The sequence below is a fragment of the Streptomyces sp. NPDC102270 genome, assembly GCF_044766405.1.
In the GTDB taxonomy this organism is placed as follows: Bacteria; Actinomycetota; Actinomycetes; order Streptomycetales; family Streptomycetaceae; genus Streptomyces.
In genome coordinates this window covers 1-52,630 of the sequence record NZ_JBIWLX010000032.1, presented here as the reverse complement: position 1 = coordinate 52,630, position 52,630 = coordinate 1, and the positions used below count along the sequence as shown (strand labels likewise).

At 70.5% G+C, this 52,630-nt stretch carries 47 protein-coding genes and 3 pseudogenes; 21 read left to right on the top strand and 29 right to left on the bottom strand.

Features of this window, described 5'->3' with window-relative positions:
• Positions 1-137: 137 nt before the first annotated feature.
• Both ACIRP7_RS42220 and ACIRP7_RS42215 read left to right on the top strand, forming a co-directional pair.
• Complete coding sequence (locus tag ACIRP7_RS42220; RefSeq protein ID WP_403671266.1) at positions 138-683, top strand: GNAT family N-acetyltransferase; 546 nt, start codon at positions 138-140, stop codon at positions 681-683.
• Positions 684-760: 77 nt separating this feature from the next.
• Positions 761-1,352, top strand: a pseudogene (locus tag ACIRP7_RS42215) (GNAT family N-acetyltransferase); the annotation flags it as partial.
• A 3-nt stretch (positions 1,353-1,355) separates the two neighbouring features.
• Here the strand turns inward: ACIRP7_RS42215 and ACIRP7_RS42210 are convergent.
• From ACIRP7_RS42210 to ACIRP7_RS42175, 8 genes are all read right to left on the bottom strand, one after another.
• Positions 1,356-2,894 (bottom strand): type IV secretory system conjugative DNA transfer family protein, encoded by a 1,539-nt coding sequence (locus tag ACIRP7_RS42210; protein WP_403671263.1) that lies wholly within the window; start codon positions 2,892-2,894, stop codon positions 1,356-1,358.
• 14 nt (positions 2,895-2,908) lie between these two features.
• Positions 2,909-4,318, bottom strand: coding sequence for an ATP-binding protein (locus tag ACIRP7_RS42205; RefSeq protein ID WP_403671260.1), 1,410 nt, complete (start codon positions 4,316-4,318; stop codon positions 2,909-2,911).
• 10 nt (positions 4,319-4,328) lie between these two features.
• Entirely contained in the window at positions 4,329-5,888 is a 1,560-nt protein-coding gene (locus ACIRP7_RS42200) for an SCO6880 family protein (protein WP_403671257.1), read from the bottom strand.
• Positions 5,885-7,216: a hypothetical protein gene (locus tag ACIRP7_RS42195; RefSeq protein ID WP_403671254.1), complete on the bottom strand. Its 1,332-nt coding sequence runs from the start codon at positions 7,214-7,216 to the stop codon at positions 5,885-5,887. The genes ACIRP7_RS42200 and ACIRP7_RS42195 overlap by 4 nt, the downstream gene beginning before the upstream one ends.
• Positions 7,206-8,039, bottom strand: a complete 834-nt coding sequence (locus ACIRP7_RS42190; protein WP_403671252.1) for a hypothetical protein — start codon at positions 8,037-8,039, stop codon at positions 7,206-7,208. The genes ACIRP7_RS42195 and ACIRP7_RS42190 overlap by 11 nt, the downstream gene beginning before the upstream one ends.
• Before the next feature lie 244 nt (positions 8,040-8,283).
• A complete protein-coding gene (locus ACIRP7_RS42185) occupies positions 8,284-8,592 on the bottom strand; it encodes a hypothetical protein (RefSeq protein WP_007383036.1) in 309 nt (102 codons plus the stop codon).
• A 338-nt stretch (positions 8,593-8,930) separates the two neighbouring features.
• Positions 8,931-10,274, bottom strand: a complete 1,344-nt coding sequence (locus ACIRP7_RS42180; RefSeq protein ID WP_403671249.1) for a peptidase S8 — start codon at positions 10,272-10,274, stop codon at positions 8,931-8,933.
• A 268-nt stretch (positions 10,275-10,542) separates the two neighbouring features.
• Positions 10,543-11,157, bottom strand: coding sequence for a TetR/AcrR family transcriptional regulator (locus ACIRP7_RS42175; protein ID WP_403671246.1), 615 nt, complete (start codon positions 11,155-11,157; stop codon positions 10,543-10,545).
• Positions 11,158-11,246: 89 nt separating this feature from the next.
• Between ACIRP7_RS42175 and ACIRP7_RS42170 the strand changes: the two genes are divergently transcribed.
• Entirely contained in the window at positions 11,247-12,182 is a 936-nt protein-coding gene (locus tag ACIRP7_RS42170; protein ID WP_403671243.1) for an oxidoreductase, read from the top strand.
• Between the two features lie 349 nt (positions 12,183-12,531).
• On the opposite strand, the gene ACIRP7_RS42165 is transcribed toward ACIRP7_RS42170, so the two are convergent.
• Positions 12,532-13,425 carry an alpha/beta fold hydrolase gene (locus ACIRP7_RS42165; RefSeq protein WP_403671240.1) on the bottom strand — a complete coding sequence of 298 codons (894 nt, stop codon included), beginning with the start codon at positions 13,423-13,425 and terminating at the stop codon, positions 12,532-12,534.
• Positions 13,426-13,553: 128 nt separating this feature from the next.
• Between ACIRP7_RS42165 and ACIRP7_RS42160 the strand changes: the two genes are divergently transcribed.
• The 3 genes from ACIRP7_RS42160 to ACIRP7_RS42150 all read left to right on the top strand — a co-directional run bounded on the left by ACIRP7_RS42160 (position 13,554) and on the right by ACIRP7_RS42150 (position 16,228).
• The gene (locus tag ACIRP7_RS42160) at positions 13,554-14,264 is read left to right on the top strand and encodes a trypsin-like peptidase domain-containing protein (RefSeq protein WP_403671237.1); all 711 of its coding nucleotides are present in this window, start codon (positions 13,554-13,556) and stop codon (positions 14,262-14,264) included.
• 88 nt (positions 14,265-14,352) lie between these two features.
• The gene (locus ACIRP7_RS42155) at positions 14,353-15,360 is read left to right on the top strand and encodes an NlpC/P60 family protein (RefSeq protein WP_403671234.1); all 1,008 of its coding nucleotides are present in this window, start codon (positions 14,353-14,355) and stop codon (positions 15,358-15,360) included.
• A 169-nt stretch (positions 15,361-15,529) separates the two neighbouring features.
• On the top strand, positions 15,530-16,228 hold the full coding sequence (locus ACIRP7_RS42150; RefSeq protein ID WP_403671231.1) for a phosphatase PAP2 family protein: 699 nt from the start codon (positions 15,530-15,532) through the stop codon (positions 16,226-16,228).
• Positions 16,229-16,250: 22 nt separating this feature from the next.
• Here the strand turns inward: ACIRP7_RS42150 and ACIRP7_RS42145 are convergent, their stop codons facing one another.
• Positions 16,251-17,792 carry an FAD-binding oxidoreductase gene (locus ACIRP7_RS42145; RefSeq protein ID WP_403671228.1) on the bottom strand — a complete coding sequence of 514 codons (1,542 nt, stop codon included), beginning with the start codon at positions 17,790-17,792 and terminating at the stop codon, positions 16,251-16,253.
• A gap of 297 nt (positions 17,793-18,089) precedes the next feature.
• Here ACIRP7_RS42145 and pstS point away from each other — a divergent pair, with 297 nt between their 5' ends.
• The 4 genes from pstS (at position 18,090) to pstB (ending at position 22,206) form a co-directional block, all read left to right on the top strand.
• A complete protein-coding gene (gene pstS, locus ACIRP7_RS42140; RefSeq protein ID WP_403671225.1) occupies positions 18,090-19,214 on the top strand; it encodes a phosphate ABC transporter substrate-binding protein PstS in 1,125 nt (374 codons plus the stop codon).
• Positions 19,215-19,330: 116 nt separating this feature from the next.
• Positions 19,331-20,335 (top strand): phosphate ABC transporter permease subunit PstC, encoded by a 1,005-nt coding sequence (gene pstC, locus ACIRP7_RS42135; protein ID WP_403671223.1) that lies wholly within the window; start codon positions 19,331-19,333, stop codon positions 20,333-20,335.
• Positions 20,332-21,393 carry a phosphate ABC transporter permease PstA gene (pstA, locus tag ACIRP7_RS42130; RefSeq protein ID WP_403671221.1) on the top strand — a complete coding sequence of 354 codons (1,062 nt, stop codon included), beginning with the start codon at positions 20,332-20,334 and terminating at the stop codon, positions 21,391-21,393. Before pstC ends, pstA begins: the two co-directional genes overlap by 4 nt.
• Before the next feature lie 36 nt (positions 21,394-21,429).
• Positions 21,430-22,206: a phosphate ABC transporter ATP-binding protein PstB gene (gene pstB, locus ACIRP7_RS42125; RefSeq protein ID WP_403671218.1), complete on the top strand. Its 777-nt coding sequence runs from the start codon at positions 21,430-21,432 to the stop codon at positions 22,204-22,206.
• Between the two features lie 112 nt (positions 22,207-22,318).
• Here pstB and ACIRP7_RS42120 read toward each other — a convergent pair whose 3' ends face one another.
• Positions 22,319-23,317 (bottom strand): anion permease, encoded by a 999-nt coding sequence (locus ACIRP7_RS42120; RefSeq protein WP_403671216.1) that lies wholly within the window; start codon positions 23,315-23,317, stop codon positions 22,319-22,321.
• An 8-nt stretch (positions 23,318-23,325) separates the two neighbouring features.
• Positions 23,326-23,946 (bottom strand): DUF47 domain-containing protein, encoded by a 621-nt coding sequence (locus ACIRP7_RS42115; protein WP_007383023.1) that lies wholly within the window; start codon positions 23,944-23,946, stop codon positions 23,326-23,328.
• Between the two features lie 199 nt (positions 23,947-24,145).
• Here ACIRP7_RS42115 and ACIRP7_RS42110 point away from each other — a divergent pair, with 199 nt between their 5' ends.
• Entirely contained in the window at positions 24,146-24,484 is a 339-nt protein-coding gene (locus ACIRP7_RS42110; protein ID WP_352391662.1) for a metal-sensitive transcriptional regulator, read from the top strand.
• A 36-nt stretch (positions 24,485-24,520) separates the two neighbouring features.
• Here the strand turns inward: ACIRP7_RS42110 and ACIRP7_RS42105 are convergent, their stop codons facing one another.
• The 7 genes and pseudogenes from ACIRP7_RS42105 to ACIRP7_RS42075 all read right to left on the bottom strand — a co-directional run bounded on the left by ACIRP7_RS42105 (position 24,521) and on the right by ACIRP7_RS42075 (position 30,473).
• Entirely contained in the window at positions 24,521-24,697 is a 177-nt protein-coding gene (locus tag ACIRP7_RS42105) for a hypothetical protein (protein WP_352391663.1), read from the bottom strand.
• A 97-nt stretch (positions 24,698-24,794) separates the two neighbouring features.
• A complete protein-coding gene (locus ACIRP7_RS42100; protein ID WP_403671211.1) occupies positions 24,795-25,631 on the bottom strand; it encodes a hypothetical protein in 837 nt (278 codons plus the stop codon).
• Between the two features lie 297 nt (positions 25,632-25,928).
• Complete coding sequence (locus ACIRP7_RS42095; protein WP_403671207.1) at positions 25,929-26,363, bottom strand: NUDIX hydrolase; 435 nt, start codon at positions 26,361-26,363, stop codon at positions 25,929-25,931.
• 31 nt (positions 26,364-26,394) lie between these two features.
• Positions 26,395-27,426 (bottom strand): CHAD domain-containing protein, encoded by a 1,032-nt coding sequence (locus ACIRP7_RS42090; protein WP_403671204.1) that lies wholly within the window; start codon positions 27,424-27,426, stop codon positions 26,395-26,397.
• Complete coding sequence (locus ACIRP7_RS42085; protein WP_403671202.1) at positions 27,407-29,776, bottom strand: RNA degradosome polyphosphate kinase; 2,370 nt, start codon at positions 29,774-29,776, stop codon at positions 27,407-27,409. The genes ACIRP7_RS42090 and ACIRP7_RS42085 overlap by 20 nt, the downstream gene beginning before the upstream one ends.
• 218 nt (positions 29,777-29,994) lie before the next feature.
• Positions 29,995-30,144, bottom strand: a pseudogene (locus ACIRP7_RS42080) (ABC transporter ATP-binding protein); the annotation flags it as partial.
• The gene (locus tag ACIRP7_RS42075) at positions 30,141-30,473 is read right to left on the bottom strand and encodes a GntR family transcriptional regulator (RefSeq protein ID WP_403671199.1); all 333 of its coding nucleotides are present in this window, start codon (positions 30,471-30,473) and stop codon (positions 30,141-30,143) included. The gene ACIRP7_RS42075 and the pseudogene ACIRP7_RS42080, both read right to left, overlap by 4 nt.
• 73 nt (positions 30,474-30,546) lie before the next feature.
• Between ACIRP7_RS42075 and ACIRP7_RS42070 the strand changes: the two genes are divergently transcribed.
• From ACIRP7_RS42070 to ACIRP7_RS42045, 6 genes and pseudogenes are all read left to right on the top strand, one after another.
• Positions 30,547-31,089, top strand: a complete 543-nt coding sequence (locus tag ACIRP7_RS42070; protein WP_037710944.1) for an RNA polymerase sigma factor — start codon at positions 30,547-30,549, stop codon at positions 31,087-31,089.
• A 58-nt stretch (positions 31,090-31,147) separates the two neighbouring features.
• The gene (locus tag ACIRP7_RS42065) at positions 31,148-31,975 is read left to right on the top strand and encodes a zf-HC2 domain-containing protein (RefSeq protein ID WP_403671196.1); all 828 of its coding nucleotides are present in this window, start codon (positions 31,148-31,150) and stop codon (positions 31,973-31,975) included.
• Positions 31,972-32,835 (top strand): ABC transporter ATP-binding protein, encoded by an 864-nt coding sequence (locus ACIRP7_RS42060; RefSeq protein WP_403671193.1) that lies wholly within the window; start codon positions 31,972-31,974, stop codon positions 32,833-32,835. The genes ACIRP7_RS42065 and ACIRP7_RS42060 overlap by 4 nt, the downstream gene beginning before the upstream one ends.
• Positions 32,832-34,382: an ABC transporter permease gene (locus ACIRP7_RS42055; protein WP_403671190.1), complete on the top strand. Its 1,551-nt coding sequence runs from the start codon at positions 32,832-32,834 to the stop codon at positions 34,380-34,382. Before ACIRP7_RS42060 ends, ACIRP7_RS42055 begins: the two co-directional genes overlap by 4 nt.
• 100 nt (positions 34,383-34,482) lie before the next feature.
• Complete coding sequence (locus ACIRP7_RS42050; protein ID WP_403671269.1) at positions 34,483-35,127, top strand: ABC transporter; 645 nt, start codon at positions 34,483-34,485, stop codon at positions 35,125-35,127.
• 351 nt (positions 35,128-35,478) lie between these two features.
• Positions 35,479-36,357, top strand: a pseudogene (locus ACIRP7_RS42045) (BTAD domain-containing putative transcriptional regulator); the annotation flags it as partial.
• 35 nt (positions 36,358-36,392) lie between these two features.
• Here the strand turns inward: ACIRP7_RS42045 and mshD are convergent.
• Positions 36,393-37,319 (bottom strand): mycothiol synthase, encoded by a 927-nt coding sequence (gene mshD / locus ACIRP7_RS42040; protein WP_403671187.1) that lies wholly within the window; start codon positions 37,317-37,319, stop codon positions 36,393-36,395.
• Between the two features lie 146 nt (positions 37,320-37,465).
• Here mshD and ACIRP7_RS42035 point away from each other — a divergent pair, with 146 nt between their 5' ends.
• Positions 37,466-39,289, top strand: a complete 1,824-nt coding sequence (locus tag ACIRP7_RS42035; protein WP_403671184.1) for a bifunctional metallophosphatase/5'-nucleotidase — start codon at positions 37,466-37,468, stop codon at positions 39,287-39,289.
• Positions 39,290-39,410: 121 nt separating this feature from the next.
• On the opposite strand, the gene ACIRP7_RS42030 is transcribed toward ACIRP7_RS42035, so the two are convergent.
• From ACIRP7_RS42030 to ACIRP7_RS41990, 9 genes are all read right to left on the bottom strand, one after another.
• The gene (locus ACIRP7_RS42030; RefSeq protein ID WP_403671181.1) at positions 39,411-41,174 is read right to left on the bottom strand and encodes an immunity 49 family protein; all 1,764 of its coding nucleotides are present in this window, start codon (positions 41,172-41,174) and stop codon (positions 39,411-39,413) included.
• 77 nt (positions 41,175-41,251) lie between these two features.
• Positions 41,252-43,294 carry a pectinesterase family protein gene (locus ACIRP7_RS42025; RefSeq protein WP_403671178.1) on the bottom strand — a complete coding sequence of 681 codons (2,043 nt, stop codon included), beginning with the start codon at positions 43,292-43,294 and terminating at the stop codon, positions 41,252-41,254.
• Between the two features lie 79 nt (positions 43,295-43,373).
• Positions 43,374-44,231 (bottom strand): hypothetical protein, encoded by an 858-nt coding sequence (locus ACIRP7_RS42020; protein WP_403671175.1) that lies wholly within the window; start codon positions 44,229-44,231, stop codon positions 43,374-43,376.
• Between the two features lie 133 nt (positions 44,232-44,364).
• Positions 44,365-45,828, bottom strand: a complete 1,464-nt coding sequence (locus ACIRP7_RS42015; RefSeq protein ID WP_403671173.1) for a sensor histidine kinase — start codon at positions 45,826-45,828, stop codon at positions 44,365-44,367.
• Positions 45,825-46,562, bottom strand: coding sequence for a response regulator transcription factor (locus ACIRP7_RS42010; protein WP_352391679.1), 738 nt, complete (start codon positions 46,560-46,562; stop codon positions 45,825-45,827). The genes ACIRP7_RS42015 and ACIRP7_RS42010 overlap by 4 nt, the downstream gene beginning before the upstream one ends.
• A 109-nt stretch (positions 46,563-46,671) precedes the next feature.
• Positions 46,672-46,848 carry a hypothetical protein gene (locus ACIRP7_RS42005; RefSeq protein ID WP_403671170.1) on the bottom strand — a complete coding sequence of 59 codons (177 nt, stop codon included), beginning with the start codon at positions 46,846-46,848 and terminating at the stop codon, positions 46,672-46,674.
• Between the two features lie 29 nt (positions 46,849-46,877).
• Entirely contained in the window at positions 46,878-48,062 is a 1,185-nt protein-coding gene (locus tag ACIRP7_RS42000) for a S1C family serine protease (RefSeq protein WP_403671168.1), read from the bottom strand.
• A gap of 131 nt (positions 48,063-48,193) precedes the next feature.
• Positions 48,194-49,216 (bottom strand): LacI family DNA-binding transcriptional regulator, encoded by a 1,023-nt coding sequence (locus ACIRP7_RS41995; protein WP_403671165.1) that lies wholly within the window; start codon positions 49,214-49,216, stop codon positions 48,194-48,196.
• 119 nt (positions 49,217-49,335) lie between these two features.
• On the bottom strand, positions 49,336-50,103 hold the full coding sequence (locus ACIRP7_RS41990) for a response regulator transcription factor (protein WP_352391683.1): 768 nt from the start codon (positions 50,101-50,103) through the stop codon (positions 49,336-49,338).
• 118 nt (positions 50,104-50,221) lie between these two features.
• Here ACIRP7_RS41990 and ACIRP7_RS41985 point away from each other — a divergent pair, with 118 nt between their 5' ends.
• The 3 genes from ACIRP7_RS41985 to ACIRP7_RS41975 are packed head-to-tail and all read left to right on the top strand — an operon-like array spanning position 50,222 to position 52,534.
• Positions 50,222-51,082 (top strand): alpha/beta hydrolase, encoded by an 861-nt coding sequence (locus tag ACIRP7_RS41985; protein ID WP_403671162.1) that lies wholly within the window; start codon positions 50,222-50,224, stop codon positions 51,080-51,082.
• Positions 51,083-51,119: 37 nt separating this feature from the next.
• Positions 51,120-51,374 carry a MoaD/ThiS family protein gene (locus ACIRP7_RS41980; RefSeq protein WP_007382997.1) on the top strand — a complete coding sequence of 85 codons (255 nt, stop codon included), beginning with the start codon at positions 51,120-51,122 and terminating at the stop codon, positions 51,372-51,374.
• A gap of 2 nt (positions 51,375-51,376) precedes the next feature.
• A complete protein-coding gene (locus ACIRP7_RS41975; protein ID WP_403671159.1) occupies positions 51,377-52,534 on the top strand; it encodes a hypothetical protein in 1,158 nt (385 codons plus the stop codon).
• Positions 52,535-52,630 lie beyond the last annotated feature (96 nt).

Below are 52,630 nucleotides of genomic sequence, written 5' to 3'. Positions count from 1 at the left end.
GCGCCGATGGTACTGCAGGGGGGACCCTGTGGGAGAGTAGGACACCGCCGAACAATTTTTGGGAAAACCCCCGTGCCATTCGGCACGGGGGTTTTTTCGTTTCACGCATTACCCGGCCGAGTACTACTGTGGCCCGTATGAGCTACGTGATCCGGTCCGTCCGCGCCCATGAGTGGCCCGCCGCGAAGGAGTTGCGGCTCGCGGCACTTCAGGATCCGGTCGCGCCCCTCGCCTTCCTGGAGACCTACGAAGCGGCCGTCGCACGGCCCGACTCCTACTGGCAGGAGCGGACGGCCAAGGGTGCCGAGGGGGCGGACGGGGCACAGACGGTCATCGCCGAGGCGCCGGACGGACAGTGGGTCGGGACGGCGACGGTGCTGATGGAAGAACCCGGGACCACGGACTGGGCCGGGTTTCCGGTCGAGCGGAAGCAGGGGCATCTCGTCGGGGTGTTCGTACGGCCCGAGGAGCGCGGGAGCGGACTCACGGATGTGCTGTTCGACGCCGCTGTGGAGTGGGCGTGGGCGCATGGCGCCGAGCGGGTGCGGCTGATCGTGCACGAGGACAACGGGCGGGCGCAGCGGTTCTATCGCAAGGCCGGTTTCGAGCCCACGGGTGTGGTCGTGCCGTTGGGGTCGGCTCCGGGGGAGTCGGAGCTGGAGTTCGCGCTGGAGCGCGTCTGAGTTCTGTGCCCCACATCCCGGTCCGTCAGGGATCATGAGGCGTGCGCTCGGACGACTGTCACCTCGACGACTGGCACCTCACCGCCCGCGGGGCGGCCGTGTACGACGCCGAAGGAGCCGTATTCGGTCTGCTGGAGGAGGCCGGCGAGGTCCAGCGCGCCTTCTACCGTCTGTCGCCCCACCGCGGGCTGGGCCTGACTCCGCTCCGTGGCAGCGGCGCACGGGGGCGGCGCCGCGGGAGCGCGTCCGGCTCTGTCTGTACCGTCTCGGCACGCTCGTATCGCCGGAGCCGTTCTGATGGGTATGTGCCGTGGCTTCGCCGCGGATGTGGGGGAAGCCGTCACCATCGACGCCGGCACCTGGGCCGGCACCCGCTTCTCCGACAAGAGCTACACGTTCTGGGAGACCCCGGACGGCACGCCCGTCTCCATGGCGGGCGCCAACCCGATGGTCGCGGGGCTCGTCCAGGTCGACCCCGTGTACACGCCGGTCCACCTGCGGGGTCGGGGATACGCGGGCGCGGTGACGGTCGAGGTGAGCCGGGCCGCGCTGGCGGCGGGCGCCGAGGACGTCGTGCTGTTCACGGACGCGGCCAACCCCACCAGCAACGCCCTCTACCGGCGGCTCGGATATGTGCCGGTCGTCGACTGGGTCGTGTACGACTTCTGAGCCCTACGCCGGGAACTCCGCGTCCGGCCACCGGGTGCGGGCCTGTTCGCGGGACCGGAGCAGGGCCAGGGTCGGTAGCCCCCGGTCCGCTCCGGCGGTCAGCAGCTCCGGGAGCTGGGGAAGCGGAGCCACGCCTGCGACATCGTCCAGGACGAGCGTCAGTGGTGGGTCGAGGCGACCGGAGGATGACCGTTCGGCCATGCGCCGGCCACGCTCGACCACGCTTGAGGTGAGGGCCGTCAGAAGAGGCATCGCGCCTGGGTTCGTCCTGGGGTCCTCGAGGGATTCACCCACCACATAAAGCGTGCCCCCTTCGTCGGCGAAGGAATCCAAGGCGAGGGCATCACTTCGGTTGGGAGTGCATGCCTCGCGGATGTTGACCGTGAGGAGCGCCGAGAGGGCTCGGCCGGCCAGCTCCTGCGCGATGTCACGGCGTTCGGGGTGCGCGGTGAGAGCGGCTTCGAGTTCGCCCGCGGAGCCCGGGGCCGCCTTGGGATGGGTGCGGAGGGTTCTCACCGCGTCCTGGACCTGGGTGCCCTGGCACCAGCGGTGGACGTGGCGGATGGTGCGTGCCTCTATGGCCGCCGCGTGGAGATAGCTGCGCAGGAGCGTTTCGGCCACGTCGGCCACGGCCTGGTCGATCTTCGCGGTGGGGCGGACCGGGGCGAGCAGCGCGGCGGCTCTCGCCTTCGCCGTCTCCTTGGTCTCGCAGCCCGTGGTGGGGGACCAGTGCAGGCGGGCCGGGGTGTCGCAGAGGTGGGTGGGGTCGTAGACGTGGACCGGGCCCAGTTTGGCTCGGGCGTCCTTGGTGTCCTGCCAGACGGCCGGGTTCGAGGTGACGACGAGGGCGGGGCCTTCGGCGTCCCTGATGGCCTGGGTCGCGGTGGGGTGCCGGGTCGCCGGTGGGCCGTAGTGCACCACGCCTTCGGTGCGAGGGGTTTCCCACCCGCTCACCGCTGCGCCGTGTGTCACCGGGTGCGGGCTTCGCTCGGGTGGCCGGCTCACCGTGACCGGCAAAGGCTGCTGCAACGGCTGTGTTTGCGGCTGCGGTTGCGGCTCTGGCGTCGGTCTCGGGATCGCCACCTCGTGAGCCGGTACCTCGTGGGCCGGGGTCTTGTCGGCCGGTTCCGGTTCCGGACGTCGTTCCCGTGCCGCCAGTTTCTCCGCTCGCGTCCTCGCGCGGACCGCTCTCCAGCGGGCCAGTGTCCCCATCACGAAGATCGTCAGGACGACCAGGACCAGCAGCTGGCCGATGAACAGGCCCCAGACCAGGCCGTAGCCGGAGAGTTGGCCCGCCGGGGTGTCGGGCCAGGCGCCGGGGATGTCCTGGGGGTGGCCGATGAGGTGGCGCATGGCCGGCGGGGTGCGGGTGAAGGTGACGCCGCTCGGCCAGTCGCCGTGGGCGAACAGACCCGCGAGGCCCGTCGCCGTCCAGACCAGCAGGGTCATGCCGAGGAGGAAGGCGAGTATGCCGACCAACAGCCCGTCAGGGACGCCTCCCTGGCCTCCCTGACCGCCCTGGTGGCGATCGTCCGGTCTCACCACTGCCCGCCCTCCTACGCCACCGTCGACTCGGAGTCGCCCATGTGCTGTTCCACGAAGGCCGCCGCCCGCTCCTCCGCCTCCAGCTCGGCGGCGCGCAGGGCCTCGTCGGCGAGATCGCTGGAGGACTCCGTCATCGCGCGGTCGGTGAAGACCAGGGGGCGTTCGGTCTCGGTGACCAGGTGTTTGACCACCTGGACATTGCCGTTGACGTCCCAGACGGCGATGCCGGGGGTGAGGGACGGGATGATCTCGACCGCCCAGCGGGGCAGGCCCAGGACGCGGCCCGTCGCTCGGGCCTCGTCGGCCTTCTGGGCGTAGATCGTCCGGGTCGAGGCCATCTTCAGGATCGCCGCGGCCTCCTTCGCCGCCGCTCCGTCCACCACGTCGGACAGGTGGTGGACCACCGCCACGAAGGACAGGCCGAGTCTGCGGCCGAACTTCAGCAGGCGCTGGAAGAGCTGGGCCACGAAGGGGCTGGCGATGATGTGCCAGGCCTCCTCGACCAGGAAGATGCGCTTCTTCCGGTCGGGGCGGATCCAGGTGTGTTCCAGCCAAACTCCGACGATCGCCATGAGGATGGGCATGGCGATGGAGTTGCGGTCGATGTGGGACAAATCGAAGACGATCAGCGGCGCGTCCAGGTCGATGCCGACCGTGGTCGGTCCGTCGAACATGCCCCGAAGGTCACCGTCGACCAGGCGGTCGATGACCAGGGCGACATCGAGACCCCACGCGCGGACGTCCTCTATGTCGACGTTCATCGCCTCGGCCGACTCGGGCTCGGGGTGCCGTAGCTGCTCCACGATGTCCGTGAGGATCGGCTGGCGTTCGACGATCGTCTCGTTGACGTAGGCGTGCGCGACCTTCAGCGCGAAGCCGGAACGCTCGTCGAGGCCGTGGCCCATCGCGACCTCGATGATGGTCCGCAGCAGGGCCAGCTGGCCGGTCGTGGTGATCGCGGGGTCCAGCGGGTTGAGGCGGATCCCCATGTCCAGGGCGGCCATCGGGTCCAGGCGGATGGGAGTTATCCCCAACTCCTGCGCGATGAGGTTCCATTCGCCGACGCCGTCCTCGCCCTGGGCGTCGAGGACCACGACCTGGCGGTCCCGGAAGCGCAGCTGGCGCAGCACATAGGTCTTCTCGAGGGCGGACTTGCCGTTTCCGGATTCGCCCAGGACCAGCCAGTGCGGTGCCGGGAGCTGCTGGCCGTAGAGCTGGAAGGGGTCGTAGATGTAGCCCTTGCCGGAGTACACCTCGCGGCCGATGATCACGCCCGAGTCGCCGAGGCCGGGCGCGGCGGTCGGGAGGTAGACCGCCTGCGCCTGGCCGGTGGAGGTGCGGACCGGCAGGCGGGTCGTCTCGACCTTTCCGAAGAGGAAGGAGGTGAAGGCGTCGCTGAGGACGGACAGCGGATCCCGCATGCTTGGTCCCCTACTTTCGAATGCCGGTGGCGAACGGAAGCGTGTTCACAAAGGCGCGATGGTGCTCGCGGTCGCACCACTCCAGTTTCAGATACGACTTTCCGGCCGAGGCCCGGATGGTCCGCTTGTCGCGGGCCAGGGCCTCGGGGTTGCGGGAGGACACGGTGATGTAGCCGACCAGGTTGACGCCGGCCGCGCCGCTCGCGAGGTCCTCGCCGCGTTGGTCCAGGCGGTTGTGGGAGGCGACGTCGCGAGGGTCGACGGTGCGGTTCATCTTGGCGGCGCGGGAGGCCTCGGCCTCGTCGTTGGTCTTTTCGGTCAACATGCGTTCGATGGCTACCTCGGTGGGCTCGAGATCCATCGTCACGGCGACCGTTCGGATGACGTCCGGGGTGTGGACGAGCAGGGGTGCCAGGAAGTTGACGCCGACGGGCGTCATCGGCCATTCCTTCACCCAGGCCGTGGCGTGGCACCAGGGCGCGCGGGTGCTGGACTCCCTCGTCTTCGCCTGGAGGTACGTCGGCTCCATGGCGTCGAGCTCGGCCGGCCAGGCGTTGCGCTTGGTCATCGCCTGGATGTGGTCGATGGGGTGGTCCGGGTCGTACATGGAGTGGATCAGGGAGGCGAGCCGGCCCTGGCCGAGCGGCTGGCGTACCCGGATGTCGGCCTCCTGGAGGCGCGAGCAGATGTCGGTCAGCTCGCGGGCCATGACGACCGCGAGGCCGGCGTCCTTGTCCAGCTTGCGGCCGGACTGGGGGCGGGCCGCGCGGGCCATCGCGTGGGCCTCGGCGGCCAGTTCACGCGTGTAGTGCATGCAGGCGACGAGGTACGCGCGGTGCTGCTCGCTGCTGGTCGACACCATCGACTGGAGCTGGTCGTACGACGTCTGCAGCCACGGCAGCGCCCTGTCGTCCCCGCGCATGGCGACGTCCTTGGCGTGGGCGTCCGGGTCGGCGGGGAGGGTGCGGGCGAGCATCTGGAGGCGGGTGACGAAGCCGTCGCCGTTGGCCACATGCTTGAGGAGGGTGCCGAAGCGGTCGACGAGGGCTTCCTGGTCCTCGGAGTCGCGCAGGCCGACACCGGGGCCCTCGATCTCGATGGCGGCGGTGACGGTACGGCGGTCCGCGTGGAGCAGTACGGCGATCTCGTCGGGCCCGAACGGGGCGGCGAGCCAGTTGATCCGGCCGATGCCGGGGGGCGGGCCGACCTCGACCTCGCGGCCGTCGACGTGGGTGCCGGCCTCCATCACGGAGGAGCGGTAGGTGGTGCCCTGGCGCAGGGTGCGCTTGTAACTGCGGTTGATCTCGAACCACTTGTAGAAGGTGCGGCGCTTGTAGGGCACGTAGACCGCGGCCAGCGCGAGCAGGGGGAAGCCCATCAGCAGGACGATGCGCAGGGACAGGACGGGGACGAGGAGCCCGCACATCATGCCGAGGAACGCGCCCACGATGATGAGCGCGATCTCGCCCGACTCACGGTTGCGGCCGACGATCGCGTTCGGCCGGGCGCGGCCGATCAGATATGTACGGCGGGGCGTGACCGTATGCGACACGTGGGACTCGGTCGTCAACGCCCGTCACCTCCTGTGCTGTTGCTGCCTGTGTTGCGGTTGCCGGCGTGCGGGGTGTTCACCGCGTTGCCCGCGCGGGGAGCGGGAGCGGCGGAGGGGACAGATCCGCCGCCTCCGTTCGGGGTGCGCGAGCTGTGGGCGGCGACTCCGCCGGACGCCGGGTTGCTCGGGCGGGCTCCCGAGCCTCCGGAGGCCTGACCGTTGTTGTCGGCCCGGGAGCTGTGGGTCTTGATGCCCTGGGCGACCAGGGTGGCCGGGGAGCTGATGACCGCGGCGGCCTTGCCCTCGGCGTTCTGCATGATGCGGTTGTTGCGGGAGCCGGCGATCTCGTCGCCGAAGCCGGGGACGAAACGGTAGATCATCGCACTGGCGAAGATGGCGAGCAGGATGATGGCGAGGCCGGAGACGACGGCGGAGAAGGCGTCGGGGCCGTCGTCGGAGGAGAGCGCGCCGGCGAGGCCGAGGACGATGACGATCACCGGTTTGACCAGGATGACGGCGATCATGATGCCGGCCCAGCGGCGGACGTGGCCCCAGAGGTTCTTGTCGACGAGGCCGGCGTAGACGACGGTGCCGAGGAGGGCGCCGACGTAGAGGAGCGCGGCGCGGATGACGAGCTCCAGCCAGAGGACTCCGGCGGCGAGGATGCTGACGAGGGAGACGACGATCAGCATGATGGGGCCGCCGCCGATGTCGTTGCCCTTCTCCAGGGCGCCGGAGAAGGTGCCGAAGAACGTGTCGGTCTGGTCGCCGGTGGCCTTCGCGAGGACCTCTGAGACGCCGTCCGTGGCGGAGACGACGGTGTAGAGGATGAGGGGGGTGAAGGCGGACGCGAGCACGGTCAGCCACAGGAACCCGATCGCCTCGCTGATGGCGGTGGTGAGGGGGACGCCTCGTACCGCGCGCTTGGCGACTGCGAGCAGCCACAGGAGGAGGGTGAGGATGGTCGACGCGGCGAAGACGACGGCGTACTGCTGGAGGAACTTCTGGTTGGTGAAGTCGACGTTCGCGGTCTCCTTCACGGCCTCGCTGAGCTTGCCGATGGTCCAGGCGGCGGCTTTGGCACAGCTTTTGGCGAGGGAGGACATGGGGTCGAGGGTGGAGGTGGGGTCCAGGGAGGGGGATCCGCCGGAGGATCCGCCCGAGGAGTCACCTTCGCAGATCTGCTTGGCCTGGCCCGACAGGAGGCTGCAGTTGTCGGCCGACTCGGTGGGGGTCGGCGTTGGCGTAGGTGCCGCTGCGGCGCGGGCGGCGAGCAGCACAACGGCGGTCTGTACGGTGACGACTGCGGCGGCGGCCTTGAGTACGAGGCGCTGGCTACCGGGCATAAGTGAACCCTCCGTACTCCTCGACGGCCTTGGCCATGTCGTCGGCGCTGGACGCCTTGTCGTCTCCGGGGACGGGGGCGGGGCCGTTCTTCTGGGAGAAGCTGTCGACCTTCCAGTCGCTGTCGGCCCAGCGCATGTGGAGGGTCATGGTGAACCAGTCGCTTGTCACCGGGTCGGTCGAATCGGCGCCGGCTGTGCCGTACAAGCCGGTGCACCAGACCTCGACGGCTGCTGAGGTGGCCGATGCGCTCGTGACCTTGGTCCCGATCGGGACGGTGCGGGAGACGTAGGTGTGACCTGCGGCCGCGTCGCCGTTCTGGTCGAGGCCGAGCTTGCTCAGGAAGTCCCCGGAGTAGGCCTTGTTGAACTTGGCGGTCAGGGTGGCCTGCTTGTCGGTCACGAAGACCCGCTGGACGATCTCGGTTCGCTGGGCCGGCTTCAGGATGTCGGCGGAGACCAGTACCGTCGCGTAGTTCGCCGCAGCGCTCTGTGCGCCCTGGGCGTCGTGGGCGTAGCCGGTGGGGATGGTGCCTGGGGTGGACTGCACCGGCTTGGTGCCGGTGGGGGCCGTGGTGGTGGCGTTCGGCTGGCCGCCCGTGCCCTGCGCCGAGGATGAGGAATCGTCGCCTCCGCGGTTCGCGAAGGCGATCGCGGCGATCAGGAGGACGACGACGCCGACCACGGTGACCAGGCTTCTGGAGGACGAGCGGCCGGAGCGGCGGGCGCCGCCGTACACGTCCGTGGTGCCGCCCGGCAGGTGTGTGCGGGTCTGGCCGGTGCCGCCGTAACCGCCGGAGTCCTCCTGGTCGTCTCCGAGACTCATGCCGCTTACGCCCCCTCGACGTGGTGCGGAACAGCGCGGGAAAACGCGTAGGAGTACGACGGTAGCCGGGCTGGTTCCCGCGCGGGCGCGGTGTGGTGACTCGGCATCAGAGTCATAGGAGTCATCGAGGAGATCGGAGACATCGGGGGAACGCAACCTCAGCCGGTGGGCACTGCGGACGGGTGGGGTAGGGGGTACCGGGCGCGCCCGGCCGGGCCGGAGGTGCGTCGACCGGACGCGGCGGCTATACGGCCATGCCGTACACGATGGTGAAGAGCGTGCCCAGGGAGCCGATGATGAAGACTCCCGTCAGTCCCGCGATGATGAGGCCCTTGCCCTGTTCCGCGCTGAACGTGTCCCGCAGGGCGGTGGCGCCGATGCGCTGTTTGGCGGCGCCCCAGATGGCGATGCCGAGGCAGAGCAGGATGGCGACCGCCATGACGACCTGGATCATCGTCTTCGCCTCGGTCCCCAGTGCCCCGAAGGGGCCCCAGTCCGGAGCGATCCCGCCGATGATGGTGTTGATGTCTCCCTTGTCGGCCGCAAAGAGCATGTAAGTCACCGCCCCTGGTGGGTAGTTCCGTCTCCCCTGCGTGTGCGCAGAGGTCAGGCCTCATTGTCGCCGACAATTCTGCCGTCGTATGTCGACTTGGCGTCATTGGTTGGCGGGTTTCGTACGAATGACTGTCTGGTCACTCTGTGTATCACGGCAGGTAACGCCGGGCAATGAGGCCTGAGCGGAACCTGGCCCATGGTTCCGTCGTTGACCCCTCTTACGACCTGCGGCGCTTCTGGCACCGATGTTCTGCGGGTGAAGGCTAACCCGGAAGGCCGCCGGCATGACGGACGGGCCGCGGTAGGGGAGCCCGCGGCCCGTCCGTTGACGGAGAGTCAGCTGGTGAAGGCGCTTACTCCCTTCGGGGTGCCCCACCCGGTCGGACCGTCGTAGCCCGAGCCTGCGGTGCAGAAGTAGCTCGTCGAGCAGGAGCCGTTGTTGCCGGAGGTCACGTCGTTGAGGGAGGACGTGTGCTTGTAGGGGTACTGGGCCGGGTAGTCGCTGCTGCCCGGGGTGCCCGCGAGCGCGTACACCGACGCGATGATCGGGGACGAGGCGCTGGTGCCGCCGTAGGTGTTCCAGCCGGTGCCGTCGGAGCCGTAGGAGTCGTAGACGGAGACGCCGGTGGCGGGGTCGGCGACGGCGGAGATGTCGGCGATCATGCGCTTGGTGCAGCCGGTGTCGGTCTGCCAGGAGGGCTTCGCGTCGTAGGACGAGCAGCCTGAACCCGTGCCCTCGGTGGAGCTGGTGTTCCAGACGCTCTCGGTCCAGCCACGGCTGGTGGAGGAGGTCTTGAGGGCGGTGCCGCCGACCGACGTCACGTACTTGGAGGCGGCGGGGTATTCGGCGCCGTAGCCCTCGTCGCCCGCGGAGACGGTGATGGCGACGCCGGGGTGGTTGAAGTACGAGGAGTCGTAGGAGGTGTCCGAGGAGGACTCGGAGCCGCCGTAGGAGTTGGAGACGAACTTGGCGCCCAGGGTGACGGCCTCGTTCACCGCCTTGCCCAGGTTGGCCATGCTCGACGAACTCGCCTCGACCAGCAGGATCTTGGCGTTCGGGGCGATGGCGGAGACCATGTCGAGGTCGAGGGAGATCTCGCCCGCCCAGCCGCTGTCGGCGGTGGGCAGGGAGGTCGTCGAGCCGGTCTGGGAGACCTTCTTGAAGCAGCCGTTGGCCGTGGTGCAGGCCGACAGGCCGTAGTACGAGCGGTAAGTCGCCAGGTCGGCCGCGGCGTTGGGGTCGTCGTAGGCGTCGACGATGGCGACGGTCTGGCCCGAGCCGTTGTTCGCGGCCGCGGAGGTCAGACCGTACGCGGACTGGAGGTCGCTCGGGCCGTAGCCGGTCGGGCTCGCGGAGGAGGCGTTCGGCTTGAGCGTCTTGGCGGTGACGCCCTTCAGCGCGGCCTGCTTCTCCATGAAGGCGGTGGTGCCGCCGGTGACGCGCAGGGCGTTGCAGGCGGCGTAGCCCTTCTTGGGGGTGGCGCCGCACGTGCTCTCGTACTGCACGTGGGCCTTGGCGACGGCGGTGGCGACGGCTTTGGCGCTCACGTGGTCGGGGGTGGCGGCGGTCGCGTGGACGGCGGTGCCGAGTCCGGCGAGGACGAGGGCGGAAGTGGCCACGGCGGTGGAGCCGGCCCGGCGCCATCTGCCGGACATGTGGGGGGAACGGGAAGTACGCAACGTACAGCCTCCTGGGAGTGGTTGCAGAGGCCTGCGGTGGGGGACCACCGGTGAGGTTCCCGGTGGGGGCGGCGACCCGCGAAGACCATCCCTTTGTTGAGTACGTGACAACAAGACAGGCGGTGGAATCCTGACTTCCGCCTTACCGAAGGGCGTTGGGCGATTGCTGATCAATGGCCGGCGGATGGGCGGGGGATGGTCACGGCTTGACCATCTACACGCGTCGCACACAACTCCCGGGTGCCTGACGGTACTTGGAGGATCCGGATCAGCGGGGCTTGAGGCCGTACATCAGGTGGTGGACCAGTTCGGGCACGGTCTGCATCGCGGCCTCGGTGGTGAACATGCCGGTGGCGGCGAAGGACGCGAGGCCGTGGAGGGCGGTGCCCACGACGACGGTGAGCAGCTCGGGGTCGCCGTCGACGATCTCGCCGCGCTGCTGGGCGGCGGCGACGGCCCGCGCCAGGGCGCCCACCGTGCGGTCGATCCCGGCGGCCATCTGTTCGGCGGCGTCGGGCTCGTGCTTGCGGGCGTACATCAGCTCCAGGAGTGCGGCGTTGTCGATGGCGAAGCCCAGGTACGTCCGGGCCAGGACGGTGAGGCGGTCCTGGAGGCGGAGGCCCGGTTCGTCGGCGGCTTCGAGGGCCTCGGCCATGCGGTCGTAGCCGACCAGCGCGAGGGCGTTGAGCAGGGCCTGCTTGTCCTTGAAGTGCCGGCCGGGGGCGGCGTGGCTGACGCCGAGGTCGCGGGCGAGTTCCCGCAGGGAGAGGGAGGCGCTGCCCTTGTCGCGGAGGGTGTGTTCGGCGGCGGCGAGGAGGGCGGAGCGCAGGTCTCCGTGGTGGTAGGGGCGGGTCTCGGGCTTCTCGGCTGGCATGGGGGCCATCGTATCCGGATGTAGGCGATGCCAGCATTGTTGGCAGCGGCATCATTGTTGTCATTGACAGCATTGTTGGCGGCGTCTACATTCAGCGCATGGCTACGGACAAGCAGCAGAAGTGGAACGCGACCCGCATCCCCGACCAGACCGGCCGTACGGCGGTGGTCACGGGGGCGAACAGCGGGATCGGACTCCGGGCCGCGCAGGCCCTGGCCGAGGCGGGCGCGCACGTCGTGTTCGCCGTTCGGGACCCGGAGCGGGGTGAGGCGGCCGCGAGGACGGTGAACGGCAGCACGGAGGTCCGGCGGCTGGATCTGGCGGACCTGTCGTCGGTGCGGGAGTTCGCGGCGGGGTGGGACCGTCCGCTGGACCTGCTGATCAACAACGCGGGCGTGATGATGGTCCCGCAGCAGCGGACGGCGGACGGCTTCGAGATGCAGTTCGGCACGAACCATCTGGGCCACTTCGCGTTGACGAACCTGCTGTTGCCGCACGTCACCGACCGGGTCGTGACGGTGTCCTCGGGTGCGCACCGCTGGGGCGACCAGCGGATCGACTTCGACGACCTGAACAGGACGTCGGCCTATGACCCCAGGGGCGTGTACGGCCAGTCGAAGCTCGCGAACCTGCTGTTCGTGCTGGAACTCCAGCGCCGGCTGACGGAGTCGGGCTCCGGGGTCCGCGCCCTGGCGGCCCACCCCGGCTACTCGGCCACCAACCTCCAGAGCCACGCGGCCAGTGCGGCGGCCCGGGCGTTCATGAAGCTCGGCAACAGGTTCCTGGCGCAGGACGACCGCGCGGGCGCACTGCCCACGCTGTACGCGGCGACGCAGGAGCTGCCGGGGGCGAGTTACGTCGGTCCGGACGGGCTCGGTGAGATGAGGGGTGCGCCGACCCTGGTGGGCCGGAGCGCGGCGGCGAGCGACCCTGCCGTCGCCCGGCGCCTGTGGACGGTGTCGGAGGAGCTGACGGGGACGCGTTTTCCCCAGGGGGTGCAGACGCCCCAGGGTGCGCAGACGCGGGCCACCTGACCGCGCGCAGGCGCCCGTGACTCAGCCGGCGCTCGCCCAGAACGCGCGCAGTGCGTTGGTGAGGGTCTCCGGGGCCTCCTTGGTTATGTGTGCCCCGAGTGGGTCGGACCGCTCTCCAGAGGGGTGTGGGGAGGTGGGGCTGAGCCGTTCGCCCGGTGTTCCCGCCGGCGTCAGGGCTACTCGGTCGCGGGCAGGTGTCCGGTGCTCGCCCAGAACCCGCGCAGTGCGTCGGTGAGGGTCTCCGGGGCCTCCTCGGCCATGTGTGGCCCCGAGTCGGTCGGACCGCTCTCCAGAGGGTGTGGGGAGGTGGGGCTGAGCCGTTCGCCCGGTGTCCCCGCCGGCGTCAGGGCTACTCGGTCGCGGGCGGGTGTCCGGTGCTCGCCCAGAACCCGCGCAGTGCGTCGGTGAGGGTCTCCGGGGCCTCCTCGGCCATGTGGTGCCCGGAGTCGATCGGACCGCCCTCCAGGTGGGAGCCCGCCCAGTCGCGCCAGACGGCCAGGACGTCGCCGTACAGGTCGGTCATGTCGTCCCGCGTGGCCCACAGGACCTGGAGCGGGCGGTCGATGCGCCGGCCGGCCCGCTGGTCGGCGTCGTCGTGCTCGCGGTCGATGCCGAGGCCGGCCCGGTAGTCCTCGCACATGGCGTGCACGGTGGCCGGATCGTGGATCGCGTGACGGTAGTCCTCGTACGCCTCGGCACCCATCTGTTCGGGCTTCGCCGTGTACCAGGCGTCGGGGTCGGCGTTGATGACGCGTTCGGCGGGCTTGTCCGTCTGGCCGAGGAAGAACCAGTGCCACCAGCTCGCGGCGAAGCCGGCGTCGCAGCGGCGCAGGGCCTCCCCGATGGGGACCGCGTCCAGCACGCTGACGGCGGACACCGCCCCGGGGTGGTCCAGGGCGAGGCGGGTCGCCACGTACGCGCCGCGGTCGTGCCCGACGACCGCGAACCGCTCGTGTCCCAGCCGGCGCATGACCGCGAGGCAGTCGCCGGCCATCGCCCGTTTGGAGTACGGGCGGTGTTCCGGGTCGGTCGCGGGCTTGTCGGAGCGGCCGTAGCCGCGCAGGTCGGGGCAGACCACGGTGTGGCCCGCCGCGGCCAGCAGCGGTGCGACACGGTGCCAGGTGGCATGCGTACGGGGATGCCCGTGCAGGAGCAGCACGGCGGGGCCGCTGCCGCCGTGCCGCACGCGCAGCCGGACGCCGTCGTCGCCCTCGCACCGCGTCAGTTCGAATCCGTCGAACATGCCGGCCTCCCGGACTCCCTCGTCGAGGCTCGGCTGCCCGCGGGACGCGGGATCCACACCATCGCCCGGCGCTGTCGCGAAACCTCCGCTTGATGCGCTTCTCACCTTCGTGCGGAATGCTTTCATCCGTGAAGCGCACGCCACGTCTCGCTCTCCACGCCGCCGCTGTCCTGCTCACCGTCACCTCCGCCTCCGAGGCGGCCGCCGACGACGGGGCGGGGCCCTTCGGGATGACGACGGTCGCCGCGGCGAACGCGCCGACCGCCCGCGTGGGACCCCTGTTCAACGGCAGCCGGCACCACTGCACCGCCTCCGTCGTCCGCAGCCCGCACCGGAACCTCCTCGTCACCGCCGCGCACTGTCTCGACGGCGACGACGACCTCGTGTTCGTGCCCGGATACCGGGACGGCGAGGCGCCGTACGGCAGATGGAGGGTGCTGACGCGGTATCTGCCCGAGGGGTGGTCCGAGGGGCAGGACGAGGACAGCGACCTCGCCTTCGCCACGGTGGAGGGGGAGGTCCAGGACGTCGTCGGCGGGAACGGTGTCGCGACCGGCACCGCCACCGGGGCCACCGCCGTCACGGTCATCGGGTACCCCTCCTCCCGTGACCTGCCGATCAGCTGCACCAACAAGCCGACCGTGCACAGCCGCACGCAGCAGCGAATAGCGTGCCCCGACTTCACAGGGGGCACCAGCGGCAGTCCCTGGGTGAACGGGGACGGGCGGGTCGTGGGGGTGGTGGGCGGGCACGAGCAGGGCGGGGCCACGCCCGACGTGTCGTACAGCGTGATGCTGGGGGCCGAGGCCGCCGCGCTCCACCGTGACGCCGTGCGCTGATCTTTGCGCCGACCCGGCCGAGTACCCCGGCTTCCTTCGGGGAAGCTCCTAGACTGACGCGGGCGGACTCCCGGTCGTTGAGGGGCGGTTGACGGTGCGTAAGGCGTGGCTCGTTGCGGGCGCCGTTCTCGGGGCGGGGCTCAGCTTCGTGATGCTGCTCGTCGTGGGGGTCTACGTCGTCGCCGGCAACCTTGCGGGCGGGGTCGGCGGAGCCACCAGGACGCTGGCCAAGGGGGCTGTTCCGGCCGCCTATCAGCCGCTCGTGCAGAAGTGGGGCAACCTCTGCCCCGCCATCAACCCGGCCCTGCTCGCCGCCCAGCTCTACCAGGAGAGCGGGTTCAACCCGAGGGCCCAGAGCGCCGCGGCCGCGCAGGGAATAGCGCAGTTCATTCCGGGGACCTGGGCCACGCACGGGGTCGACGGCGACGGCGACGGCGACAAGGACGTCTGGGACCCCAACGACGCGATTCCCTCGGCGGCTTCCTACGACTGCTCGCTCGCGTCCTACGTGAAGAACGTCCCGGGGAACATCACCGAGAACATGCTCGCCTCCTACAACGCGGGCGCCTACGCGGTCATCAAGTACGGGGGCGTGCCGCCGTACGCGGAAACCCAGAACTACGTGAAGACCATCACGACCCTGGAGGAGAGCTTCGCGGCGCCCACGACCCGCGTCGATCCCTCCAGGCAGGCCGCCGGTGCCATCTACTACGCGCAGAAGAAGCTCGGGACGCCCTATCTGTGGGGCGGGACCGGTACCGCCGAGCAGGGCGGGCGCTTCGACTGTTCGGGGCTGACGCAGGCCTCGTACGCGAGTGTGGGCGTCACGCTGCCGCGGGTCGCGAACGACCAGTACAACGCGGGCCCGCATCCGGCCAGAAGTGAACTGTTGCCGGGGGACCTGGTGTTCTTCTCCAAGGACCTCAGCAATTCGCGCGCCATCCACCATGTGGGGATTTATGTGGGCGGCGGATACATGATCGACGCACCGAGAACAGGTGCTGTGATCCGGTTCGACCCGATCGACACTTCTGAGTACTTCGGCGCCACCCGGGTCACCGAAGATGGCGCGAAAGCGTTGCCGACGACGGTGTGACCGAGCGTGAAACTCACCCCCTGAGCTGCGGCGATGTGTCTCTCTTCGATAACGTCTGCGTGATCATTCAGTGGAGTGTGGAACGTATTAACGGGAGCCGTGCGTTCCTGGGGACGTAGCCGAGCGCACATGGGTACGCCGGGAAAGACGACGAAGGGGCCGCAGCACCATGGCTGTTCTCGCCGAATCCGGGTCGAACCCCGACGTCGACCTGCTCTACGACATCAACGGCCTGGCCAAGGACGCCCCGCACTGGTTCGACCGGGTCATGGAGTACGTCGGGGAGTACGGCATCCTGCTGGGGATGGTGCTGCTCGTCCTGTGGTGCTGGTGGTCGGGCCGCCGGCGCGGGGGTGAGGACGCCGCCTCCTCGGTGGCCGCGCTGCTGTGGGCGCCGCTCGCCGCCGCGCTGGCCGTGCTGGTGAACGTGCCCATAAGGGGGTTCGTCGAGCGGCCCCGGCCGTTCCGGACCCATGAGGGGCTCGAGGTCCTGGTGGCCGGGAAGACCGACTACTCCTTCGTGAGCGACCACGCGACGATCACCATGGCGATGGCGGTCGGACTGTTCGTGGCCAACCGGAAGTTCGGGCTCGTCGGGATCGTGCTGGCGCTGCTCGAAGGGTTCTGCCGGGTGTACATGGGGGTGCACTACCCGACGGACGTCATCGGCGGGTTCGCGCTCGGGACCGCGGTGGCTCTGTTGCTGTCGCCGCTCGCGATGGCCCTTCTCACGCCCTTGATGAGGGCCGTCGAGAGGTCGTCGAAGGGGGCGTGGATCGTTCGCGCGCGAGACGGCGGGCGGGGAGCGTCGGTGATTTCCGGGGCCCGGCAGGAGACTCCGGCCTCCCAGCGGGACCTCGCCGCGTAGCCGGCGAAAGCTGCAACTACCGCTACAGCGACTGCGGGTACGTGAAGAAGCCCTGCGGGTCGTACTGCTTCTTCACCTTGGCGAGCTTGGTCGCCGCGTCACCGTAATACGCCTTGCGCCAGTCCTTCAGCGTCGGGTCCGTGTAGTTCTGGTAGGCCGCTCCCGAGGCGTACGGCTTCATCGCGTCGTGGGCGCCCGCCAGCCAGGACTGGGCCGTCGTGCCCGTCGTGCCCGACCTCCAGGACGCTATGTACTGGGCCAGCATGCGGGAGCGGCGGTGGACGAAGGCCGTGGCGGTGGGGGAGACGCGGTTGACCGCTCCGCCGAGGGCGGTCAGGGCGATGCTGCCCGAGCCGCCCCGGGCCGCGGCGATCTGCCTGAGCAGGGTCTGGATGCCGGCCGCCGGGATCGAGCGGTCGAAGAAGTCCGAGCGGGCCGCGTAGGTCTCACGGCCGAGGGCGCCGTGCGGGTCGCGGTTCGGGGTGGAGCCGGGCAGGTGGCACTTGGCGTCCGTGGAGAAGGACGAGCAGCCCGCGTACGCCTCCATCGCGCTCTCGTAGGAGTGCCGCCGCAGTGAGACGCTGCGGGCCGGTGAGCCGACCCGGTCGGCCAGGCGGTCGAGGGCGTTCTGGAGCTCGCCGTAGGTGCCCATGGAGAACGCCGCGACCGCCACGGACGGCGAGCCGCCGTTCTCCAGGTGGCAGGAGGACCAGATCTCGTCGGGCTGGCCGGGACCCCACTCCTGCCAGGCCCGCACCACGGCGGCCGCCTTCGACCACGGCCAGGTCGCGTACGCGGTCACGCCCTGCGGGGCCGGGTGGGTCCTGAAGTGCAGTTCGGTCACCACGCCGAAGTTGCCGTTGCCCGCGCCGCGCAGGGCCCAGAAGAGGTCCTTGTTGGTGGACGCGTCGGCGGTCAGTTCCTTGCCGTCGGCTGTGATCAGCGTCGCCCGGGTGAGGCTGTCGCAGGTCAGGCCGTAGGCCCGGGAGGCCACGCCGTGGCCGCCGCCCAGCACCAGGCCGGAGACGCCGACGGTCGGGCAGGAGCCCCCGGGGATGGTCACGCCTTTCGCGGTGAGGGCCCGGTAGATGTCGATCAGCTTGGCGCCGGCGCCGACCACGGCGGTGCCGCCGGAGGCGCGGACGCGCTTCAGCTTCGAGACATCGACGATCAGCCGGTTGTTTCCCGAGGACCAGCCGGCGTAGGAGTGGCCGCCGTTGCGGATCGCCACCCGGACGCCGTGGGCGCGGGCGTAGGCGAGCGTGGTGCGGATGTCGTCGGCGTGCGCCACGTAAGCCACCGCCGCGGGCTTCAGCGAGTCGAAGCGGGTGTTGTAGAGCTGCCGGGCGGTCGCCCAGTTCGCGTCGCCAGGGCGGACCAGGGTGCCGTCGAGGTCGTGGCCGAGGGCGGTCCAGTTCGCGGCGGCCGCGGCGGGCGTACGGGAGGAGAGGGACTGGCCGAAGGTGCTGGGTGCGGTGCCGGCGCTCTTGCCGCCGTCGCAGGCGGCCGTGCCGATCGCGGCGATCGCGGCCGCGCCGCCCCCGATGAACGTACGCCGTTCCATGTGTCCGTGCCTTTCGTCGGCCGCGTGGGCTTCCCTGGGACGAGACGGGACTGTGGGGGTGAGGGTTCCCTGGTGGGTTCCGGAATCACACTGTGCCCTCGACGTAAGCGTTCCGTGACCTCACCGCACCTTCTGCAGGGGTTCACCCCCCGTTCACTTCCGGCCATGAACGCCTTCACCTGATCTGCCTAATTTCGGCCTTACGCGATGTGTGTTGCGCCGTGAAAGCGCATCCGCATCTCTCAGACTTCGCGCACGCCGCCGGATTCAGGACGGCGGCTCCTGGAAGGAACTCAAGTGAAGCTTCAGCGCAAGAACCGGCGGGCCCTCGCCTTCGGTGCTCTCGCCGTCTCCGGCGCCCTGGCCCTCACGGCGTGCGGCTCGGACAACACCAGCAGTGGCGGCAGCGGCAACGCGTCCGCCACCGCGGCCGCGGGCAACATCAAGTGCGACGGCGCCAAGGGCCAGCTGCTGGCCGACGGCTCCTCCGCGCAGAAGAACGCGATCGACGCCTGGGTCAAGCAGTTCACCCAGGCCTGTGGTGTGCAGATCAACTACAAGGGCTCCGGCTCCGGCGCCGGCATCACCGCCTTCACCAACGGCCAGGTCGCCTTCGCCGGTTCCGACTCGGCGCTGAAGCCGGAAGAGGTCACCGCCTCCAAGAAGGTCTGCTCCGGCGGGCAGGCCATCGACCTCCCGATGGTCGGCGGCCCGATCGCGATCGGCTACAACGTCCCGGGCGTGGACAAGCTCACGCTGGACGCCCCGACGCTCGCGAAGATCTTCAACAACAAGATCTCCAAGTGGAACGACCAGGCGATCGCGAAGCTGAACCCCGGCGCCAAGCTTCCCGACCTCAAGATCCAGGCGTTCCACCGCTCCGAGGACTCCGGTACCACGGACAACTTCACCAAGTACCTGATCGCCACCGCCAAGAGCGACTGGCCCTACTCGGGCGGCAAGGCCTGGCAGGCCGAGGGCGGCCAGTCGGCGTCCGGCTCCTCCGGCATCGCCCAGCAGGTGAAGCAGACCTCCGGCGCGATCGGCTACATGGAACTGTCGTACGCCAAGGACGGCATCAACCCGGTCAGCATCGACACGGGCGCCTCCGCCCCGGTCGAGGCGAGCGTGGACAACGCCACCAAGGCCATCGCCGACGCCAAGGTCGTCGGTACCGGCTCCGACCTGGCGCTTCAGCTGAACTACGCCACCAAGGCAGAGGGCGCCTACCCGATTACCCTGGTGACGTACGAGATCGCCTGTGACAAGGGCAACAAGGCCGACACCCTGGCCGCCACCAAGGCGTTCCTGCGCTACATCGCCTCCGAGGACGGCCAGAAGGTTCTCGCGGACAACGACTACGCGCCGATCCCCGACGACATCATCGCCAAGGTCCGCACCACCATCGAGGGCCTGAGCTGACCTGAGCGTGTGGTCGGACCGGGGCCCGCTTCGGCGGCCCCGGTCCGACCACACCGTCCGGTGCACCGCCGCCAGGAGCCGCACATAACACGCGGCTCAGCAGACCGGAGAACCCGATGGACACCACACAGATAACCGACGCACCCCCTCCCACCCCCCAGCAGACCGAGGCCGAGCAGAAGCGCGCGGCCCGCGGCGCCACCCGACCCGGTGACCGGATCTTCCTCGGTCTCTCCCGCGGGTCGGGCATCCTGCTGCTGGCGATCATGGCCGCGATCGCCGTCTTCCTCACCTACCGCGCCTCGATCGCGATCAGCAAGGACGACGCGAACTTCCTCACCACCTTCGAGTGGAACACCGGTCTGATCCCGCCGAAGTTCGGCATCGCCGTCCTCGCCTTCGGCACGGTCGTCTCCTCGATCATCGCCATGGTCATCGCGGTCCCGATCGCGGTCGCCATCGCCCTGTTCCTCACCCACTACGCCCCCCGCAGGCTGAGCGGTCCGATCGCCTACGTGATCGACCTGCTCGCCGCCGTGCCGTCGATCGTCTACGGCCTCTGGGGCGCCCTGATCCTCGTCCCGCACATGAACGGCCTCTACGGCTGGCTCGACGACTACCTCGGCTGGACCGGCATCTTCGACTGGCAGGGCGGGGCGCCCCGCTCGATGCTCACCGTCGGCATCCTGCTCGCGATCATGATCCTGCCGATCATCACCAACGTGAGCCGCGAGGTCTTCCGCCAGGCCCCGCAGATGATCGAGGAGGCGGCCCTCGCCCTCGGCGCCACCCGCTGGGAGGTCATCCGCATGGCGGTGATCCCCTTCGGCCGCTCCGGCGTGATCTCCGCCTCGATGCTCGGTCTCGGCCGTGCGCTCGGCGAGACGATGGCCGTGGCCACCGTGCTCTCCCCGACCTTCACCATCCAGGCCAGTCTGCTCGATCCGGGCGGCGGCACCTTCGCCCAGAACATCGCCAGCAAGTTCAGTGAGGCCAGCGACCTCGGCCGGGACGCGCTCATCGCCTCCGGTCTGGTGCTGTTCGTCATCACCCTGCTGGTCAACGGCGCGGCCCGCATGATCATCGCCCGCCGCAAGGAGTACTCGGGGGCCAACGCATGAGCAACGCCGTCATCGCCGACAAGCCCCGCAGCACCCTGCGCGGCGCCCGCCTTCCCAAGTGGAGCCCGTACGCCATCGGCGCCGGCTCCGTCGCCCTCGGGCTCGGCATCAGCGCGGCCGCCGGTCTGCACAGCAGCATCCAGTGGGCCCTGATGGCCGCGGTCCTGTTCGTCCTCGGCACGTACGTCATCGCGTCCCGCGTCGAGGGGCGCCGGCAGGCCAAGGACCGGGTCGCGACCGCGCTGGTCTGGGTCGCCTTCCTGATCGCCCTGGTCCCGCTGATCTCCCTGGTCTGGACGACCGTCGTGCGCGGCGTGAAGGTCCTCGACGTCTACTTCCTGACCCACTCGATGGGCCTGGTCTCCGACACCGAGCCGGGCGGCGGCATCTACCACGCCATCCTCGGCAGCCTGGAGCAGGTCGGCCTCGCCACGCTGATCGCTGCGCCGGTCGGTGTGCTCACCGCGATCTACCTCGTCGAGTACGGGCGGGGCAACCTCGCCAAGGCCGTCACGTTCTTCGTCGACGTGATGACCGGTATCCCCTCGATCGTCGCGGGCCTGTTCATCCTGTCGATCATGCTGATGTTCGACATGCAGCCCTTCGGCTTCGCCGGCTCGCTCGCGCTGGCCATCCTGATGATGCCGGTCGTGGTCCGCTCCACGGAGGAGATGCTCAAGCTCGTCCCGAACGAGCTGCGCGAGGCGTCCCTGGCGCTCGGTGTCCCGAAGTGGCGCACCATCCTGAAGGTGGTCCTGCCGACCTCGATCGGCGGCATCACGACCGGCATCATGCTGGCGGTCGCCCGTATCGCGGGCGAGACCGCGCCGGTGCTGCTGCTGGTGTGGGGCAACTCGCTCATCAACACCAACCCCTTCGAGGGCGCGCAGCAGTCGTTGCCGCTGTTCATCTACCAGCAGTACGCGAACAGCGCGGGTTCCGGTGCGGCGTACGACCGTGCGTGGGCGGCGGCGCTGACGCTGATCGCCTTCGTGATGATCCTCAACCTGGTGGCTCGCGGCATCGCCCGCTGGAAGGCCCCGAAGACCGGTCGCTGACGCGACCACAGCGACTGATCTGGAAGTGAAGTAGTCATGGCGAAGCGAATCGACGTAAGCGGGCTCACCGCCTACTACGGCTCCCACAAGGCGATCGAGGACATCTCGATGACGGTCGAGCCGCGCTCGGTGACGGCCTTCATCGGCCCCTCCGGCTGCGGCAAGTCGACCTTCCTGCGCACGCTCAACCGGATGCACGAGGTCACCTCGGGCGGCCGGGTCGAGGGCAAGGTGCTCCTCGACGACGAGGACCTGTACGGCCACGGCATCGACCCCGTGTCCGTCCGCCGCGAGGTGGGCATGGTCTTCCAGCGCCCCAACCCGTTCCCCACCATGTCGATCTTCGACAACGTGGCGGCGGGCCTGCGCCTGAACGGCTCGTACAAGAAGAGCGAGCTGGCGGACGTCGTCGAGAAGTCCCTCAAGGGCGCGAACCTCTGGAACGAGGTCAAGGACCGCCTGAACAAGCCCGGTTCGGGTCTCTCCGGCGGTCAGCAGCAGCGTCTGTGCATCGCCCGCGCGATCGCGGTGGAGCCCAAGGTCCTGCTCATGGACGAGCCCTGCTCGGCCCTGGACCCGATCTCCACCCTCGCCATCGAGGACCTCATCGGTGAGCTGAAGGAGCGCTTCACGATCGTCATCGTGACGCACAACATGCAGCAGGCGGCGCGTGTTTCGGACCGTACGGCCTTCTTCAACCTGGCCGCGGTCGGTCAGCCCGGCAAGCTGATCGAGATCGACGAGACCGAGCGGATCTTCTCCAACCCGTCGGTCCAGGCCACGGAGGACTACATCTCCGGCCGCTTCGGCTGAGCCGGAGCCGCCGTACCAAGACCCCTCGCGGTGCTGCATGGCGGTGCCACCGCGAGGACACAGAGGGCCCGCCCCCGGATTCCGGGGGCGGGCCCGATCACGTGCACGGCTCCTACAGGAATGCCAGATGCACGATGCCGTAGGCGCAGGCGGCCACGATCGCCGCGGCCGGCATGGTGATGAACCAGCCGAGGACGATGTTCTTGGCGACGCCCCAGCGGACCGCGTTGACCCGCTTGGTGGCACCGACACCCATGATCGCCGAGGTGATGACGTGGGTCGTCGACACCGGCGCCTTGAACAGGTACGCGGTGGTGAACATGATCGCCGCACCGGTCGTCTCCGCCGCGAAGCCCTGCGGCGGATCGAGTTCGATGATCTTCCGGCCCAGTGTGCGCATGATGCGCCAGCCGCCCGCGTAGGTGCCCAGCGACAGCATCAGAGCGCAGGCGATCTTCACCCAAACCGGGATCGGGTCGCCGTACGTCTCGTGACCGGAGATCACCAGGGCCATCACCACGACACCCATGGTCTTCTGGGCGTCCTGGAGACCGTGCCCGAGGGCCATACCGGCCGCGGACACGGTCTGCGCGATGCGGAAACCACGCTTCGCCTTGTGCGGGTTGGCCCGCCGGAACATCCACAGGATCGCCGTCATCACCAGGTAACCGGCGACCAGACCGACGACCGGCGAGAGGAACATCGGGATGACGACCTTGTCGAGCACACCGTTCCAGAGCACCTCGGTGCCGCCCGCGAGCGCGGCCCCCACCATCCCCCCGAACAGCGCGTGCGAGGACGAGGAGGGCAGGCCGAAGTACCAGGTGACCAGGTTCCACACGATCGCGCCGACCAGGGCCGAGAAGAGGATGGCCATCCCCTGCGAGCCCTGCGGCGTCTCGATCAGGCCCTCACTGACGGTCTTGGCGACCCCGGAGCCGAGAAAGGCTCCTGCCAGGTTCATGACCGCTGCCATGGCGAGCGCGGCCCGCGGAGTCAGGGCTCGCGTGGACACCGAGGTCGCGATCGCGTTCGCCGAGTCGTGGAAGCCGTTGGTGTACGTGAAGAAGAGCGCGACCAGGATGGTCACGATCAGAGCGAAGGTGTCCATGGAAGAGGTCAGGACTCCTTGACGGCGATGGTCTCCACCGTGTTCGCCACGTGCTCGAACGCGTCCGCGGCCTCTTCGAGGACGTCCACGATCTGCTTGAGCTTGAGGACCTCGATGGCCTCGTACTTGCCGTTGAACAGCATGGCGAGCAGCTTGCGGTGGATCTGGTCGGCCTGATTCTCCAGCCGGTTGACCTCGATCCAGTACTCGGTGAGGTTGTCCATGGTCCGCAGGTGCGGCATGGCCTCGGCCGTGAGCTCGGCGGCCCGCGCGAGCACCTCGATCTGCTGCTCCACGCCCTTGGGGAGTTCCTCGACGTTGTAGAGGACGACCAGGTCGACGGCCTCCTCCATGAAGTCCATGATGTCGTCGAGGGAGGACGCCAGGTTGTAGATGTCCTCGCGGTCGAACGGCGTGATGAACGAGGAGTTCAACTGGTGGAAGATCGCGTGGGTGGCGTCGTCACCGGCGTGTTCCGCGGCCCGCATACGCTCTGCGATCTCGGCCCGGCCGGCGGTGTCCGCGCCGAGCAGTTCCATCAGGAGCTTCGAGCCCGTGACGATGTTGTCCGCGGAGGCGGCGAACATGTCGTAGAAGCTCGTCTCCCTGGGGGTCAGACGAAAGCGCACAAGGGGTCCTCGGGGTGCATCGGTTTCGGTCAGGGTGATGCTAAGTGCATCATCCGGCCACGGCTAATGGGCCGTCCCCCAGTGTCGCCCATCGGGCACAGTGGTTGGCACGGGGGCCGTCCGCAGGCCCTATACCCGGGAAACTTCGGTACGATATACCCAGGAGGGGTATAGGAATGCCCCTGGTTGTGAGGACGCGATGACGACGACCGACACCGGCGCCACGGCGCCCTCCGAGGCAGTGGCCGAAAACGTCACGCACGGCTACCACAAGCAGAAGGACGAGCACCTCAAGCGCCTGCGCCGGATCGAGGGCCAGATCCGCGGCTTGCAGCGGATGGTCGACGAGGACGTCTACTGCATCGACATACTCACGCAGGTGTCCGCCTCGACCAAGGCCCTGCAGTCCTTCGCCCTGCAGCTCCTGGAGGAACACCTGCGGCACTGCGTCGCGGACGCTGCCGTCAAGGGCGGCGCGGAGATCGACGCGAAGGTCGAGGAGGCGACGAAGGCGATCGGCCGTCTGCTGCGGACGTGACCGGCCTTCCCCTACGACGGGACGGGCGCCCCCGGCTCACTTGCCGGGGGCGCTCGCGCGTTCTTCGGCCACTTTCAGCACCTCGTCGATGCTCTCCGGGCTGAGCCGGTCGTCCGCGGCCGAGGCCGCGATGATCAGCTCTCCGCACAGCTCGATCTCGGCGAGGGCCACGTGGTCCTGAACCGCCGTACCGCCGACCGGAGCCACGCGCATCACCTCTTCTCTGCCGTACCGACTTCCTAGAGTAGGGAGCGGCCTACACACCGCGCATGGCACGGACGGGCTAGTCCTTGAGGCCCGTCACGGCCGCTCACTCCTCGGCGATCCTGCCGGCGTAGATGTCCCGGGCGGCCGGCAGACGTACGTCCGTGGCGGTCCCGAAGTCGTACAGCAGGGTCGTCGAGGCGACCGCCACGGTGCCGTGCCGCTGTCCGTTGACGAAGCTGAAGCGGTGCCGGACCTTGCGGATACGGCCCTGGTCGTCGAGGTAGACGTCGAAGGGCACCGCTGCCGTGGCGAACCCTTTCGCCGCCGCCGCCAGGACGTCCTTGTCGGCGCTCGGGGCGCCCTTGGCCGCGGCCACGAGGTCCGCGGTGCCCCGGTAGTGCCGCACCTCGGTCCCCGCGAGCTCGGACTCGCCCAGGTACGTCGCTGTCCTGGTACCGCGCAGAATCTCGGCGGCCACCAGCGGATCGGTGGCACCGCCGGTGACGAGGTTGCCGTCGGTCAGGGTCGCGGTGTCGACCCGCACCCACTTGTCGGCGGGCACACCCGCGCCCCGGTTCTTCATGAACAGGGCGCCCGGAGCGAGGAGTTCGGTGATCGGCCGGTGCTCGCTGGTGCCGGCCGGGTCCTGCGGCAGCATCACCTTCAGCCGGCCGAGGCGCTCACGGTAGTCGTACACACCCTCGCCGCGGATGGTGACCAGGGTGCCGCCGGTGGCCATCTCCATGGACGTACGGGCCTTGGAACTGCCCGCGTCCACCAGGGTGTCGGCGGCCCGGCGCAGGGTGCCGACCGGGTCGGCCGCCCGCGCGTCGTCCAACGCGGCGCCGCTTCCCGCACAACTCGTGGCACAGGCGCAGACCATGAGTACCGCCGCGACGACGACCGACCCGCCGGCCCGCCTCTGCTGCCGCTTCGCCATCGCCGCCTACCCCCAGCCGATACGTCCGTCAAGGACCCGTGTCGTTTCGCATAACGACGGCCGGGTAGGGCCCGTCACGCGTACACCGGCCCTTTACCGGAGGTGGGTAACGTTGTCGGCGTGGCGCAGCAGGACAGGATCCCCCCACCTCCCTCCGACCGACCGGCCCACCACACGCAGATGGTCGAACAAGGCCGTTTCTGCCTGGCCCGGTGCACCTGCGGCTGGCGCGGACCGGCGCGCAGAGCCCGCAGCCAGGCCAGGGCGGACGCGGAGGGACACACGGAGGGCTGAGGCCTACGTGTCGTGGCCGATCACGCGCACCAGGAGCTCGTCGACCAGGGCCCGGTCCTTGGGCTGGGTCAGCCGGTTCCTGGCGGCCGTCGGGGAGAGCCACAGCACGCGGTCGACCTCGTCGTTCGGGGTGAAGGCGCCGGTGACGGCCTCGGCCGCCCAGTAACGGACCACCTTGGCGCGGCCGCCCGCGTAGTACTTCGCGGTGGAGAGCGGGGCGCCGGGCACGGCCCGGTGACCCGTCTCCTCCTCGACCTCGCGCAGCGCACCGGCGAGGGCGTCCTCGCCGCGCTTCACCTTGCCCTTGGGGTGCGACCAGTCGTCGTATTTCGGCCTGTGGACCAGGCAGACCTCGAGCTCGCCGTCGACCGGGGAGCGGCGCCACAGGACGCAGCCGGCCGCCTGGACGGGGGTCTGCGGGGTGTCGGTGTCGGTCACGGGAGTCGCCGCCTTCCTGTCGCCGCCTTCTTCAGGTGTTGACCGTCTGCTTCTGCCAGCACTGCTGAAACGCGAACCGGGCCGCCTCCACCTCGTGGCGCTGGTCGGCGTGCAGGACACCCAGGGCGTAGGCGGTGGCCGGGGCTATGCGAGGGGTGCGGGCCGCGGCGGCGGCCTCGGCGGCGGCCTCCGAGGCGTCCCGGTGGCGGTCCAGGGCCTGGCCCGCGGTCAGGAGCCGTACCTCCACCGCGGGATCGCCGCCGGTGAGGGCCTCCCGCGCGTAGCGGTGCAGGCGCAGGAGGAGGCGGACCTGGTGCCAGGGGGCGTCCTGGGGGTGGGGGGAGGGGTCCGGGGAGAGGCCGTGGACGAGGGCCTCGGCGTTGTAGGGGCTGCCCGCGGTGACCAGGGGCAGGGTGGTCACCGCGGCTTCGAGACGCTCCTGGGCGGCGGTGGCCAGGGGGTGGAGGTCGGTGGTGACGGCCGTTCTCGTCAGGGGGACCTCGCTCGCCAGTACGGCGATGCTGTCGGCGACCGCGTGGAAGCGGGAGGAGCCGAGGGCCTGGAGAGCGGTGCTGTGGGCCCGGGTGCGGGCGAGGGTGAGCCGGCGGTCCAGGAGGGCGCCCGCTTTCGCCGCGCCCACCGTCAGGTTGCCGCGGTCCGGTCCGGGCACCACCGTGTGCGTCGGGAACACCGCCCCCGACAGCCTGTGCAGCGCCAGCAACAACCGCTCCAGCCGGGACTCGTACGCGTGCTCCATGCCCAAGGTCCCGGACAGCCAGGCCAGTTCGGGGCGCAGGGACTCCGACCAGTCGGGGTCCAGGAGGGGGCGGAAGGTGTGAAGGCAGGAGCTGATGCGGCGGACCGAGCGGCGCAGGGCCCGGGCCGCGTCGACCGGGTCCTGCGCGCCCGCCGCCGTACCGCCCGGGTCGCGGTGCTGGCGCAGGGCGCGGAGGAACTCGGTGGCCTGGGCCCGCAGGTAGCCCGCGAGGGCGTCCCCGGTGGGGCCCGGCGGCCCGACGTGCCCGGACCGGGGATCCGTCGGTTCAAGGTGTTGCTGTGCCACGCCGGCGCCTCCGGGCGTCTATGAGCATCTCCTGGACGTTGCGCAGGGGTTGGCCGTCCGCGTCCGTGGCGTGCCGGGTCCACTCGCCGTCCGGGCCGAGGTGCCAGGACGCGGTGGCGCTGGACATGCCGGTCTCCAGCAGCCGGTTGATGGCCGCCCGGTGGGCCGGGTCGGTGATCCTCACCAGTGCCTCGATCCGGCGGTCGAGGTTGCGGTGCATCATGTCGGCGCTGCCGATCCACACCTCGGGTTCGCCGCCGTTGCCGAAGGCGAAGACCCGGGAGTGTTCGAGGAACCGGCCGAGGATCGAGCGGACCCGGATGTTCTCGGACATGCCCGCGACGCCCGGGCGGATCGCGCAGATGCCGCGCACCCAGACGTCGACCGGCACGCCCGCCTGGGACGCGCGGTAGAGCGAGTCGATGAGCGCCTCGTCCACCAGCGAGTTGACCTTGATGCGGATGAAGGCCGGACGTCCTGCGCGGTGGTGCTGGACTTCCTTGTTCACACGGGAAATGAGGCCGTCGCGAAGGGACTTGGGGGCCACGAGGAGGCGGCGGTAGGTCTCGCGGCGGGAGTAGCCGGACAGCCGGTTGAAGAGGTCGGAGAGGTCGGCGCCCACCTGCGGGTCGGCGGTGAGCAGGCCGAGGTCCTCGTAGAGCCGGGCGGTCTTCGGGTGGTAGTTGCCGGTGCCGACGTGGCTGTACCGCCGTAGCGTGTCGCCCTCCTGACGGACCACCAGGGACAGCTTGCAGTGGGTCTTCAGGCCGACGAGGCCGTAGACGACATGGCAGCCCGCCTCCTCCAGCTTGCGCGCCCACTTGATGTTGGCGTGTTCGTCGAAGCGGGCCTTGATCTCGACCAGGACGAGAACCTGCTTGCCGGCCTCGGCGGCGTCGATGAGGGCGTCGACGATGGGGGAGTCGCCCGAAGTGCGGTACAGGGTCTGCTTGATGGCGAGGACGTCCGGGTCGTCGGCCGCCTGCTGGAGGAATGCCTGCACGGACGTCGAGAAGCTGTCGTAGGGGTGGTGCAGCAGGACGTCACGGGTGCGCAGGGCGGCGAAGATGTCCGGCGCGGACGCGGACTCGACCTCGGCCAGGTCGCGGTGGACGCCCGCGACGAACTTGCGGTACTTCAGCTCGGGGCGGTCCAGGCCGGCTATGCGGAAGAGGCCGGTGAGGTCGAGGGGGCCGGGCAGCGGGTAGACCTCCGCCTCGGAGATCTTCAGCTCGCGCACGAGGAGGTCGAGCACATCGCGGTCGATGGACTCCTCGACCTCCAGGCGGACCGGCGGACCGAAGCGGCGCCGCATGAGTTCCCGCTCCAGGGCCTGAAGGAGGTTCTCGGCGTCGTCCTCCTCGACCTCCAGGTCCTCGTTGCGGGTGACCCGGAAGGTGTGGTGCTCCAGCACCTCCATGCCCGGGAACAGCTCCTCCAGGTGGGCGCCGATGACGTCCTCGATGGGGACGTAGCGGCCGGGGGAGGACTCCAGGAAGCGGGACAGCAGCGGCGGGACCTTGACCCGGGCGAAGTGGCGGTTGCCGTTGACCGGGTTGCGCACGATCACGGCCAGGTTCAGGGAGAGGCCGGAGATGTACGGGAAGGGGTGCGCCGGGTCGACCGCCAGGGGGGTCAGGACCGGGAAGATCTGGTGCCGGAACAGGGTGAAGAGGCGGGCCTGCTCCTTCTCCTGGAGTTCGTTCCAGCGGACCAGGTGGATGCCCTCCTCCGCGAGTGTGGGGGCGACGTCCTCGTGGTAGCAGGCGGCGTGCCGGGCCATCAGCTCGCGGGAGCGGGCCCAGATCATCTCCAGCACCTCGCGCGGCTGGAGGCCGGAGGCGGAGCGGGTGGCGACGCCGGTGGCGATACGGCGCTTCAGTCCGGCGACCCGGACCATGAAGAACTCGTCCAGGTTGCTGGCGAAGATCGCGAGGAAGTTCGCGCGCTCCAGGAGGGGGGTGTTCGGGTCCTCTGCGAGTTCCAGGACCCGTTCGTTGAACGCGAGCCAGCTGCGCTCCCGGTCGAGGAAACGGCCCTGCGGGAGCTGGGCGGCACCGTCGACCGGGATCTCCTCGTACGCGTCGAGATCGGCGTCGAGGTCGGGTTCCAGATCGGAGACGGTGGCCGACACGGTGTGCGGGCGGTGCGCGGCTATGGAGCCCACGGAGGGCTGCACGTGCTGGACCTCTGCCTGGGCGTTCGACTGGCTCATGGACCCATTCTTCCGCGCCAGGAGCGAAACGGGCGCGTCGGAGGCGGCGAGCGGGAGCACGGCGGCGACCGGGGCGTCCCCGTTCCCTGCGGATCCCTCGGGCGGCGGCGAAGGCTCTGGCACAGCGGGCTTCATCCAGCGAGCCTCGCAAGCCTGTCTGAACCAACGGTTACGGCGACATGGCGTTCGGGATATCGGGGGAGGGCTCGCGGGGGTCTGTGGAGCGGGGGCGGGTGATTTTCTCGGGGGTGGGGGTGAGGTGGGTCCTGGGACGGGGGTGCGCGGTCGCGAGGCGCGAGCCGGGCTGGGAGGGCCGCACCTGCCGTGTGCCTGCCCTGTTTCTGCCGGAGCGTGCCGTCGCCGTTGGGGCCGACCAGCGCGCTGATGCGGCCCGTGGGCAGCCGGAAGGAGCAGCCGTCGAGGGCCGGGGCCCGCCTGCCGTACCGCTTGCCCAGGCCGGACGCCTCCAGGGCGACGGCCGGGGTGGTGCTGGTGGAACTCACTGGCCCCCCTTCGGGAAGTGCTCGTCGAGTACGGCGGTGAAGAGTGCGTCGACGTCCTCGCGCCCCAGGCCCGCGGACCGGGCGCGCCGGAGGCAGTCGTCGAGCTCGGTACGCAGGGGGTGTGGGCGGTGTGAGCGTCCTGTGGACGAAGGTGCGAGGCCGCGGCGGGCCTCGACCAGGCCCTCGCGTTCCAGTTCGCGGTATGCCTTGAGCACGGTGTTCGGATTGATGGCGGTGGCCTCCACGACCTCGCGGGCGGTGGGCAGCTTGTCGCCGGGTTCGAGGAGCCCCGGTCGTAGGGCCTGCTTGGTCTGCTGGACGATCTGCACGTAGGTGGCGACGCCGGAACGGTTTTTCCGGAGCCAGGTGAACCGGTCGGCCGGGGTCGTCCGATGAAGGGGCGTGAGGGAAACGAGAAGCGACGGGGATCTGCTGCGGGCCATCGCGGCGGACGGCGACCGGCGCGCCTTCGAGGAGCTGTACCGGCGGTACGCGCCCTGGCTGCTGGCCCGGCTGCGCGGCCGCTGCGCCGACGCGGGCCTGGTCGACGACGTCGTACAGGAGACGTTCCTCGCGGTGTGGCGGGGGACCGCGCGCTATCGCGAGGAAGGCGATGTGGCCGGGTGGCTGTGGCGGATCGGCTCGCGGCGGCTGATCGACGCCCTGCGCGGTGACGGGGCCCGGGGGCGGCTCAGACAGGCCCTGTCCCGCCTGCGGCACCGGGACGAGGTGTCCGCGGAGGAACGCGTGCTCGCGGGGGTGGAGCACGGGGACCTCGCGGGCGCCCTCGTCCGGCTGTCACCGGAACTGCGGGCGGTCCTGCAGGCCACGGTCATCGACGGCCTGACCACTCGCGAGGCCGCCGTCCTGCTGGGCATCCCGCCCGGCACGGTCAAGACCCGCGCGATGCGGGCCCGCAAGCAGCTGAGGGAGGCCCTCGCATGACGACCGACGCACGGTCGCAGGGCCCGGTACGGGGACGCACTCGAGAAGGTGGGGCGGCATGACCTGGCATGTGGCCGAAGAGGATCTGCGGGCGTATGCCCAGGGCGAGTTGGCCGCCCCCCTGCTGTGGTCCGCCGACACCCATCTCGCCGCCTGCGCCGAATGCCGGGGGCTGCTGGCCGGTGTCACCGACCCGGTGGCGCTGGACGCCGGGTGGGAGCGGCTGGACGCCGAACTGGACGCGCCCCGGCCCGGGTGGTTCGAGTCGCTGCTGACGCGGGTCGGGATCGCCGACCACACCGCGCGGCTGCTCGCGGCCACGCCGGTGCTCAGGCGCTCCTGGCTGGCGGCCGTGGTGTTCCTGCTGCTGGCGACCGTCGGCGCGGTGCGCACCACCGAGTCGCCGACCCTGTTCCTCGCCCTCGCCCCGCTGCTGCCGCTGGCCGGCGTGGCGCTGTCCTACGGTCCGGTGCTCGACCCGACCTACGAGATGACGGTCGTCGCGCCCACCCACGGCTTCCGGCTGCTGATGATCCGCACACTCGCCGTGCTGGTCGCCGGCCTCGGCCTCAACGGACTCGCCACCCTCGCCCTGCCCGGCTACGGCCTGCGCGCCCTGGCCTGGCTACTGCCCGCGCTCGCCCTCACGGCGACCGGCCTCGCGCTCACTCCGCGGCTCGGCCCGGTGCTCGCCCCGTCCCTGGTGGGCGGCGCCTGGATCGCCGCACTCCTCGCCGCGCAGGCCGCGCAGCAGACGGCCGCCGACCCGCTCGCGCCCTTCACCCCGGCCGGTCAGGGCGTGGCCGGAACCGTCGCCGCACTCGCCGCCGGGCTGCTCTTCCTTCTCCGTGACCGCTTCGACCTGTTCAACGGGAGCGCCGAATGACCGCCACCGTCTCTGCCTCCGGGCTCCGTCTCCGCTACGGCGGCACCCGCGCCCTCGACGACGTGTCGCTGCGGCTGACGCCCGGTGTGACCGGGCTGCTCGGGCCCAACGGGGCCGGGAAGACCACCCTGTTGCGGGTGCTCGCCACCGCCGTGCCCGCCGACCGGGGCTCCTTCACCGTGCTCGGCCACGACCCGGGCAGCTCGCGCGGACGTCAGCAGGTCCGCCGTTCGCTCGGCTATCTGCCGCAGACCCCGGGGTTCCACCCGGACTTCAGTGCCTTCGAGTTCGTCGACTACGTGGCGATCCTCAAGGAGCTCACCGACCGCACCGCACGCCACCGCGAGGTGCGCCGCGTGCTGGAGGAGGTCGACCTCGGGGACGTACGCCGACAGCGCATCAAGCGGCTGTCCGGCGGGATGCGGCAGCGGGTCGCGCTGGCCGCCGCCCTCGTCGGCGACCCCGGCTTCCTCGTCCTGGACGAGCCCACCGTCGGCCTCGACCCCGAACAGCGCATGCGGTTCCGGGAGTTGATCGCGCAGGCGGGGGAGGGACGGACCGTGCTCCTGTCCACCCACCAGACCGAGGACGTGGCGATGCTCTGCCACCGCGTCCTCGTCATGGCCCGCGGCCGCATCCTCTTCGAGGGCACCCCCGCCGAGCTGACCGCCCGCGCGGCCGGCCGGGTGTGGAGCAGCACGGAACGCGCCCCGGGCGCCAAGGCCGGCTGGCGGACCGGCACCGGCTCCTTCCGCAACGTCGGCGACCCGCCCGCCGGCGCCGACCTCCTCGAACCCACCCTGGAGGACGGCTACCTGCTCACCCTCGACGACGTGGACGCCGAGGTGGCGGCCGCATGAGCCTGGCGACGCGGACGGTGGCCGAACCCGCCGCCGTACACGAGGACGATCCGCGCCGACGAGCCTGGGCAGCCGTGTTCGCGCTCGCCCGGTTCGAGGCACGCGACCTGCTGCGGTACATCCCGGTGCTGGTGACTCTCGTGCTGTACGTCGGCTACACCGCCTGGACGCTGTTCGACTCGAAGGAGGGCATGGACGCCTTCCCGGCCCTCCAGAACACCGACCGCGACACCCAGAGCGGGCCCCTGTTCCTCGGGATCGCCCTGTTCGTGTGCGTCAACCGGTGCACGCTGCGCTCCCGCAGGCGCGGTACCGACCGGCAGTTCGACGTGCTGGTCATGGAGCCGTGGCGGCGGACGGTCGCGCATGTGCTGTCGGTGGTGCCCTTCGCCGCCGTCACCGCGCTGGTCGTGCTCGGCGAGTTCACCCGGCAGGCCCTCAGGCCGGGCGCGGTGGGCCACGGCTCACTCGCCGAACTGGCCGTCGGCCCCCTGTACGTGCTGCTGTGCGGCGCCCTCGGGGTGCTGCTCGCCCGGCTGGTCCCGTCCACGTTCGCGGCACCGGGCGGCATCGTCGCACTCTTCGTCGCCGACGTGTTCCTCTCCGCGGGCACCAGCGACGCGGAGTGGACGCGGTGGCTGTCCCCGATCGTGGTCGAGACCAGCAACAACACGGTCCTCCCGTCGGACCTCGTCGGCCGCCCCGCCGCCTGGCACGCGCTGTATCTGACGGGGCTGATCCTGCTGCCCGCCCTCTGCGCGGTCCTGGCCAGCGGCGGCCGGGCACTGTCGCTGAAGGCCGCTACGGCGGGCGCGCTCGCGCTGACGCTGGCCGGCGCGGTGGGCCAGTCCGGAGGCGTGTCACCGGAGCTGTCCGCCGCCCGTGAACAGGTTTCGGTCTCACCGCAACGGGACCAGAGGTGCGTCAAGCAGGGCACCTCGACGTACTGCGCCTTCCCCGAGTGGACCGGCCGCGCGGGCACCTGGGCGGGGGTCGTGGACCGCGTCCAGTCCCTCGCCGGCGGTACGACCGCCCGGCAGCCCCTTCTCGTACGGCAGCGGGTCGAGGCCCGTTACGGCCTGAGCGGCGACGGGGCGATCGAACCGTTCACCACCCCGCACCAGGTGACCGTCGGCACGCGGTGGGGCGGCAACCGGGTCCCCGAGTTCGCGGTCGCCGTCGCCTATGTGCTGGTCGCCGGTGACGAGTCGAAGGGCGGCGAGCTGTGCGACGGGCGGGTGGTCACCACGATGTGGCTGGCCCTGGGCGGGGTCTCCCACCCGATGACCGACCTCGCGAACGTCCGCCTCGACGACAGCGTCACCGGGTCCGCGTATGTACTCGCCCCGACCAGCGGGCTGTCCATGACGGCCGAACAGACCGATGTCGTACGGGAGTTGCTCCAGCGGCCCCGCGGCGAGGTGACGGCTTCCGTCAAGCGGCACTGGACCGAGCTGACCGCGTCGGGGGTCTCGACGGCCCAGGTGGCGCGGGTGCTGGGGACCGAGGTGCCGAAGGGGGCGAAGGATTGTGCGGACGATGAGTGACGGGGGTGTTGAGCGGGGGCTCGGGGGAGTCGGGGCGGGTGCCGGAGGTGTTTCGGGAGCCAGGGGAGCCGGGGGAGCTCGAGGCGTGAGCAGCGCGCTGATGGTGGCCGTGGCGCGGACGGTGCCGTGGCGGGCTGTCGGCGCCGGGGCGGCCGTAGGGCTGCTGGTCGTGGGCGTGCCGCGGGTGCTGTCCACCGCCCTCGACGCGTGGCTCGGCCTCAACCTTCTGCGGGCCGCCGCGCTCGGCTTCGCCCTCGGACTGACCTTCCTCCTGGACGACCCGGCCCGGCGGATCACCTCCCCCGTCCCCACCCGGCGTTGGGTCCGGACGGGACTGCGGGTGGCGCTGGTCGCCCCGGTCACCGCGCTGTGGTGGACGGCCGTACTGGTCCTCGTACCGGCGCAGGCGCGCCCCCCGGTCGGCGCGATCACCCTGGAGGCGGCGAGTACGGCCGCCCTCGCGCTGGCCGCAGCGGCCGTCGCCGTCCGCTTCACCGACGAACCCGAACCCGGCCCCTCGGTGGCGGCCGGCGTCCTGACCCTCGCCATCCTCGCCCCCCTCCTGCTCCCCACCCGCTGGGACCTGTTCGTCCCGGTGGGCGACCCGGAGTGGACGGCGGCACACGGCCGATGGGCCCTGGTGTTGACGGGCGCGGTACTGGTGGGGGTGGCGTGCGCGCGGGAGCCGGTGCGTGGCTCTGCTACGAAGAGGCGAGGATGTCGCGGCATCCGGTTCAACTCGTGACATCCGGTTCAAGGTGGCGCCGACTGTAAGGCGGGTGAAGTCCCTGGCACTGGTGCCGCAGTTGCCCGGCTAGGTTTTCCCTGCTCATGCCGTGGGGCTGCTGTCATGCCGAAATGCCTGGTGTGCGCTACTGCCGGAGCCGTCAAGCACGTCGACGACGCCTCCGAGGCGGTCGGGAAGCTGGACCCGGACGATCCGCGCAGCCTTCCCGCGGCCGTCGACAAGAACATCGACATCGACGGCATGAGGCACCAGCCGGTGTGGCGCGAGAGCCACGAACCGCTGTACCGCAACGACAACCGTCATCCCGGGGAGATCTTCGAGCAGGGCTTCCACCCATGGGACTCGTCCAAGGCCGTGGTCCGGCTCTTCGCCGACGCCGTGTCCGACGCCGACCGCGCCCCGGCCCCCGGCCACCCGCCGTTCCGGGTCGACCTCACCCCCAGCGGACAACCCGCGGTGTACGCACGGCTGATCGGCACCTACGAGATCATCGGCCTCGACACACCCGACGCCGAGCACGGCCCGCTGCTCCACGAGGCCCTGGCCATGCTCCTGCTCCACCGCGAGGGAGTGCACCCGCGGGCTCTGGCCTCCGGCCTGTGGCCCCGTGGCGTGACCGATGACGTCCGTGACGCCTTCATCGCACGCCTGCGAACCTGGCTGGGAACCGACCCAGACGGAAGCCCGCGGCTCGGCATCGGCACCACCGGGCGGCTGACCCTCGCGCCCTCCGTCGTCTGCGACCTCGACGTGCTGCGCACGCTCCACCACGAAGCCACCGCGGGCAGCGGCTCGGGCAACGCCCGGATACGGGAGCGTCTGCTCGACGACGCCCTGGCACTGGCCCGCGGCCCCCTGCTGGCCGACCGTCCCAAGGGCCGCTACACCTGGCTCTCCCACGAGGTCATGGAGACTGAGCTTCCCCTGCTGGTGGCAGACGTGGCACTGGCCCTGTCCGGCCACCACCTGGAGGCCGGCAACCCGGCACCGGCGCTCGACGCCCTCGACACGGCCTTGGCCAACGCACCGGCAGACGAGCGACTCTGGAACGAACTCCTACGCGCCGCGCACACCACGGGCGACACGGCCAGGCTCGCGTCGACGGCAGCAGCGCTCGTCGCCCGCCATCACGAGCTCACCGGCGGCGCCCGCGGCCTGCCTCCCCGCACCGAGGCGCTCCTCGACACGCTCCTGCCGGCCTGGCGTGAGGTCCAAGGCGCTGCCGGCCGGCTCCCCGTGCAATCAGCCGCAGGCCCGACTCGTCACGTCTCCGTGCGGTACATCAGGTCCGTCTCGTACGTCGTGAAACCGAGCCGTTCGTAGACCGAGACCGCCGCCTTGTTGTCGGCGTCGACGTACAGCATCGCGGTCGGCAGGCCCTGCGCGGCGAGGTGGCGCAGGCCGATCGTGGTGAGGGCCTTGCCGAGGCCGCCGCCCTGGGTGCCGGGGCGGACGCCGAGGACGTAGACCTCGCCGAGCTGTTCCGCCGCGTGGACCTTGGTCCAGTGGAAGCCGATCAGTTCGCCCTCCCGGAAGGCCAGGAAGAAGCCCTCGGGGTCGAACCAGGCCTGGGACTTGCGGTCGTCGAGGTCGCGCTGGGTGAGGGAGCCCTGCTCGGGGTGGTGGGCGAACGCGGCCGCGTTCACCGCGAGCCAGGCGGTGTCGTCCTCGCCGGGGACGAAGGTGCGGACGGTCACGTCCGCCGGGAGCACCGGGTCGGGCAGCTCCAGGCCGGTCAGGGGGCGCCGCATCTGCCGTAGCTCACGGAAGAGCGTCAGGCCCAGGACCTGGGCGAGATGGCGGGCGGCGCTGTGGCCGCCGTGGGCCCACACCCGCAGCCGCTTGCCGGAGGCGGCGAGGAGCGCGGAGCCCAGGGCGCGGCCGTGGCCGTGGCCGCGGTGGGCGGGGTGGACGACCAGCTCCGCCGCCGGTGCCTCCACCGGGTCGGTGTCCTCCAGCTGGGCGTATCCGGCCAGTTCGTCGTCCACGTGCAGCAGCAGATGGGACACGCCCTCGCGGGCGCCGCCCCGCAGCTGCAACCTGCCCTGTTCGGACACCGCTTGCCGGCCGTCGTCGTGCGCGGCCTCGGCCAGGAGCCCGAGGACCGCCTCGGTCTGTTCCGGCGAGAGCGCCGAAAGGGTCTCGATGGAGCGGGAGATGCCGGGGCGTCCGATGTCGTCGCTGGTCATGGCTACGAGGGTAAGGGGAGGTCCGGGCAAAGCGGCGGCAAAGAAGCAACCAGGATGTAACCACGAAACCTCTGTCGCGCTACGCGCGTTGACCCTAGGCTGCGCCGGACGGGGGCCACTTCCACACCCGGAACACAGGGGGGCGTATGCCAGCCATATCCCAGTCGGACCAGCCGCGCCGGTCAGGCGCAATCCGCCGCGGACGCCGCACGTACCGTCTGGTCGCCGCGGCCGCCGGTCTCGCCACCGTCGGCGCCCTCGCCGCCGCGATGCCCGCGGGCGCGCACGACAGCAAGCACGGCAAGCCGCTGCCGAGCCGCTACCAGGACGTCCAGCTGCTGTCCTTCAACGACCTGCACGGCAACCTGGAGCCGCCGTCCGGCTCCTCCGGCCGGGTCACCGAACTCCAGGCGGACGGGACGACGAAGACGATCGACGCGGGGGGCGTCGAGTACCTCGCGACCCATCTGCGCGAGGCCCGCAAGGGCAACCCGTACTCCGTCACCGCGGCCGGCGGTGACATGGTCGGCGCGTCGCCCCTCATCTCGGGTCTGTTCCACGACGAGCCCACCATCGAGGCGCTGAACAAGCTCGACCTGGATGTGACGAGCGTCGGCAACCACGAGTTCGACGAGGGTGCCAAGGAACTGGCCCGGTTGCAGAATGGCGGCTGTCACCCCACCGCCGGCTGCTACTCGGACAAGAAGTTCAAGGGCGCCGACTTCCCCTACCTCGCGGCGAACGTCCTGGACGAGAAGACCGGCAGGCCGATCCTCAAGCCCTACTGGGTGTGGAAGAAGAACGGCGTCAAGGTCGGCTTCATCGGCGTCACCCTGGAGGACACCCCGGGTGTCGTCTCGGCCGAGGGCGTCAAGGGCCTGAAGTTCAAGGACGAGGTCGAGACGATCAACAAGTACGCGCGCGTGCTCCAGAAGCAGGGCGTGAAGTCGATCGTGGCGCTCATCCACGAGGGCGGGCAGCCGGCCTCGGGCTCGTACAACTACAACTGCGACTCGCCGGGCGCCGGTGACGGCATCTCCGGCCCGATCGTCGACATCGCCAAGAACATCTCGCCGTCCGTCGACGCCCTGGTCACCGGCCACACGCACGCCGCGTACGTCTGCACGATCCCCGACCCGTCGGGCAAGCCCCGCATGGTCACCTCGGCCGCCTCCTTCGGCCGCCTCTACACGGACACGACGCTGACGTACGACCGCTTCACCGGCGACATCGCCCGTACGGCCGTGAAGTCGGCGAACCATGTGGTCACCCGGACCGTCGCCAAGGCGCCCGACATGACCGAGCTGATCAGCAGGTGGAACACCCTCGCGGCGCCCATCGGCAACCGCGCGATCGGTTACATCGCCGCCGACGTCCCGAACACCGGCACCGAGTCCCCGATGGGCGACCTGATCGCCGACGCGCAATTCGCGTACGGCAAGAAGCTCGACCCCGAAACCGACCTCGCACTGATGAACCCGGGCGGGGTCCGGGCCGGTCTGACCTACGCGGCCAAGGGGACCGAGGGCGACGGCGTGGTGACGTACGCCGAGGGCTTCACCGTGCAGCCGTTCTCCAACACCGTGAACCTCCAGGACTTCACCGGGGCGCAGCTGATCAAGGTGCTTCAGGAGCAGGTGAGCGGGTCCAACGCGGCCTCGCCGAAGATCCTGCAGCCGTCCACCGGCCTCACCTACACGCTCGACCTGACGAAGACCGGCGCGGACCGGATCGTCGTGGACTCCGTGAAGCTGAACGGGACGGCCATCGACCCGGCGGCCACCTACCGCGTCGCGACCAACAGCTTCCTCGCGGGCGGCGGCGACGGCTTCACCACGCTGGGCCAGGGCACGGGCGACCTCGTCGGCGGCGACGACCTCGCCGCTCTCGTGGACTACCTGACGGCCAACTCCTCGGCGACCGGCCCGATCGCACCGCCGGCCGCGAACCGGATCGCGGTCGTTCAGTAACTCTCGGAAAACCCCGGCCCCGCCGACCACCCACCGCCGCACCGGGCGGACGGGTGGTCGGCGGGGTCTTTTACGTCCGCTACGCCAACGATGTCGTCCTGGAGACTCACCCGGCACGTCCTCAGAACGGCTTCGCCGCCTCCACGATCCGCTTCGGCAGATACGGGGAGCTCACCCTGATCTCCCAGCCCCGGCGGCGTGCGTGGCAGGTGAGGGCCAGGATGTCGAGGTTGACGGCGGCGTCGGGGTCGGAGGGGCGGTCGGCCACGGCGTAGTGGTCGCGGTGGGCCGTCAGGGCGTCCAGGAGGGCCAGGTTGAAGCTCTCCTCGTCGCCCTCGACGAGCTGGGAGAAGAGCACCACGGGCGGCGGCAGGAGCCCCTGGTCGCGGGCCTTGCCCGCGTCCCGCAGGGCCTGGTCCGTGGCGGGCTCGGGGTCCTCGCCGCGCAGGTAGGCGTGCAGGGCCCGGCGGTAGGAGGCCGACACGGAACGGTCCGGGCCGACACGCTCCGGCCCCGCCAGCACCAGCGGCGCCAGATGCTCCCGCCGGCCCGTGATCAGCGCGAGGTGCACCGCCCGGTGCCAGGCACCCGGACCGGCGTCCTCGTCCCGGCAGGCGGGGTACGTCACGGTCCTGCCGTCGATCGTCACCGGCACGTCGGTGCCGGGTTCCGCCAGCGTCGTACGGAACAGCGCGGCCCCCAGCTCCGCCGCCAGCCGCAGGTTCTCCAGCTGGGCGTCGCTCGCGTCGGCCGTGTGCGCGGCGCGGGTCCGGAACAGGAGCTCCTGGTAGGTGACGGCGTAGGCCAGCTCGAAGGTGGTGAGCGACTTGCCCGGCACCGGGGTGACGGCGTCCCGGGTGTACCGCTCGAACTGCTCCTCGCTGTCCGGGTCCAGCGGGCGCGGCTCCAGGCAACGCCCGAACTCCACCACCCCCGCAGCCAGTTCCGCCACCGCGTCCGGGCGGCGGTCCCGGCCGTAGGGCCCCACCCGCGGCGGCGTGGCCCGGAACCCGGTGACCAGCGCGTCCGGCAGGTAGTCGCTGTCGACGGCCGGCGGCCAGCCCTCCTCGCGGTACGCCAGCGCCGTCAGGGCGATCGGCAGCAGCGGGAGGAGACTGCCCGGACGCGCACCGGGCCCGGGCGTGCCGGTGAGCGGCTTCAACAGCCGTACGACCGCCTCGCCGAACCCCTTCCGGTCGCCCGCGGTCAGCGCGCGCAGCGCCTGCAGCCCGATGCCGTACGGCTGGTCGGTGAGGTGTTCCCCGGTCTCCGTCTCCCGCGTCCGGACCCGGTCGAGCGCCGCGTCGAGCGCGGTGAGCTTCTGCTCGCGGGAGGGCGGGTAGCCGGCGTCGTCGTCTGCGGTGTCGCCGATGACGTACGCCATGAAGCCGTTGATCAGCTCGGCGTCGGGGTGGCCGGATCGGCCCTCCAGCGGGGCCTCGCGGGCGAAGTGGAAGGCCTCGCCGTGCCATTGGGTCTTCTCGGCGAGGATCGCCAGACAGAACGCGTCCAGCCACCTGGCGGCGGTGACCGGCTCCGGGGTGCCGCCGGGCTCGCGGTCGTAGACCAGGCCCCAGTTCGGGTAGGTGAGGAAGACCTCGAAGTGGTCGCGCGGGAAGTACGCCGCGTACGCCACCGCGCCGGCGGCCGCCTCGGCGGCGTCCTCCAGGATTGCCTTCGCCTCGGGGGAGTGCAGATCGGGGGTTTCCACCGAGAGCGCGCCGAGATACTCGACGAACTCCTGGGCGATCAGCCACCACTCCCACGCCGTCACCGGGCCGGCCTTGGACAAGGAGTGGACCTGCGATCCGATCCTGTTCGCGAAGTCCTTCCGCACCGCCGAAACGGCTGCCTCGCCGACCCGATGCCTTTCGATACGCACCATTGTTCCGCTCCCCCGTCAGTCCTTCTTCAGCTGAACAACCAGCCTAGAACGAGGCACTGACACAGGAGCGGAGCAGATCAGGCCGCGCTCGGCGTCCAGTCGCCCAGCCAGTCCGCGACCTCCTGGCCGGTCGCCTGGGCGTCGGTCAGCTGCGGCCGGTCGGAGGAGGCCGCACCCGAGCCCGCGCCGGTGTTCTTGTACTCCGCGAACCGGTCGTCCTTCCAGGAGAAGCCGCTCATGTCGGTCCACGGCGTGGACCTGATCGCCGCGCTCAACGACGTGTTGCGGACCGTGGTCTGCGGGTCGAGGGTCGTGTCGCCGCCCGCGTGCCAGGGGCGGCCGAGGTAGAAGCTCGCGGAGGAGACGTCCCCGTTCACCGTCGAGTTGGCGATGAGGATGCCCTTGCGGCCCGCGGCGGTGCTGGGCGCGGTGACGTAACCGGCCGAGGTGCCGTTCCAGCGCTTCTTCAGCGTGATGACGGACTTGTCGATCACCGCGGTGGCCCGGCCGAAGATGAAGTCGACGTTGCCGACGACGTAGGAGTTCTTCATGTAGACCCGGCCCAGCTTCTCCTTGGCCGCGGTGTCCACGAGGAGCGTGTCCTGGTCGCCGCTGACGATGACCCCGTCCAGGAACACCTTGTCGGCGGCGGTGCGCAGGGCGACCGCCTGGTTGGCGATGTCCTGGTGACTGGCCTCGTCGAAGTCGTTGGAGATCGACAGGTTGCGGGCCTGGAAGTCGTCGGCCTCCACGGCGACGGTGGCGCTGCCGCCGGTGCCGTACGTGCCGGAGCCGTCGGGCTTGGGCGTGCCGGACGCGTTGTTGTAGACGATCACCGTGTCGTTACGGCTGGAGCCCGTGCCCTGGATGGTCACATGCGGCTTGTTGGACGGCACCTTGACCAGTTCGCGGTACGTCCCCGGCTTCACGGAGATCACCACGCGCGAGGGGTTGTTCGCCGGTACGGCGTTCACCGCGGCCTGCACGGTCGAGTACTGCCCGCTGCCGTCCTTGGCGACGGTGAGGGTGGTGGCCGCCGCGGCCTGGGTGGTGATGCCGGCCGTCGTACCGATGGAACTGCGCGGCCCCGCACCGGACTTGAGCAGGGCGGGCACGTCGGCGGTCTTGTCGAGCGTGTAGGCGTAGTACGTCTTCGGGTCGAAGGCGGTGCCCCCGCTCTCGTTCCTGCCGCTGGTGTCCACGAAGGTGTTGCCCTTCTGGACGATGCTCGCGGTGCTGTCCTTGATGACGGGGTTCTTGAAGCCCTGGAACCAGGAGTTCTCCAGGACCATCCTGGTCGCGCCGCGCGAGTAGTTGCCGTAGGAGGAGGCGATGTCCGTCCCGGCCACGTCCTCCAGGAAGTTGTTGTAGAGGTGCGCGTGGGCGGCGTTGTCGGTGGACGGGTTGCGCTGCTCCGTCTCCCGCACCCAGTTGTGGTGGATGGTGATGTCGGTGACGACGTTCTCCGTCCAGCCGATGCCGAACGCCTTGTTGTCCTGGCTGAGTTTGTTCCAGGAGACCGTCACATAGGTGCTGTCCTTGCGGACGTCGATGAGTCCGTCGGCCATGTGCCGCAGGTCGTTGTGGTCGATCCACACATGGTGGGCGCCGTCCATCTGGATGGCGTCGAAGTCGTGCTCCTTGTCGTTCCACACACCCTGGTAGGCGTCCCGGATCGTCAGGTTCCTGATGATGACGTTGTGGACGCCGGAGCCGAGGAAGAAGCCGCCGCCGACGATCTGCCCGGAGGTCCCGGACCCGACGATGGTCTTGTTGCTCTGGACCTTGATCTCTTTCCCGACCGGGTCCATGGTGATCGTCGCGGCGACGACGATGACGTACGGCTCGCTCGCCGTCGCGTACTTCTCCAGGTCGGCGAGCGTCTTCACCGTCACGATCCGACCGTCCCGGCCGCCGTACGTCCCGTTCTGCCCCAGCGCGTCGACGGAGGCGAAGCCGTCCGCGGTGGCGGTGGCCCAGGCGGGAGCGGCGTTCGTCGCGGCGGAGGCCTCGGGCTGGGAGCCGGGAAGCAGGCCGTAGGCGAGTCCTCCCGCGGCCGTCAGGGCGAGCGGAACACCGAGGGCGAGAGCGGTGGTTCGGCGTCGGCGATGCTGGGCCATGAGGTCATCCGTTCCGTGTGGGGGTAGCGACCGCAGTGCAGTCGCCGCCCCCACACGGAAGGTTGCCGCCCGAATCGGCCTACTTGGCGCAGGACTTCGGGTCGAGGTTCTCCTGCCACTTGTCCTCACGGCCGTCGGGCTGGCCGTTGGGCAGGAGCTTGTCGGAGATGCCGTCGATGTAGTAGCCGTACGAGTAGATCGTCTTCCAGCTCGCGTCCCGGCCACGCCAGGTGTGCGTGGTGACCTCGCCGTCGCCCTTGTTCCACTGGTAGTCCTCGACGGAGAACACCGGGTTCACGCGGACCACCCGCTGGTACGGCGTCCAGGTGGTCGCCACCTGGGTGCACGGCGGTATCGACTTCTCGCTGCGCCGCTCGAAGGACGAGGACTTCTCCCAGCCCCACTCGTAGCCGGCGCTGCCGCCCACGGTGCCGGAGAAGATGCTCTTGGCCAGCGAGAGGCTGATGCTGGCGCCGACGCTCTTCTTGGCGAAGGTCTTGGTGCTGTACCCGCTGACGAAGGTCACCTTGTCCTCGGTCGTGCCGTGGTTGCCGGTCCACTCGGAGGTGCGCACGGGCTCGCCCTTCACGGACCAGGTCGAGGACTGCGCGTACCCGCACCAGCCGCGGAACAGCTCCCACGGTCCGGCGGGCACCCACAGCCCGAACACGTCCCGCAGGTACTCGTCGCGGGTCTTGAACTCGCCGGTGTCGACGTTGAGCGCGCCGTAGACGCCGGTCAGGCTGGTCTCCTGGCTGCACAGCCGGTCCAGCATGACGTCGGTGTTCCCGGGGTCCACGCCCCGGACGTTCTGGGCCCCGCCGGGACCGGCGGCCTGCGCGGTCCCCGAACCGGCCAGCAGCCCGGTGACGGCGAGGGCCGCGGACGCGGCGGCGAGGGCACTCTTCTTCAGAGTCGAGGTACGAAACAGACGCATGGGGGGTTCTTCACTCCTGAGTGCTGAGGACAGGTGCGTGGGGCACCTGTGCGACGACTCAGGAAGCTGTCAGAGAACCCGCGAGTAGGGTCGAGAACGCGAGAGGTTTGACAGGACATCGACAGCTTGGCGGTCACTGCACGGCGGCGGGAGCCTCCGGTGGCGGAGTCGGCGCCCCCGGCAGTCGTACGGTCGCGACGGTGCCGCCGCCCTCGGCGGGACCGAGGGTGACCTCGCCGCCGGCCTGCTGGACGGTGCGGGCCACGATGGACAGACCGAGGCCGGATCCGGGCAGGGCGCGGGCGTCCGGGGAGCGCCAGAAGCGGTCGAAGACGTAGGGGAGTTCGTCGTCGGGGATGCCGGGACCGTGGTCGCGGACGGTGAGGACGCCTTGGATGAGCTGGACGTCGACGATCCCGCCCTCGGGGCTGAACTTCACCGCGTTGTCGAGGACGTTGACCACGGCGCGCTCCAGGGCGGCCGGTTCCGCGCGGGTGTACCAGGGCTCCAGCGAGGCATTGATGGTCAGCTCCGGGCCCCGCAGCCGCGCCCGGCGCAGGGCCGACTCGACGGCGTCCTCCAGGGACACCACCTGCACCCGCTCCCCGCGCTGGCCCTCCGAGCGGGACAGCTCCTGCAAGTCGCCTATGAGGGCGGCCAGTTCGGTCATCTGCGCCTTCAGGGAGGCGAGCAGTGCCTTGCGGTCGGCCTCGGGGATGGGGCGGCCGGTCTCCTCGCTGCGGGTGAGGAGTTCGATGTTGGTGCGGAGGCTTGTCAGCGGGGTGCGCAGCTCGTGCCCGGCGTCGGCGATGAGCTGCTGCTGGAGCTCGCGGGAGCTGGCGAGTGAGCTCGTCATCGAGTTGAAGGACCGGGACAGCCGGGCGACCTCGTCCTCGGCGTCCTCCTCGACGGGGATCCGGATGCCGAGGTCCTCGGTCCTGGCCACGTGCTCGACGGCCTCGGTGAGCTTGTCGACGGGACGCAGACCGGCACGGGCGACGAAGAGGCCCGCGGCGCCGGCACCGAGGACTCCGATGCCGGAGACGAGGAGGAGGATGAGGGCGAGGTCGTTGAGTGTCTTCTCGGTGCTGTTCAGCGGGAGGGCGATGAGGATGGCCGCCTTGGAAGTGGCCCCCGTGCCCTTGTCCGCGACCGTGTAACCCGGCAGCGCGAGGACACGGACGCTGTTGCCGTCCGCGTCGGTGCTGTTGTGGAAGACACCTTGACCGACCTGCCCGTTTTTGATCAGGTCTTTGTCGGTCTGGGTGACCTTGACCGCGCCGAGGGAGTACGGGAAGACACAGGTCTTGCCGCCCTCCGCGACCACCTGGAAGTAGGAGTTGCGAGGGCCGTCGTTGTTCTGCGGGGAGGTCTGCGTGGTGCAGTCGTTGACCGCGGCGTCGGCCTGAGCTCCGAGCCCCGGTCCCCGCAGAGACTTCTGCAGGTCGTTGTCCACCTGGTCGTACAACTTCCCCTGCACGATGAACCAGCACGTCACCGACACCGCCGCCACCGCGAACGCCACCGCCGCCGCCACCAGCAGCGCCAGCCGGGACCGGAGCGGAAGGGACCGGTAGCGCCGTACGAGCCTCTTCACTCCGCGCCGCCCTGCCGCAGGACGTACCCCACGCCCCGCACGGTGTGCACGAGCCGCGGTTCGCCGCCCGCCTCCGTCTTGCGGCGCAGGTACATCACGTAGACGTCCAGCGAGTTGGAGGACGGCTCGAAGTCGAAGCCCCACACCGCCTTCAGGATCTGCTCCCGGGTCAGCACCTGGCGCGGGTGCGCCATGAACATCTCCAGCAGGGTGAACTCGGTCCGGGTCAGTTCCACCGGCCGCCCCGCCCGGGTCACCTCACGTGTCGCGAGGTCCATCCGCAGGTCGGCGAAGGTGAGCGCCTCGTCGTCCGCGGCGGATGCCGCCTCGGCCGCCGCCGCGTAGGAGCTGCGCCGCAGCAGCGCACGGACCCGGGCGAACAACTCGTCCAGCTCGAACGGCTTGACCAGGTAGTCGTCGGCGCCCGCGTCGAGCCCGGTGACCCGGTCGCCGACCGTGTCGCGGGCCGTCAGCATCAGGATGGGGGTCGTGTCGCCGGCGCCCCGGATGCGGCGGGCGGCCGTGAGCCCGTCCATGCGGGGCATCTGGATGTCGAGGACGACCAGGTCGGGCCGGTACGCGGTCGCCTTGTCGAGCGCGTCGGCGCCGTCCACGGCGACCTCGGTGTCGTAGCCCTCGAAGGCGAGGCTGCGCTGGAGTGCTTCGCGCACCGCCGGTTCGTCGTCGACGATCAGGATGCGCTGGGGGTCACGGTCGCCTTCGGCGGGACTCATGGCTGGGGATTCCTCGGGTGCGGTGGGGAGAACAGGGGGCTGAAGGTAGTGAACGCTTTCAGCCTCGCACGGTTCCCCAGTGGCGCTGCGGGACGTGCTCTCTCAAGGGTCAGCCGCGTACGGTACGGCGGCTGCGGGCGGCGCTCACCCCGCGGCGGGCCACCGCCGTGGACGCCACCTCGGGCGCCCGGGGCGCCGGGGCGTGCAGTGCGTACGCCACTTCGAGGGCCAGGGCGAACCCGGCCGGGTCGGTACCGGCCACCGTGTGCGAAACCTGCTTGATCATGGCGTACTCCTCGCGAGGGTCGAAGGGGGTCAGCTGTCCGAGCCGCCGGCCCGCAGCGTGGCCAGGTCGGACTTGACGGTGTTGATCGGGATGGAGAAGCCGAGACCCGCGCTGCCGGCCGTGGACGAGTCCGAAGTGGCCGAGTACATCGCCGAGTTGATGCCGATGATGTTGCCGTTCATGTCGATCAGCGCGCCGCCGGAGTTGCCCGGGTTCAAGGACGCGTCCGTCTGGATCGCCTTGTACGTCGTCGTGGACGAGCCGGTGTCGCCGTTGAACTGCCGGCCGCCGAACTCGAACGGCCACTGGCCGCTGCCGCCGCTCTGGCCCTGGTTCTGGCTCTGGCCCTCGTCGGTCGCGACCGTCACGTCCCTGTTGAGGGCGGAGACGATGCCGCTGGTCACGGTGCCGGTCAGGCCCTCGGGGGAGCCGATCGCCACGACCTCGTCGCCGACCTGGACGCCGTCGGAGTTGCCGAGGGTGGCCCGGGTCAGACCGGAGGCGTTCTCCAGCTTGATGAGGGCGAGGTCCTTCTTGCTGTCGGTGCCGACGACCTTCGCGGTGTAGGTCTTGCCGTCGCTGGTGCTCACCTTGACGGAGGTGGCGCCGGAGATGACGTGGTTGTTGGTGATGATCTCGCCGTCGCTGGTGATGATCACGCCGGAGCCGGTGGACTCCCCGGCGTTCGAGGTGGCGTTGATCTCGACGATGCTGGGGCTGACCGCCTTGGCGACCCCGGAGACCGTGCCCTTGGCGGAGGACGGCACCACGTTGGTGCTGGTGCTGCTGGAGGCGACCGTGTCGTTGCCGGTCAGCTCCTGGATGCCGTAGGCGGTGCCGCCTCCTATCGCCGCGGCGACGATCGCGACGGCGGCGAGGAGGGCGAGGGGGCCGCGGGTGCGCCGCTTCGGAGCGGGAGCGGGCTCCGCGGGGGCCGCGGTGAGGAGAGCGGTTCCGCCGCCGTTGCCGTCACCGCCGTACGAACCGGCGCCCTCGGAGGCGAAGGCGGCGCGCTGAGCCTGCTGCCCGCCCGGCCACACGGTGGTCGGCTCGACGACCGGCTGCTGGGCCGGCGCCGCGGGCTGCGCGGGCGGCTGGGCCGGCGGGGGCGGCCACTCGGGGTTCACGGGCGACGAAGCGTGCTGCTGCTGGGCGCCCTGGTAGGGGTTCTCGTACTGCTCGTACTCGCCGTCGCGGCGGAAGCTCTCGGTCATGACAGCAAGCTTGTCCCGCGACCATGAGAGCTCCCTGAGTGCTCCCTGAGAAGCCCGGCAGAACCGCGTATGCCCGATATAAAGGCGCCGCTGGCCTTGGGCCAGGTGTTCTCAGACGGTCTTCAGAAAGCTCACTCGCAGCCGCAGGACCGCCGCACGACCAGCTTCGACGGGAACACCTTCAGCCGCTCCCGGCGGGAGCCGGTGACCCGCAGCCCGTCGTCCAGCACCAGGTCCACCGCGGCCCGGGCCATCGCCGACCGGTCCGACGCGATGGTCGTCATCGGCGGATCCGCGAGCGCGGCTTCCTTGATGTCGTCGAACCCGATGACCGCCAGCTCGCCCGGCACGTCGATGCGCAGCTCGCGCGCGGCCCGCAGCAGGCCGATCGCCTGGTCGTCGGTGGAGCAGAAGATGGCGGGCGGGCGATCGGGCCCGGAGAGCACCCCGAGCGCCACCTGGTAGGCGTCGTAGCGGTTGTACGGCGCCTCGAAGAGCCGTCCCTCGGTCGGGAGGCCGGCCTCGTCCATGGCCTGCCGCCAGCCCTGGACGTGGTCGGAGACCGGGTCGCCGACCGCGGGGGTGTCGGCCGTGCCGCCCATACAGGCGACGTAGGGGTAGCCGTGGCCCAGCAGATGCTCGACGGCGGTCTTCGCGCCGGTGAGGTCGTCGAGGACGACGGCGACGTCGTCGATCGCCTCCGGCCGCTCGTGCAGCAGCACGACCCGGGCGTCCCAGGCGTCGATCTCGGCGGCGGCGTTGTCGTTCAGCGCGTGCGAGACCAAAATCAGCCCCGAGACCCGCATCCCGAGGAACGCCCGCAGATAGTGGACCTCGCGCTCGCCGATGTAGTCGGAGTTCCCGACCAGCACCATCTTCCCGCGCTCGGAGGCGGCCTGTTCGACCGCGTGCGCCATCTCCGCGAAGAACGGCTGGCGCGCGTCCGGCACGATCAGGCCTATGAGGTCGGTGCGCCGCGACGCCATCGCCTGGGCCACCCGGTCGGGCCGGTACGACAGCTCCTTGATCGCGGCGAGGACACGCTCGCGCGTGGCCGGGGCGACCGGCCTTGGTCCGTTGTTGATGACATAGCTGACGACGGCGGTGGACGTCCCCGCCAGTCGCGCCACGTCATCCCTGGTTACCTTGGCCACGCGCGGAGTCTACGCGGATGGACCCGCTCTGGGCAGGGCGTGAAGGAGGTCCCCGTGCTCCCGCGGTGAGGCGTGCGGGGGTGCATCGGTTCCGGAGCCATGCCCATCCGCGGGACCCGCTACGCCTCTACGTCTTCGAGGGCGGCACTCTCGTCCGCATCCTCCGCCTTTGCCCGGTCCGCCTTGGCCTTCGCCTCGTCGGTGACCCGGTCGCCCTTCTCGGGAGTAACGAATCGATAACCGACGTTGCGGACCGTCCCGATCAGCGACTCGTGCTCGGGGCCGAGCTTCGCGCGCAGCCGTCGTACGTGCACGTCGACCGTCCGGGTGCCGCCGAAGTAGTCGTAGCCCCAGACCTCCTGCAGCAGCTGCGCGCGCGTGAAGACGCGGCCCGGGTGCTGGGCGAGGTACTTCAGGAGCTCGAACTCCTTGAAGGTGAGGTCGAGGACCCGGCCCTTGAGCTTCGCGGAGTAGGTCGCCTCGTCGACCGAGAGGTCGCCGTTGCGGATCTCCATGGGGGAGTCGTCGTTCACGATCTGCTGGCGGCCCATGGCGAGACGCAGCCGCGCCTCGACCTCGGCCGGACCGGCGGTGTCGAGGAGGACGTCGTCGATGCCCCAGTCGGCGGTGACGGCCGCGAGGCCGCCCTCGGTCACGACGAGGATGAGCGGACAGCCGGGCCCGGTGGAGCGCAGCAGCTGGCACAGGCTGCGGACCTGGGGCAGATCACGGCGTCCGTCGATGAGGATGACGTCGGCACCCGGGGTGTCGACGAGTGCGGGGCCCTCTGCCGGAGCCACACGCACGTTGTGCAGGAGCAGGCCGAGGGCGGGAAGCACCTCCGTCGACGGCTGGAGGGCATTGGTCAGGAGCAGCAGAGAACTCATATGTCTGGTTCCTCCTCGGTCCCGCGAGGTCATGGCCTTCGTATACAGGGGTATCCGAAAGCACAAAAGGACCCGGGGGCTGCGTTGCCCGAGTCCTCTTCCGACGAGAATAGCCCACATGAGCATTGATCCGGCAGGTCGTGTGGTGCGTTCCACGGTGAGTCCGCACTCTGAGACGCGCAGACATGCACCTATACGGACGTTTCTGCACACCGACGATGGTGTGACGATCGATTCCGTATACGATCCGCCCTCCTTCGTATACGAAGCCTCCCGGCCACCCGCCCGTGACCTGGTGTTCGTCGTCGCGCACGGTTTCACCGGCGATGTGGATCGCCCTCATGTTCGCCGGGTGGTGAACACGTTCACCCGGTACGGCGCCGTCGTCACCTTCTCCTTCCGCGGCCACGGAGCCTCCGGCGGGCGCTCCACGGTCGGCGACCGCGAGGTGCTGGATCTGGCCGCCGCGGTGTCCTGGGCGCGTGGGCTCGGCCACACGCGCGTGGTGACCGTCGGCTTCTCGATGGGCGGTTCGGTGGTGCTGCGGCACGCGGCGCTGTACCGGCCGGAGGCCGACGGGCACACGGACGCGCACGCGGACGCGGTGGTCTCGGTCAGCGCACCGGCCCGCTGGTACTACCGCGGCACGGCCCCCATGCGAAGACTCCACTGGCTGGTGACCCGCCCCGAGGGCCGCCTGGTGAGCCGCTACGGATTCCGCACGCGCATCCACCACCGCGACTGGGACCCCGTCCCCCTCTCCCCGGTGGAGTCGGTCCCGGGGATCGCCCCCACCCCGCTCCTGATCGTCCACGGCGACCGCGACGGATACTTCCCCCTCGACCACCCGCGGATGCTCGCGGAGGCCGCCGGCGACCACGGTGAGCTGTGGATCGAGCCGATGGGCCATGCCGAGCACGCGGTCGGCGACGAGCTGCTGGACCGCATCGGGGACTGGGCTGTCACAGCGGCCGGATAGCCTGGCGGCATACACCACCGATCGATTGAGGAAGTGGATGCCAAAGGTCACGGTGCGCTACTGGGCCGCCGCGAAGGCCGCGGCCGGGATCGCCGAGGAGCCGTTCGACGCGGCCACACTCGCCGAGGCGCTGGACGCGGCACGCGAGCGACACCCCGGCGAACTCGTGCGTGTCCTGCGGCGATGCTCGTTCCTCGTCGACGGTGACCCCGTGGGCACCCGCGGACATGAGACGGTACGGCTGGCCGACGGCGGCACGGTCGAGGTGCTCCCGCCGTTCGCAGGAGGGTGACGATGACGAACCAGCCGTACGAGGGCTACGACCAGTACCCGCAGCAGGGCTGGCCGGCCCAGCAGGGGTACGACGACGAGGCCCAGGCAGCCCAGCAGTACACCCAGCAGTGGCAGGGCCAGACCTGGGACACCCAGGTGCACCGACCGGTCCAGGCCGCGGGAGAGGCGGCGTACCTGCCGCAGCAGGGCTACGAGGGCGAGCCGCAGGGGTACGGCCAGGGGTACGGCCAGGGGTACGGTCCCGCGCAGGGCGGCCCCGCCCCGGCGACTCCGGCGGCCGGTGCGTACGGCGCCCCGGCCCCGGGGCACCCCGCGCCCGATGCCTCCGGCGCCCCGGCCCCGGGGCACCCCGCGCCCGATGCCTCCGGCTACGGCCCCGCCACCGTCGCCGGCAACGCGCGCATCACCGACGCCCAGCGCGCCCGCCTCGAAGGCCGGTCCCCGATCATCGAGCCCGGCATCCAGCCCGCCGCGCTCACCGCCCTGCTCGGCCTGCTGCTCTCCGGTGCGGCGGCCGTCGGGTCGTACGCCCTCCTTGTGCCCCTCGTCGTCCTCCAGGCCGTGACCGCGGCCGGCTGGTTCCGGCTGAACGGCATGTGGCCCGCCCGGCAGGGCATCGCGCTGGCGTTCCTCGGGGCGCTGGTGGCGGACGCGGCCCTGCTGACGGCCGGCCGGGAGAACGCGCCCGCGGCGATCCTCGGCACCCTCGGCGTCTGGGTCCTGCTCAGCCTGGTGCTGCAGCTCCGCTCGCACGCCGACGCCGACGAGCGGATGTACGGCCTGATGGCGACCGTCGCCTCGGCGGCCCTGGCGATCGTGGCGACCGGCCACCTCGCGGCGGACCCGGACGCGGTGACGGTCGGCGCGGCCGCGGTGGCCGTGGCGGTCCTGGCCCGCGCGCTGCCCCTGCCGACCCCGGCCTCCGTGATCGTCGCCCTGCTCGCCGCGGCGGGCGCGGGCATCGCGGTCGGCGGGATGACGGGCCTCGGTGCGAAGGGTGCCTTCCTCGGCGCGGGCGCCGCGGTGTGCGCGCTGATCGGCCACCGGGTCGCGAGCTACGACTACCCCTCCCGCTTCGTGCACTTCACGGCGGGCGTGGCCCTCCCGCTGGCCGCGTCGGCTCCGGCGGTGTACGTCCTGGGCCGGGCGATCGGCTAGGTGTTCTGTCCTGGGAGGTTGTGGACAGGTGAGCCAGGTCTCGACTGAGGGATCTTGAACGGATGAGGGCCTTCCGGTTCGGTGTGGATTGCGACG

Bases quoted from the DNA above. Each gene is read 5' to 3' on its own strand.
- ACIRP7_RS42220 (WP_403671266.1), top strand. From the start codon at position 138: ATGAGCTACGTGATCCGGTCCGTCCGCGCCCATGAGTGGCCCGCCGCG.
- ACIRP7_RS42205 (WP_403671260.1), bottom strand. From the start codon at position 4,318: ATGCGGGATCCGCTGTCCGTCCTCAGCGACGCCTTCACCTCCTTCCTC.
- ACIRP7_RS42195 (WP_403671254.1), bottom strand. From the start codon at position 7,216: ATGCCCGGTAGCCAGCGCCTCGTACTCAAGGCCGCCGCCGCAGTCGTC.
- ACIRP7_RS42190 (WP_403671252.1), bottom strand. From the start codon at position 8,039: ATGAGTCTCGGAGACGACCAGGAGGACTCCGGCGGTTACGGCGGCACC.
- ACIRP7_RS42185 (WP_007383036.1), bottom strand. From the start codon at position 8,592: ATGCTCTTTGCGGCCGACAAGGGAGACATCAACACCATCATCGGCGGG.
- ACIRP7_RS42175 (WP_403671246.1), bottom strand. From the start codon at position 11,157: ATGGCCCCCATGCCAGCCGAGAAGCCCGAGACCCGCCCCTACCACCAC.
- ACIRP7_RS42170 (WP_403671243.1), top strand. From the start codon at position 11,247: ATGGCTACGGACAAGCAGCAGAAGTGGAACGCGACCCGCATCCCCGAC.
- ACIRP7_RS42165 (WP_403671240.1), bottom strand. From the start codon at position 13,425: ATGTTCGACGGATTCGAACTGACGCGGTGCGAGGGCGACGACGGCGTC.
- ACIRP7_RS42150 (WP_403671231.1), top strand. From the start codon at position 15,530: ATGGCTGTTCTCGCCGAATCCGGGTCGAACCCCGACGTCGACCTGCTC.
- ACIRP7_RS42145 (WP_403671228.1), bottom strand. From the start codon at position 17,792: ATGGAACGGCGTACGTTCATCGGGGGCGGCGCGGCCGCGATCGCCGCG.
- pstC (WP_403671223.1), top strand. From the start codon at position 19,331: ATGGACACCACACAGATAACCGACGCACCCCCTCCCACCCCCCAGCAG.
- pstA (WP_403671221.1), top strand. From the start codon at position 20,332: ATGAGCAACGCCGTCATCGCCGACAAGCCCCGCAGCACCCTGCGCGGC.
- pstB (WP_403671218.1), top strand. From the start codon at position 21,430: ATGGCGAAGCGAATCGACGTAAGCGGGCTCACCGCCTACTACGGCTCC.
- ACIRP7_RS42120 (WP_403671216.1), bottom strand. From the start codon at position 23,317: ATGGACACCTTCGCTCTGATCGTGACCATCCTGGTCGCGCTCTTCTTC.
- ACIRP7_RS42110 (WP_352391662.1), top strand. From the start codon at position 24,146: ATGACGACGACCGACACCGGCGCCACGGCGCCCTCCGAGGCAGTGGCC.
- ACIRP7_RS42105 (WP_352391663.1), bottom strand. From the start codon at position 24,697: ATGCGCGTGGCTCCGGTCGGCGGTACGGCGGTTCAGGACCACGTGGCC.
- ACIRP7_RS42100 (WP_403671211.1), bottom strand. From the start codon at position 25,631: ATGGCGAAGCGGCAGCAGAGGCGGGCCGGCGGGTCGGTCGTCGTCGCG.
- ACIRP7_RS42085 (WP_403671202.1), bottom strand. From the start codon at position 29,776: ATGAAGCCCGCTGTGCCAGAGCCTTCGCCGCCGCCCGAGGGATCCGCA.
- ACIRP7_RS42065 (WP_403671196.1), top strand. From the start codon at position 31,148: ATGACCTGGCATGTGGCCGAAGAGGATCTGCGGGCGTATGCCCAGGGC.
- ACIRP7_RS42060 (WP_403671193.1), top strand. From the start codon at position 31,972: ATGACCGCCACCGTCTCTGCCTCCGGGCTCCGTCTCCGCTACGGCGGC.
- ACIRP7_RS42055 (WP_403671190.1), top strand. From the start codon at position 32,832: ATGAGCCTGGCGACGCGGACGGTGGCCGAACCCGCCGCCGTACACGAG.
- ACIRP7_RS42050 (WP_403671269.1), top strand. From the start codon at position 34,483: ATGGTGGCCGTGGCGCGGACGGTGCCGTGGCGGGCTGTCGGCGCCGGG.
- mshD (WP_403671187.1), bottom strand. From the start codon at position 37,319: ATGACCAGCGACGACATCGGACGCCCCGGCATCTCCCGCTCCATCGAG.
- ACIRP7_RS42035 (WP_403671184.1), top strand. From the start codon at position 37,466: ATGCCAGCCATATCCCAGTCGGACCAGCCGCGCCGGTCAGGCGCAATC.
- ACIRP7_RS42030 (WP_403671181.1), bottom strand. From the start codon at position 41,174: ATGGTGCGTATCGAAAGGCATCGGGTCGGCGAGGCAGCCGTTTCGGCG.
- ACIRP7_RS42025 (WP_403671178.1), bottom strand. From the start codon at position 43,294: ATGGCCCAGCATCGCCGACGCCGAACCACCGCTCTCGCCCTCGGTGTT.
- ACIRP7_RS42020 (WP_403671175.1), bottom strand. From the start codon at position 44,231: ATGCGTCTGTTTCGTACCTCGACTCTGAAGAAGAGTGCCCTCGCCGCC.
- ACIRP7_RS42010 (WP_352391679.1), bottom strand. From the start codon at position 46,562: ATGAGTCCCGCCGAAGGCGACCGTGACCCCCAGCGCATCCTGATCGTC.
- ACIRP7_RS42005 (WP_403671170.1), bottom strand. From the start codon at position 46,848: ATGATCAAGCAGGTTTCGCACACGGTGGCCGGTACCGACCCGGCCGGG.
- ACIRP7_RS42000 (WP_403671168.1), bottom strand. From the start codon at position 48,062: ATGACCGAGAGCTTCCGCCGCGACGGCGAGTACGAGCAGTACGAGAAC.
- ACIRP7_RS41990 (WP_352391683.1), bottom strand. From the start codon at position 50,103: ATGAGTTCTCTGCTGCTCCTGACCAATGCCCTCCAGCCGTCGACGGAG.
- ACIRP7_RS41985 (WP_403671162.1), top strand. From the start codon at position 50,222: ATGAGCATTGATCCGGCAGGTCGTGTGGTGCGTTCCACGGTGAGTCCG.
- ACIRP7_RS41980 (WP_007382997.1), top strand. From the start codon at position 51,120: ATGCCAAAGGTCACGGTGCGCTACTGGGCCGCCGCGAAGGCCGCGGCC.
- ACIRP7_RS41975 (WP_403671159.1), top strand. From the start codon at position 51,377: ATGACGAACCAGCCGTACGAGGGCTACGACCAGTACCCGCAGCAGGGC.